This window comes from Pelagicoccus sp. SDUM812002, from assembly GCF_031127835.1.
Classification (GTDB): domain Bacteria; phylum Verrucomicrobiota; class Verrucomicrobiia; order Opitutales; family Opitutaceae; genus Pelagicoccus.
Genome location: NZ_JARXHX010000025.1, coordinates 1 through 52,970, shown reverse-complemented (window position 1 = coordinate 52,970; position 52,970 = coordinate 1). Strand labels below are relative to the sequence as shown.

Here is a 52,970-nt window from a genome sequence, read left to right as displayed (position 1 = left end):
AACCAAGGCCCGCTACGTGCGCCTGTACTCCGACGGCAACACCAGCAACGAGATGAACCACTACGTCGAGGTGGAGGTCTTTGGAGAGTACTAGGGCTAAAGCTCCTTCTTTACTACGTTAGTCATTCAAAGCCCCGGAGCTTCAAAGCATCGGGGCTTTTTGCTGGCTCAGCTCATTTCAGATCAGCGCGAGGGCTGGGAGCTCGAGTACTTCAGGTATATTGGATCTTCCGTTCGTCCCAGTCTGCCGAATCTGTGTGATGCAGCTTAAGCCTCCATTCATAAGGTTTTGTAGAAATGGGGAATGCTTCGCGAATCTCTCAGGGAATCCCTGATTTGTGCTATAAAAACTCGCTGAGTGATGGGTGATTACTTACTTAGTGAGCATTAGATTAACCTTTTCTTTACAAGTTGGAGTGAAGTTATCCGTTAATTTTACAGCCTATTAAATTCGTCGCCTTGCAATTTATCCACTCCAATCGAGTGACATGGGTCTAATCTCGTTTCCCAATATCCTTTATCTAAGCAGTAGCCTGCCCACCCGATCTAAATCCGACGACCTTTCGTTCTCTCGTATTTCCAAGAAAGTTATCAGACTCAGTATACACATGAAACAGAAATTTATTGCTCTCCTCGCAGCTTTTGCTGCCCCCTTGGTAGGGAGCCTTTGCCACGCTCAGGCGGATTCGCCTCTTTTCGTCTTTGATTTCAGCGGACCCGGCGTTTCGTCGAAGGTCGATGCAATTGAAGCGATCTCATCATGGTCAAACGGGATAATTGGAGGTGGTGCACTATCCTTCGACGTGCCGAAAAACGGTTCTTCGACAACATCTTTCTCATTTAATTTGGCAGAGGGTTACCAAGTCGACCTGACGGGCGTTTCTTTCAATGCTAGTGAGAATGTGAGCCAAGGCAGTTTCAGCTTCTCTTGGACACTAGGTGGATCATCACCTCTTACTGATACTGACGGTGGTATCTTGGGCACGTCTTCTAGTCTATTCGATTACAATTTCGATACCCCTCTTACAGCCGGCGAGTCTACGGTTTTCAGCCTTACTGGTGTCGCAGGTGGAAAGGACAACAAATTGTCTTTGGACAATGTTACGATCTTCGGAACGGTTTCGGCCGTTCCTGAGCCAGCGGTCCTGGCGGCGGTGATTCCAGCTCTGTTTGCCAGCATGTACTTCGCCCGCAAGCGCAAGAAAGCTGCGGCGGTCTAATTGGTTCTTTCCTCTCTTTGATTAAGACACGCGTTCCTGGGAGCGCGTGTTTTTTGTACCGAGAGGGATGGGGATCTAGTTGGGTCCTGCGGACTAGGTTCTAAGTTCCGAGCCACATTTTTCTCGGCCACAAATTGGCCCAAAGGCTTCCAACCTAAGCACTTCGCTCCTCAGGTCTTGCTTCGCTACGAGGTGTTTACAGAGCCCGGATGCTCAGATTGATTGATCGGAATTGTAATTGTCGGTGTCTAGGTCCGCTGGGTGGAAAAATATTAGCTCACTCCTGAAGCAACCGATTTATCTACTTTGCAGGAGTGCGAGTTCGGCCTCGAAGTATGTATCCCTGTCTTGTTGGGGTAGATCTGAGCCAAGGATCAGCGCCTGAACTAAATCCTCGGTACTGGAATCTGATGGGCCGGTCAGCTTTTTCAGCAAAGCTCGGGCTGTTTGGAGTTCACCTTTTCGCCACTGAGCCAAGGCTAAAAGGGACTGAAAGCTCTTTTCTTGGGGAAAGCGTGATGCCAAGGTTTCTGCTTCGCGGATCGCCTCTTGCCGGTGCAGGTCGAAAACCAAACAATAGTAGGTAAAGGCAGACCGATCCTGAGGTGGGTAGATCGCGAGATTTTTGAAAGAGAGGCTCTTGATGCAACGCTGGAGGGATGCTTCCTCCCGATGGGCGAGAGAAAGCTTGAGCCAGGCTGGGAGGAGCCTGTATCCAAAATCCGACTTTGTTGAAAAACGCTCGTAGAGCTTCAGCAGCGTATCGGTGTATCCAAGTTTCTGGAACTGTAGCGACAGGAAGGGCAAGTCGGCCACTTCTGCAGCATCGATAGCCTGGGCGAGGCTGTTCTTATGCTGTAAGGTTTCGCCGGATTTCAGGTAGGCCAAAGCTCGAAGCAAGGTTTCTTCTGCTACGGTAGTGAGACGCTGGGAGCGGTCCAAGGCACTATAGGCGAAAGCCTCATCCAATTGCTCGGTCTCGATCGCGGCGAAGAGGCGGTTGCGTTGCAGGATTCGATCTTCGCTCGTTTCAGGGATAAGTTCCAAGACCGACTCGTAGGAGCCGATTTCGCAGAGGGCAGTTGTGTAGGTTGCGAGGGTTTCGCTATCCGCTCTTTTGACCTGCGTCATCAGGGATTGGATACGCTCCGCGGCGTTATTTGCACCTAGCCGGTAGGCGTCCAACAAGAAACGAGTCTGGTCGGCCAGGGTGAGCTCGGATCCGGAAAGGAGATGTTCGAGAGCTCGTAGCCGAGGCGCATGAGGAAGCCTCTTTTGTTGGCTGACCCATTCCAGTTCTTTGCGATCGATAGGCGTTGCTCGAGCTAGAATCTCCTCCGCTGCAGCTTGCAGAGCAGACGAAGAACCAACAAAACTCAAGACAGCGAGAGTGAGATCTCGTACATCTACGGAGGTAGGGTGCGCCGCGCGGGCTTCTTCAAGTATGGCTAAGGCGACGGAATAGTCGCTTAGCGACAGGAACGCCTTTGCCTCTCGCAGGGCGAAGGCAGCGGACTGAGAGCCTTCCTTGTATTTCCATGCGGTAAGGTTTTCAAAGACTTGTTTCGTTTCGCCAGCCTGAAAAGCCGCATCCACGGAGCGGGCCCAATCCTCTTCGTTTGCCTCCTCGGACTTAAGCACGAGATCACAGTAGCGGTAGGCTAGGGGATGTCCGAAGTCGACGGACAGCGTGGCAAGGTGGCGTAGTGCCTCCACGTTTCGGGGATTGAGCATGACGGCCGCTTGGGCTCGCTCGAAACCGCGAAGGTAAGCCTCTTCCTCGATCAGTTCCTTTGAGTCGGAGAAAATGTTTTGAGCTCTCCAAACTTTAAAGGACCGGTAGGCAGGTTTTAGGGCGAAGCCGACCGTCAGAATTGACAGGGAAAGCGCTCCCACCCAAAAGCTGCGCTTGTTGAGGAAGTATACGAATTGCTCTTTCATCGTCCTAGGTTCCTTCCTCTTTCATAGTCACCCTGGTTGGGTTACTCAATCGTGGGGCTCCTTCTTCCGTATCCGGTATTACAATATGCTCGATACGGACGGGGCGGTGTTGGCTGAGGAGAACGACCTCCTCAGGCAACAGTTGAGTTTGATCAATCGTCTCGGCAAGGTTGGCCGATTCCTCGTACCTTTCGTTGTGGTTCAGGACGACGTAGCGGATTACCTGTATCGAAGCGTTGTCAGTTGCGGTATCGGGTTGATTCGGTCCTACCAGCTCGAGGGCCTGCTTGCTTCTGCCTGTCTTTACGAGAGCGAGAGCTAGATAATAGCGAGTTGCTGGATCCTCGTCCCGTTGAGTAACCAATTTCCTAAGAGAATCCTTTGCGGTGAGGGTGTCTTGTCCGAGCAACAGTCCTAAATAGGCCGCCTCCCGTTTCAGCTCGTTTACGTTCGGGGCGAGGGCTAGAGCCGCGTGCAGGAGGTCTAAGCAGACTTGAGTATTTCCAGCCTTCCGCTCGATCTGGTAGAAACTCAACAAGGAATTTAGCCTGAACGCTTCCAGTTGGCGTTTTCGGTAAAGGTCACGATAGAGTTGTCCAGCCCACTCGTTCCGTTCGTAGCGGTAGGCGATATCTGCTAGTTTGACGAGGTCTGGATACGGAGAGTCCTTGAGCGAAGCTCGCTCCTGCGCAAGCTGCCATGTCGTCTCTATTTCCTCCGTCTCATCCTGCGAGAGTGCCAGAAGCAATTGAGCCACGGCCAAGTCGTAGGGACCGAGAGTATTAGCCGCATTGATGAGATCTCGGGCTTCCGTCCACTGCTGCGTACGGAGGAGGGCGTCGAAGTAGAGAGAGAACCCCATCTGGCTTGCAGTGGCTTCAGATTTGGATGCTAGGGACTGGATTACGAGCTCCGGATGTCCTTTCCGGGAGAAGAAGCCGGCGATAGCCAAGGGGTCTGTTGAAGCTTTTTCTAGGCAATAGTTGATGATATCCTGCTTTGGCTGCAGCTGCTCGTCCCAAAGGGTTTCTACGGCTGTCAGGTAGGCAGCCAAGGGGAGGTCGGGGGTTTGAAGAATCTGCTCTTGGACTTGAGCTTTCGACTTGGAATCGAGGGAGGGGGTGAAATCCTGTAGGAATCCCGCGAATTCTCGCTTCACGACCGTGTTTAATCCTTCGATACCTGCTGCCATTGCCTCTTTGGACCTGCCCTCAGCTGCGAGCTGGCGGGCTCGGATCCATGCAAACTGGTCAGACTGTGCGCCATCCGGTGATATGCTATCGAGCAGGTCGCGGGCATCTTCAGTGGCTCCAGTCTTCTGGGCGAAGTAGCAGTGTTTGAGTCGGTCCATGTCGTTAGCCTCCGGAAGCAGCAATAACTTCTCCGATAGTCTTAGACTCAAGGCGGAATCGAGTTCGCCTAGGCGAACAATCAAGCTACGCAGGAGTGCAGGATCTTTGAGCCTGTAGTGAAAATCGAAGTATGGGCTTTGCTGTAGTCTCTGTTTCGCCGCTGCGAAATCTTCCGAACCGATAGGGCAAAGTTCGGATCCGATCAGGAGGGCGTTTGCAGGGACGGCGTAGGCTTCTTTGGCTTGTCCCAAGATTCTCAAAGTACTAAGGGCTTGGATACGCTCCATGGGGTCCGTGCTAGTTGCCTGGATCTGGGAGCGCAGCATCAAGGCTCCGGTGTGCAGCGGGTGCTGACGCAGTGTCGTTTGGATATACTTGAGAAGGTTTTCGGTATCGCTCTCAGCCAGAGCAAGCCATGCCCGGGCGCAATTAAGGTCAGGGTCATCCTCGCTCACGAGACCCGAATTTTCGACAATCTGCAGCTGCTGTTCGATTTGCGTTGGATCGCCGCTTGCGATTGCAGCGTCCAGTCCGATCCGGGCGAGTCGATCTTGGTAGAGCGGTTCTACAGTACCTTCTTCCCTAACGCTTTGGATGTAAGCAAGGGCTGCCTCCGGGCTTGTCAGGGAGAGGATCTTCAATTGCTGGTCGTCGTATCGGGTTCGTTTCGCCGCTTGGCGGTTCACCTCACGGAGGAAGGTCCTCGACTCCTCCACCTTTTGTTCAGCCCAAGCGATCTGGGCAGCCTCGAGTTTGCGGTGATTTTGCCACAGGAAAACTTTCCATGAAACCCAGCCGGTTGCTGTCAGTGTCGCCAAAATTAGGATACTGAAATTGCGCCAACCTTTCCGGTTGAGCTCTTGTGACAGCTCGTAGTAGTCGAAAGTGTTTTCTTTTCTTTTCATCGATCCGGAGCTTAAGTCTCGCTCAATCCCTATTGAAGCATCCCTTTTTCAGCGGGTAACAGGCTCTCGGTGGGGAGCTCGAGTGGCACTTTTGTCAGCGCTGCTGCGATAAAACGGCTCCGCGGCCCTAGGTTTTCGAAGGGGACGTCGAGGTTTGCGATGAACTGTTGGGCGACTTGAGGCATGCCTTGGCGATGGTAGGCTAATGCAACTAGGAGCTGGAAGTCAGGATTGCCGCGAAAAGTGGCGGCTAGTTTTTCGGCTTGGTAGCGGGCTTTGTTAGGATCGGTTGCATAGAGCAAACTGTAGTAGATCGCATTGGCTTTCTGTTGTGGATCCAGTAGTTGTTCTACCCACTCCGGATCGTGGTTGATCGCGTAGGCAATTTCAGATTCGGATTGCACCGCGATGGCCAGGTTCAACCAGAAGCTGCGTGCCTGCGTGCCAAAGGTAGGATGCTGGCTGACGCGCTCGTAGAGGTCCAGGAGAGCTCCCACTTCGCCCAACTGCTGAAACTGGTATTCGAGAAAGGATAGGTCCTCGAAATTTGCGGAGCTGATGGCTTGGTCTAGGTTGTTTTGGTACAGTCCTTGATTTCCGCTCTCCTGAAAGGCGAGCGCGCGTAATAGGGTTTCCTCGGCGAGGGTTGTTAGTCGTTTGCCGCGGTGTTGCGAAGTGATGTCGAGGGCGGTCTCGACACCTCCTTCGCGCACTTGAGCCAGTAGCAAGTTTCGCATCAGGATGCGGTGCTCTCCTGCTGTCTCCTCTTCGATGAGTTCTAGGACGTCCGCGTAACGACCGAGCAAGCACAGGGCGCTGGTAAAGCTAGCTAACTGCTCTGTATCGGAAAGGTCGATACTGACCTGTATCTGGTTGATGCGGTCATTGGCTTCTATCCAACCAAGCTTCGCTCCAAGGTTAATGAAGCTGAGCCGTTGTGCTAGCGACAGATCGGCGCCTGACAGGATCTTTTGGATGGCGGCGATTCGCCTTTCTGAATTGATAAGGTTGTTGGTGGCGACCCACCGGAGATCGTCGAAGGAGGCGTTCGCGGGGCGGATCAGGCTTTGGGCGAGAGCATCCCGTTGTTCTTCATTGGAGAGCAAGTTGGCGAGATAGAGATGTAGCTGGTGGATACCTTGGTCATCCGGGTATTTGTCAATTGCTTGATTTGCGAGATCACGGGCTATGTCCAAGTCGCCAGCCAAGGCATAGGCCTGCGCTTGCCTAAGGGCGAAGCTGGAAGGGTCGTCGACGCCCTCGTTTTCCCAGCGCAGCAGGTAGCCGAAGGCGATTGGATAGTCTCCTTTTTGAAACGCTGCATCGACAGCGAAGGCCCAATCGGAGGCCTCCGCCTCCTCGTTATTGATCACGGTCTCCCAAAGGCGATGGGCTTGCGAGTGGTTGAACTTAAGGGCGAGGTCGGCCAAGTGACGAGCGGCGTCGATGTTGCTGCCATTCAACAGGATGGCGGTTCGCGCCTTATAGAAGGCCTGCACGTAAGATTCCTCCTCAACCAGTTGTATCGACTCCTGAAGCAAGGCCTCGGAGCGGAATTTCTTGAAGATTCGGTAGCCTGGCTGAGCGAAAATCATCAGCGAGGTTATGAGGCAAGCGAGCGTTGCGACCAGGTAGGGTCGTGAGTTCAAGAAATTGATGAAACGATCGCGTAGTTGGTTCATGGAAGAAAGAGTGGGCGCTAAGTACCGGATTATTGAGCGGGGAGTGCTGGGGGCTTATTTGTAGCGAAAAGTCTTGTCGCCTTGTTTTAGGAGGAAAAGGTCTCTTACTAGCTTTGTAGCGATGAGGCGGCCTTGCTCGGGATCGTTCACGGGCACTCCGAGAAGAGCGACCTTTCGCTGCAAGCTGCGCTGGCGGCTGAAGACTGACTTAAATTGAGCGAGCCTACTTGCCCCATCCACGCTCTCAGTTTCGCCACGGTGCAGATCATCCCAGAGGCACCAGAAAACCTGGCTCATCTGTCCGTTGGGTAAACGAAAGGAGTAGTGTTGGAAGGGGATTTCCAGAGCTCCGAGGTCGACCCGAAGCGGTTCGAGCCTGCTTTGCATCAGAGCTCCAGATGCAGTCATGCAAATAGTGGGGGAATGGCCGTACGCCATCAGGCTCTTGCTCTTAGACTCACCCGTGAAGCCGTAGTACCAGAGTTCCGCCGGTCGCTCTTGTTCTACCTCTTTTATGGAGAGATGATGTCCGTAGTCGAAGCCAAGTATATCTTCAATCCGAGGATGGATCGGTAGGGTTTCAGTCTGCAGATTTGGAGTGGCGACTCCGTAGAGGTCCACCGTCCAATCGATACGCTTTGAATCCTCGAGCTCGGCTAGGTCACGATACCAAAGCTCGCTTACAAAAAACGGCACCAATGCGAAGACGAGAGCAAGGCTCGCCGGCCCGCGAGCCAGCGAATTCCAGTTTCGAGGGGAACCCTTTGGCTCGCTGGGTGCGGGGTTTTCGGCCACCGGCAACTTGGAGCCGAGATAGAAGAGGCAGATCAATCCGAGTCCGAGAGCGATATAACCGACGGTGTCGTGCCACTGGTCGAATACCTCCTGTCCTCCGTTTACCACCAGCAAAGACAAGGTGATTGAACGCCCTAGATTGAAGAGCAGCGTCAGGCAGATGGCTGCCAAAAGGAGCAGAGAGCGTCCAGAGACCTTTAGTCCCCAGTAGGCTCCGACGAAGAGGGCGATCATGCTCAAGGCCTGCAGTGATTTGATACCGCTACAGGCTTCTTCGACTCCTACCGTAACGCTGCCCATTTGGATGATGTTGCCCATGCGTTCAGCTGGGTGACCGATGATTTGTAATGCTTCTACGGATACGCGAGTCACGAGTTCGGTGAGAGCGTTTATGATATGCTTTTCTACCATACTTGGCCAAGGCACCATGGTGAGGCTGAAGCAGAGCGGGAAGATGGAGGCCCGCCCTGCGGCAAGTCCCCACCGCAAGCGAATCCAAGCCCAAGTAGCAAAAATGAGGGAGCAGGCCCCCGACCAAAGCGGAAGTCGCCAGAAGGGGTTCACTTCGATCAGCACGCGCGAAAATACGAACTCCAGCAGACCGATAGCGATGAAGCTCCAATTCAGTCCCAGAGACGTATTAGGGGCCTTAGGGCGTTCACTCGCTTCTCGAAGCCTAGGGACCAACAGCAATAGAGCGAGGGGAGGCACGACCCAACCGTAGTTGTAGGAGGATTCGGAGGACCAATTGTAGTGGAGAAACCACAACAGCTGTCCCCAAGCCACGGCCATGGCCAAGAGAGTGATCGCATTACCTATCAGACCCTTATTCATTGATCAAACGAAGAGCCACTCCTTGCCGAGCGTAGCTTGCCTGCCAGCTGCTGTTAATATATCATGCCTGTGAATTACGGTCATAGTGGTAGACTAGCGATTCGTGAACGACATCACGTTTACCTCTTTGCCTCTTTGGCATTTTGCAGGTCGATCAGTCGTGCGTCCTCTGCAAATTCTGGGAGTTCGATTTCTTCGATGAGCACGGGTTGATATTCCTCGATAAGGGCAACCTCTTCGGGCAACAGGGCGGCGAGGTCGATATTCTCTCTCAGAATTTCTGCCCGCTCGTTTTCGCCGTTGGCGACTAGGGCCGCGTAGAGTATCGCCCGGTTTGCATTGCTCTTGACGCGGGTTCCACCGCCTTGCTCCAGCAGCGCTAAGGCACGCGCTTTCTGTCCGGTTCGCAAGTAGGCGAAAGCCATAGTCACGGCGATATCCGCTTCTTCGCTGCGGCGGTCGAAAAGGGCACGCGCTTTGTCCTTAGCTGGGAGAAGATCGTTATTGAGTAATATGCTGTAGTAGGCCCATTGACGTTGCAGTTCGACGGAAGCAGGTTCTGCGAAGAGAGCTTGGGCGATGAGGTCCAAGGCCTCGCCGGTCTGTTTTTCAACCAACAGCAGTTGAGCGAAGCGCCTGAGCGAGTCGGGGGACACGGTCAGGGCAGGAGCCAATGATTTGGCCTTTTTGTAGGCTCTGAGTGCCAACCCGAGGCGATCGTACTCGAAACAAAGGTCGCCCAAAGCTGTGAAAGCCGCTGGGCTTCGAAGTTTCTCGGCCAATCCCCACGCTTGGTCCCACGAGCCTTTGATCTCGCTTTCGTTCCCCACTAACAGGGCCAGCATGAGTTCGCCGCTCCGCCGGGTGAAGGGGGTGACGTCGGTGGAATCTTGAAGCAAGGTTCGAGCTTCCGAGTAAGAGCCCTGAAGCACTAGGGCTCGGAATCGGAGCTCGATCGCCTCGCTTGGCTGCGGCGTGGGTAGCCGTTCCAGTGCAGTGAGGGCTTCTTGCGGTCGGTTATGGTCGATAAGGAAACGTGAGGCCAGTAAGGGCCGATCCACTGACCAAGAGAGTGCCTGTTTAGTGAGTAACACTTGCATATCTTCTTGCAAAGGCCAGAGAGCTCGAGCGGCGAAGTCCCACTGGTGGATGGTTAGGTTGTTGTATTCAATAATCAATGAGAGTGCATCCCTTTTGTAGGTGTCAGAGATAGCCAAGTCCTGATCCTGCGCGAAGGCTGCGAGTAGAGGAAGGAAGCGCGTTGCCTGAGCTGTGCGCAGGCCATCGCGACAGCCTTGCAGGGTGACCTCGAGGTTCTCGTTGAACCAAGCTTGACGCGTGTCCAGCCAAAGGCCCAGAGGCTGCTCCTCGCTCTTGCTTCGATAGGTGGCGATGGCCTCTTCAGCCTCTGCGAGTTCCCCAAGTTCTTGGGCGTTAAAAGCGTACTCCGCGACTTCCTCCGCACTGGCAACTTCGAGGTTGCTCAACTGCTTGGCAAAACGATAGCTCAGCTCTGGGCTGCGTCCGCGAATGTGGGAAAGGGAAATGCGGAGAGCGGCGGGGCGAGCGAAAAGGTAGTGGGTTTCCAAATACGGATTGGCTGCTAGGTGCTCGATCTCGGTCTTCCAGTCCGCCTCTACCGTTGGCAGGAGCCCACTGCTGAGTAGGAGCATGCTGGCTCTAATTGAGTCGGAACTGTTCTGCCCAATTATTTCGCGTAAGCTAACCAGAGCTTGGTTCCGATCCCCTCGATCCCCGCTTCGTGTCTGTAGTTCAGATCGTAAAAGTCGTGCTTCTGTATCGTAGGGATTGCGTTCCAGAGCGTCTTGCAGCGTCTCCCAGGCTTTCACAGATTCTCCTTTACTCAGTTCGAGCCAGGCTTGAGCGGTCAGCACTTCAGGGGAATCCTTTGGCAAGGTTTGCCGGTTTTCCACCTCCTGAAGGCTCTGCTCCAGTCCTGTCCAATTTTGAGAGCGGATGGCAGCGAGAAGCAAAGCATTCCAAGCAAACTCCGGCCGCTTGTATTCCAGCCCCTCCTCATTGGCGATGGCGCGCTGGGCATAGGTGAAGGCTGCTACAGGATCTCGCTCCAACAGAAGGGTAAGCCGTATGTTTTTGAAGCGTTCGATATCAACCGCCCACAGGCTGACCGACTCGAGGTGTTCCCAGGCATCCTCTACCTCGGCTCGCTCCCATGATATAGCGGAAGCGGTCAATTGACGCGCCTCGTGCCAGATCAGGAAGCGGTAGCCCAACCAACCGAGACCGATGAACAAGATGATCAACGCGATGCGTAGGTTGCGTTTACCGGAGGGCAGCAGGGGCACGCGTTCGCCGTACCCGTATCCTTGCCCGTATCCATATCCGTATCCGTGCTTGTTCTTTTTGATGAGGGAGTCGGCCATGCTTGCTGATTAGGTTTCGAAAATTGGGTCCCAGCTCCCGGGCGAATGGGGCTTCTAGGTGGTGGGTTACGGTTGCGGATCCAGTTGTGCGTTTTTCTTTCGAACAACTGAGTGTAGTGCTAAAGGGAATACGCCTTCGCTGGAGCGAAGGCCTTCATCGGTATTAGTACGGACAAGATAGCGTGAGGCCGTTTCCTACGTGGATTTGCCTCGGTTGCGCTGGGCGCTGAAATCATTGCGCTCTTACTAGGAGGTCCTACGTTCAATGCGGATTATTTTTGGATCGGTCCAGTCCGCTGGCTCTTTGCTGAGGCAAAGCGATCCAGCTGACGGAATCGAGCGAGCGTTAGGCATTGGCAGGCACTTGCTTGGACCGTTTCTTGCCGTAGTTGCCGTACTTGTAGTAGTCACCGTAGGTGTGGTAATATTCAGGGTAGTACATCTTAGCTTGGAAGAGGCGGACTCCATTGACCAGTACTCCAAAGATCGGAACGTTGGTATCCTGCAGTTTGCGTACTGTTTTTGTGGCGAGGCCGACTCGAGCTCTTGAGAAACCGGATACGAAGATTTGCCCGTCACAGTGCGGCAACAAGCTCATAGCGTCGCCGAATAGGTGTGCCGGTGGAGTATCTATGATGATGCGGTCGTACTTGCCTTTCAGGTGCTCCAGCATGGCCTTGAACTTGGGCGAATTGTAGAGGATGTACGGCTGCTGGTGAGACCTGCCGGCTGGCAGTACGTCACAGCCAAGTTCATCGCTGGTATGTATGAAGCGTTCGACATCCTCGGAGTCTCCTGTGATATAGGGGGCTAATCCGACGTTGGGGAACTTGGCGAAACGGTCCTCCTGGGCTCGCAGGTCGCAATTAAGGAGCAGGCTTTTTTCACCGTATCTTTGAAATGCGGAGGAGAGAGCCCCAGAAAGGTAGGACTTTCCTTCGTTGCTGATAGTGCTGGTGATGAGGATAACCTTAGCATCGGTGGAGTCTGGATCCAGACGCATAGTGGCCACGGTCGTATTCAGAGTCTCCGTATTTTGCGGATCGTTCTCCGTAGCCTTGGTCAGATCTCGGACTGTCTTGGGTTTGCCTTTCATCATGGATAATACTCCAAGAATGGGGAGACCGAACTTTTGCTCGACTTCCATTGGGCTGCGTACGCGGTCGTCAATAAAGATGAGCAGTACCACTAAGCCAGTGGCGCAGACACCGCCGCCCATGATCCCCGCGGCGATCGCGAGCAGAAGCTTGGGGGTGTAGGGCTCAGGAGGAACGGTGGCTCCGTCCACGAGGCGCAGTTTGTTGATGTCGTCGCGGTTTTGAGCCTCCGTTTCTTGGATACGGTTGTAGAGGTACTGGTAAAGATTTTGGTTTACTTCCAGCTCGCGAGCTTTCGAGTCATAGAGGGCATCATTTCGCTGCATGCTAATGATCTCGCTCTTTTTGGCAGTCACTTTTTGCTCTGCCTTCACCAAATCTTGCTCAGACTGGTTCAGTTCGCTGGCGATCAATCGGGCTGCTTCTTCGGATGCTACGGCGAGCTCCGTCTCCGCTGCTTTTAGGGCCTCAGTGGCCTCGATCATGCGGGGATGCTTGTGGCGGTAACGTTCGCTCAATCGGGCGATTTCCACGCGATGGGTGGCGATGGCTGTCAACAAAGCTCCAATGCGGGGCGAAGCAGCGATGAATGACAGGTTGTGTAATTCTGTACCGTTTTCGCGGGCTGATTCTATCATGCCCCATTGGGTCGTAAGTCTATCGCGAGCCTCTTCCTTTTGTGTAGCGTAGGAATTGAGGGAGATCATTTCCTGTTGGTCGATATCGAGGCGTTGGTCGAAGGAGATCGTTTGCAGGTCCTCCTTGAAATCGACCAATTGCTTTTCGATGTTTTCGACTTTGCGGCGTTGGATCTCTGCCTGCTCACGCAAGTCCTGTACTGCTCTCACCACTACCTCGCTACGTACCGAACTGAAGTAAGCCATCATTTCGTCGGCAAAGAGGTTTGCTACGGTGGCGGCAACTTCCGGGTTGGGGTGCACGTACTCGACGGAAACGATCAAGCTCAAGCGAGCGGGTACTATTTTGCGGTTCTCCCAGAGAATTCCCAGAATGGAAAGGTCTTCGCTTTTCTGGTCGATTTCGCGGTAGGGAGCTAGGAAATCCTGCTCCAACTCGTCTTTCACTCGCTCAGCGACTCGCTCCACGATCTCCATGCTGCTGAGAAGGTTGATCTGAGTATTGATGTCCTCGGTATTACCGACCCTTTCCTCAGCCACCTTGTCGAACTGGGTACGCGACTCCTCTTGCCTCAGGATTTGCACGCTAGCATTCGCTTTGTAGAGAGGTGTGGCGCTCATCATCCAATAATAGATGCCACCGGCTACGAGGACGAAGACAGCCACGAACCACCAAATGCGGTCCAGGAAGTCAGCCACATAGCGTTTGATGTCGATCGCTCCCATCAGTCCCGCTGAATGGGATTGCGAAGCACGCCCTTCGTTAGGCGAGTTGAATTTCTTTTCGTCGGTCATTATATGGATTCAGGAAAGAGGGTGTTGAGTGCCGGCTTCTAGGCTCTGGGGACTGGTGATCGACCGAGAGCCAATGATCGAAGATCGGATAGGGTTAGAATAATTTCTCGGGAACGATCACGACATCGTCATTTTGCATCTTGAGGCTGGCGGCAATGCTGCGCCCTTGTCTGCTCGAAAGGTCGATAGTGTTCACTTCGGTGTCTCCGTTCGCATATTTGCGGTGCAGCTCGACCTTTTTTTCGTTTCCACCGGAGGCGATATCTCCCGCGGCGGTGATGACATCGATCAAGGTAAACTCTTCTTCCGGTGGGATAATGACGAATCCTGGTTTGTTCACCTTGCCTCTCACGCGGATACGATTCTGGGCGTATTCAGTGATTTGGATACTGACCTGCGGGTTTACAAAATAGTCGGCATCGTAAAGGGCGAAGAGTTCCCGTTGCAGTTCGGGTAGCGTCTTACCTGCAACTTGAAGCGCGCCGATCAGGGGAAAGTGCACAGATCCCTCAGCAGTGATACGCGTCTCGGTCACCATGTCCGGTTCCTGGAAGATGCGCAGCGATATGACGTCACCCGATTTTAGCTTGTAGTTCTCGCTACCCGATTGGGCAGTGGAGAATGAGGCGAGTCCGAGTGCGGCTGCGACTGCGACGAAACGTAAGAGGGTTTTAAGCGTGTTCATTTTTAAAGAGCTATCGAGATTCCAGATTCTTGGAGCTGGGTAGGTAGATAGGAGGAGTGGAGACGGAATGATACGGGTCCTAAGTCCTACCAGGGTTGGATGGCGTGCACGGGTTGCTCGTGAATTTCCTGGATAACCGGATTAGAATGCTGGCGGTTCTGTGACTTAAAAGCGTAGCGTCAGATTTGGCGTTGGAAGTGTTGAAGACTGAGCGGCGACGTGCGGGACGCAAGGTCTTGGCAGGGTAAGCAGGACTCAGGCCAGCTAGAATCGCCAGCCGGTGGTCCAGTTGAGAAGGGTGCTCGTGTAGTCGAAGCCGACGATGTTGGAATCGTTGTCCTCGTAACTCAGCGAGACACTAGAAAAGAGCTGGGAGTCACTGGGCAAGTAGTTGAGGGCTATGCTCACCCGATCGACGGTGTCTTCTCGGCTAGAGCGATCAAAACTTTCCTTCATTTGGGAGATGCTTGCTTGGGCCAAAAGCTTAGTAGAAACTTTCCAGTCGCTACTAATTTTAATCAGCTGACGCAAGACCGAGTCGTTGAGGCCGGTGGGGTAAGAGTCGCGATCAAGTTCTAGGACGACGCCCGAGTCGTCGGTGGCTTGCCAGCGAGTTTTCAGGTTGATGAAGAGATCGCCATCGGCGGATGAGGTGTTGACCGATCCACTTTGGTCAAGGATGCCGATTTTGAGGTCGGTTGTCACTTTGGTGCTAATTTCTCCCTCCAAGGCGAGGTGCCAAGCGAGATCACTGGGTTGGTCGAAGCTCTCCTGAGATATTGAGCGATAACGGACACCGCCCCCCAGTTCTATCTTCTCCGTCATTTGGTAGACGAAGCGGAGAGGAACGGAAAAATAGTCCCAGTCGGAAAAGTCGAACTGACTGGAGTCGGCAAAGGAGCGCTCGGAGTATCTCAAGCCGCCGATGATGCGGGTCCGCGTTGAATAGCGATAGCTGCCGTTCCAATTGAAGTTGGTTCTGTCACTCTCGGGAGTGACATCAGAGCTTCGGGTGTGGTGTTCCGGCAGGGATACCTCAGCAAATGCAGCGTTTAGGTTCCAGTAACTCTTCTCGCTGCGGAAGGCTGCATTCAGGTCGACGTGAAAGTCCTCGGCGTCGAGGGCTGAAATGGAGTCGAATCGGCGGATCAGGAGTCCTGCGTTGCCGCTCAGTTCGTAGTGACTCTCTTCGTCTCCCAGCTCGAGAATGGCCGTAGGGTCGAGGATGAAAGCGAAGCTGTCTTCCACTGGCAGGATGTCGTCCAGGAAATCGTCACGAAGGTAGGGATTCGAGTAGTAGCTCAGTGACCCGATCGCTTCGAAGCGGAGGGTGGCTTCACCGACTCCAACGCTTTGGGCGGTACTGTACTGGGCGAGCGTCAACGTCGAGGCTGCGGCTGCGGTTGCGAGCAAGTGATTTAGCATTGATTCCCTCATGGTAGATTCTCTAGGCGAGTGGACTTGTGTAAAGCAAGTGTCAAACTAAGTGGATACTGCAAAATGGCGTTCTATCAGGAAAAGCACTAGTGCGGACCCGTGAGTACACTCACTCAGGGGTGGCAATCAGTATGTCCGAAAGCAAGCAGTTCTCTTTTTGAGATTTTGTCTTTTTCGGTTATTTGGTTCCAGTGCCCCTATATAACATGACATCAGATTAGGTGTTCGAATTGTCGATTCCCTCTCTGTTTGAAAGGCCAAATCAAGTCGCGTGCTTTATTCTTTGCTGAGGCTAGAGTCCTATTCGTCTTAACATATAAAACGGAGTAGGCAGCCATCAGTGGGAGCTGAATTGATAGATAGTGGTTTCCCTTAAAAAGGGCTGCTGTTATGCAAAAGGGGCGAAAATTGATTGTGTAGAGACGTTTTACGGGACAGGACTTCTTAAGTAATCTGACGAATCTTGGAACTCTTCCAGGGAGTGCTTTAAAACGATTGTAAAAAAATCGTAAAGCATGACGGCGGTTTACCTTTTCTCAAACGTGTCACTTCCTCTAACAAACTCTTGTCGCTGCGGTTGTAACGAATCGCCAAGCACAAACATATCGGTATCTGCATGGAGCCTTTTGCGCCTGCCCGTTTCCTGGGCAGCTCTATTCCGTTTGTGCTCCTTGTATTTTCGAAACCTGAGCGAGCTTTTCATCACTGCTTTAACCAGCGCTTCGAACGTCCGCTTCCAGTTTCTTCTGAGCGGCGGGAATCAGGGTGAAGAGGGCGGGGTGGGGCGGCCTCCCGCGTCCGAGCGAATGGGGCAAAACGATATGCATAATACACCAACGGGAGCAGGAAATTTCGATTCACTTTATTAGTCTTTATTTATCATGAACGTTAGCACATTTTCTGAATTGCCAAATTGGCGAGCTCTCAAAGTCTACTTTAGCAAGGCTTTTGTTGCTGTATGCTTATTGGCCGTCACTTGCCCCAGCATCGAAGCCGTCGACTTTAGTTCCAGCAGACTTCAGGGACTGACTTTCGCTCCGCAAAGCACGACCTTGGAGTTTGGCCCGGATGGACGGCTGTATGTCGGGTACATGGGCGGCCTGATAAAGATCTATACTGTCGTCAGAAATGGACCGAACGATTACCAAGCGGTGACGAGCGAAACCATCCAATTGGTCCGAGGTATTCCAAACTTCAGTGATAACGGCGTGTATGAACCGGAAACGATCGGACGACAATTGACGGGTATTCTCGTCCGTGGAACCGCGAGCAATCCGATTATATATGTCACTTCGAATGACCCCAGAGAGGGGTCGGGAGCAGGAGGTTTTAATGGGAAAAATTTGGATACGAATTCTGGTGTTGTATCGAAGCTGGAGTTCGATGGCGAAGAGTGGAGTAAGGTGGACCTTGTTCGTGGCCTTCCGCGTTCGCAGGAGAACCATGCTCTGAGTGGCTTGGATATAGACGAAGAGAACAATATTATATACTTTACGGTTGGAGGCAATACCAACGCCGGAGGCCCTTCGATCAACTTTGCTTTCCTCCCAGAGACAGCCTACTCGGGAACCATCGGAACGATCGATCTAACGGCGGTAGAGGCCATGCCCATACAGGTCGACGCCTATGGTCAAAGCTACCATTACAACATGCCGACCTTGGACGATCCTGATCCTACACGTCCACACGAGCTTGACGGTTCAGATGTTAATGACCCATTTGGCGGAAACGATGGCTTGAATCAGGCGAAGATCGAAGCGGATAGTCCTGTTCAGCTTTATGCTACTGGATTTCGGAATCCCTACGACTTGATAATCTCTGACTTTCCCGGAAGAGAAGGAAAGATATATACTTGGGACAATGCAGGAAACCCAGGCTGGGGGGGATATCCTGCAAATGAAGGCCCGAGTGGACTCGCGACCAATGAATATATATTGGGTGAGCCCGGTTTTCTTAATAACCAAGACAATTTCCATTTGGTTAGCCCTGGCTATTACGGAGGCCATCCTAACCCGATTCGAGCGAATCCGGCAGGAGCGGGGTGGGTGCTTTTCGATCCATCGGCACCCTCGGGCGAACAGGCTGAGTTTGTGGCCAGCCCCACGAGCGACTGGCCGCCGGTTCCTGTCGAGATGGCGAATCCAGTGGAAGGCGATTTCCTGCTACAAGGAACCGTAGAGAATCCGGATCTCCTGACGAACAACTCCTCAACTAATGGATTGGACGAGTACCTTGCAGGCAATTTCAATGGCGAGATGGCGGGAGACATTATCGCGGCCGGAATGAAGGGGCATCTTTTGCGAATCAAGTTGAATGAGGATGGCACCGAAGTCGTGAATGGGCGAGAGGAGCTTGCGAGCAACTTTGCTGCGAACCCTTTGGATGTCACTATTCCCAACCTCCTCCAAGCGCCCAGCCTTTACGGAACGATCTGGGTCGCTTGCTATGATGTGGGCACCACCAACATAGTGATCCTTGAACCCGCTGATTTTGATGATCCAGGAAACTCGGTTTGCACGGGATTCGATAGTTTTGAAATCGATGAAGATGGTGATGGCTACTCCAATGGCGATGAAATCGCCAATGGCACCGATCCTTGTTCAGGGGCACAAGTTCCTCCCGACTACGATGGGGATTTTATCTCCGATCTGATGGATGAAGATGACGATAACGATGGGCTTTGGGATACCGAAGACGCCTTCCAAAGGGATCCTCACAATGGAATGTCGACGGCGATTCCAATGTCGCTGAGCCTCTTCAATACTAACACAGGCTTCTTTAGTGTGGGTGTGACGGGGATGATGGTAAATCCAGGTGATGACTACCTTGGACAATACGATCCCTTTAATATCGTTGCAGGAGGCACCGCGGGACTCTTTAGCATATCTCAGGTGGACGCTGGTACCGCCAAAGGGAGCGCCAACAATCAGGTCGATGCCTACATCTTCGGAGTTCCGTCCAGCGATTTAGTCGCTCCTTACCTTATTCGGGTCAGCATAGCAGGGCCTTTCTTCGGGGGCTCCACGAACATAGAGGGGCAGCAGTCGCAGGGCTTCTTCATCGGAACAGGCGACCAAGACAACTACCTGAAGGTGGCCGTTAATGCGAACGATGGGGAAGGTGGGATCGAAATCTTATACGAAGATGGGGGGGGCGTACTGGTCGACTCAATAGAAGCCTTCTCTGGTTTCCTTTCCAATAGCACTATGGATCTATTTATGTATGTAGATCCGGTTTCTGGATACGTTCAGCCCATGGTCCAGCGTGAGAGTGATCCTGAGGCTACCGTGATTGGATCGCCCATCTTTCTCCAAGGAAACGTTCTCGCAGCAGTCAGCGAACCTGGCCCTCTCGCGATCGGCCTGATCGCCACGACGGGCGATCCTGCAACGGCTACCTTCTCTCCGACTTGGGACCTCTTTGAGATCACCGTTCCGGATTTGGGAGCGAGCGCTGAGGTCGTCATCGACCCGGAAGCGGGAAGCATCGTTACGTCCAGTACCTACATTCCCGGCTCCTTCCGCGTGGAAAACACATCCTCCGGTGGTCAAAAAATTGCGAGCGTTAAGTTCGACCTGACCCGTTCCCTCATGCCGAACACCGTGTTCGATTCGGAGGGGACTGCAGGCGACACTGCATTCAAGGCGTTTGATCTCAATTTGGACGACGGCATCGATTCGGTAGTGGCGACTTTTGTAGATTCGCACAATCTAGTGGATGGAGATGATGGATACGACGGATTACTCGTCGAGGCGACGGGCTTCGATGTCGGCGAATCCTTGTGGTTTAGCACAGATGTAGATCCAAACAGCATTAAAGGTGTTATAGATCCAGGACCGAACGATAGCGGCAGTGTCTCAGGTTTGGAGGTCATCGGCACTAAGGTGACGGTGGGTTTCGACGACGGCACGATTTTGAAGACACGAGTCAGCAGAAGAGACCAAAGCAATCGTGGAAGCACTGGGTCTCTCGTATTTGAGCGTCCCGTTCAGCCCTACCTGCAAGTCGTAGGAGCTGAGGCTCCGCTATTGACGGTAGAAGATCCGACCATTCGCGTTGTTGGTCCTGCGGGGACCAGTGTCACGCTCGTGCAGATGGAAGCTGGACTCTATCTTGATGGGGTCGCGGGCGGCGGGTATAATCTGTCCGCATTCGAATCCAACACTGTACTCTCGGTTCAAGAATATACAGGCGTCATCGATGCTAATGGAGAGCTGGATTTTGATGTGACATTGCTGCTGGGCGATGCTGAATCGGGTGGTATCAATCTATTCAGCGCCTATCTGACTGATGAGTCGGGCGTGAAAGGTCCTGCTTCGGATACGCTGGTTGTCGAGGTAGATAAAGCTGCCTTGAATGACGATGAGGAGCCAACCCAGCCTCCAGGATTTCAAGCGAACGGTACTTTGGCGAACAGCTCCCAACTTGTCTGGGCGGCTTCGACAGACAACTTTGAGGTTACTGGATATAATATATATGTCGACGGTGTATTTCTCATCTCGGTGGGCAGTCCCGGCTACGTTCTCACAGGATTAGATCCGTTTACGACTTACTTAGTGGAGGTCACTGCGGTGGACCAAGCAGGTAACGAATCGTCTCGTAGCTCGAAATTGTTGACGACTCAATCTGAGCCGGGAACGACGGAAACGGTTTTGAGGGTGAATGCTGGCGGCGGGGCCTTTACGGACACTGACGAAAATGAATGGTTAGCCGATACCGGTTTCAACGTTGGCAATGTCTACTCTCAGAGCGTGGCGATCGAAGGGACAGCTAACGATGCCCTTTATCAAACCGAGCGCTGGGACCCACCCTCCGCGCCGGAGCTATCCTATGCATTCGCACTGGCTAACGGTGCATATGAAATCAGGATACACCTTGCTGAGATTTCAACCCAGGTCAACAGTGCTGGCCAGCGCGTCTTCGGAATCGCAGTGGAAGGGGAAACCGTAGAGACCGCAATTGATATTTTTGCCGCGACAGGCTCGGCTAGAGCCCTGATCCTTACCTATCCGGCCACTGTCAGCGATGGGCAACTCAATGTGTCTTTTATCCATGGAATCGAGAATCCGAAAGTCAGTGCCATCGAAGTGCTGCGTCCCTTGGAACCCTTCGTTGACGACACACCGCCGGCCGCCCCCGAAACCTTCACCGCGACAGGTCTCGACCACAGCTCGATCGAGCTGACTTGGTCGGCCGCCAGCGACGACGTGGGCGTTGTGTCTTACGCGGTTTCCCGCGACGGGGCGCCCGTTGGCGAAACCTCCTCGCTGACCTACCTCGACGAGGGCCTCGATCCTGAGGCCACCTACGACTACGAGGTGACGGCCCTCGACGCCGCGGGCAACGAGTCTGAGCCCGCTTTGGCGAGCGGCGTCACCTTGGCCGAGCCCGATTTCGAGACGGTGCTGCGCGTAAACGCGGGGGGACCGATCTACACGGACGGAACGGGCGCGGTTTGGTCTGCCGACTTCGGCTTCAATACTGGCAGCGCTTATAGCAACGGCGTAGCCATCGCCGGCACCACGGATGACCCTCTCTACCAGACAGAGCGTTGGGATGCGGGAGCGGCTCCGGAGTTGCAGTACTCCTTCGCCCTCGCGGACGGCGACTACCTAGTGCGTCTGCACTTCGCGGAAATCTACAGCGGCATCGTGGCCTCCGGCCAGCGTGTGTTCGGGATCGTGGTGGAAGGTTCCACCGTCGATGCGAGCTTCGACATATTCGATACCGCCGGCTTTGGCACTGCGCATGTGGTCGAAGTCCCGGCCACGGTCGTTGGCGGATCGCTCGAGATCGGCCTCCTGCACGCGACCGAAAATCCGAAGGTCAATGCCATCGAGGTGCTACGTCCTTTGGATTCATTTGTTGACGACACGCCGCCGTCCCCCCCCGGATCCTTCGCCGCAACAGGTGTCGATCACAGCTCGGTCGAGCTGACTTGGACCGCCGCGAGCGACGACGTAGGCGTGGTTTCCTACGCGGTCTACCGCGACGGTTCGCTCTTGGCAGAAATCTCGAGCCTAGCTTACCTCGACGAAGGACTCGATCCGCAGACCAGCTACAACTACGAAGTGACGGCCTTCGACGCCGCCGGCAACGAATCGGCGCCCGCTCTGGCGAGCGGCTCGACTTTGGCCGCGCCCGATTTCGAATCGATGCTGCGGGTTAACGCTGGCGGGCCGGCCTACACGGACGGTTCGGGCGCGGTCTGGTCGGCTGACTTCGGCTTCAATACAGGTAGCTCTTACAGCAATGGCGTCGCCATCGCCGGCACCACGGACGACGCGCTTTACCAGACAGAGCGCTGGGACGCGGGAGCGGCTCCAGAGTTGCAGTACTCCTTCGCCCTCGCGGACGGCGACTATCTGGTGCGTCTGCACTTTGCGGAAATCTACAACGGCATCGTGGCCTCCGGCCAGCGTGTGTTCGGTATTGTGGTGGAAGGTTCCACCTTCGATGCGTCCTTCGACATATTCGAGGCTGCCGGCTTCGGCACTTCCCATGTGGTCGAAGTCCAGGCTACGGTCGTTGGCGGATCGCTTGAGATTGACTTCTTGCACGTGACGGAGAATCCGAAGGTCAATGCCATCGAGGTGTTGCGGCCCTCGGAGCCATTCGTCGACGACACGCCGCCGGCCGCCCCCGCCACCTTCACCGCGACAGGTCTCGACGAGAGCTCGATCGGGTTGGCTTGGACCGCCGCTAGCGACAACGTGGGCGTGGTCTCCTACGCGGTCTACCGCGAAGGGTCGCTTCTGGTCGAAACCTCGGAGCTAACGTATCTCGACGAAGGACTCGATCCGGAGACTAGCTACGACTACGAGGTGACGGCCTTTGATTCCACCGGCAACGAGTCGGCGCCCGCTTTGGCTAGCAGCGTGACCTTGGCCGGGCCTGACGACACTCCGCCGGCCGTCCCCGGATCCTTCATCGCGACAGGTATTGACCACAATTCGATCGAGCTGACTTGGTCCTCCGCCAGCGACAACGTGGGCGTGTCATCCTACGCGGTTTACCGCGGCGGGTCGCTTCTGGGCGAAACCTCGGGCCTAACGTATCTCGACGAAGGGCTCGATCCGGAGACCAGCTACGACTACGAGGTGACGGCTTTCGACGCGGCCGGCAACGAGTCGGCGCCCGCTCTGGCGAGTGGCGCGACCTTGGCCGAGCCCGATTTCGAGTCGGTGCTGCGGGTCAACGTGGGCGGGCCAGCTTACACGGACGGCTCGGGCGCGGTTTGGTCTGCCGATGTCGGCTTCAACACGGGCGGCACCTTCAGCCGCAATATCGCGATCGCCGGCACCACGGACGACACGCTTTACCAGACCGAACGCTGGGATGGTGGAGCGGCTCCGGAGTTGCACTACTCTTTCGCCCTCCCGAACGGTAGCTACCAAGTTCGCCTGCATTTCGCTGAGATCTTCGCGGGTATCGTATCTCCTGGCCAGCGGGTAATGGGTGTGCAGATCGAAGGGGCGCCGGCCGCTGCTGCGATCGATATATTTGGGGCTGTCGGCTCCGCCGCCGCCTTGGTCTTGGAGTTCCCGGCGACAGTGTCGGACGGCGAGTTGAATATCGTCTTCCTGCATGTCGTGGATAATACGAAGGTCAACGCCATCGAGGTGCTGCGTTCGCTCGAGCCGCTCGTTGACGACACGCCGCCGGACGCTCCCGAAACTTTCACCGCGACCGGTCTCGACGACAGCTCGATCCAGCTGACTTGGTCGGCTGCCAGCGACGAGGTGGGCGTGGTCTCCTACGCGGTCTACCGCGGCGGGTCGCTCGTAAGCGAAACCGCATCGCTGACCTACCTCGACGAAGGACTCGATCCGGAGGCTAGCTACGACTACGAGGTGACGGCCTTCGACGCCGCCGGCAACGAGTCGGCCCCCGCATTGACGAGCGGCACGACCTTGGACGGGCCTGACGACACGCCGCCGGACGCTCCCGAAACTTTCACCGCGACCGGTCTCGATGACAGCTCGATCCAGCTGACTTGGTCGGCTGCCAGCGACGAGGTGGGCGTGGTCTCCTACGCGGTCTACCGCGGCGGGTCGCTCCTGGGCGAAACCGCATCGCTGACCTACCTCGACGAAGGACTCGATCCGGAGACTAGCTACGACTACGAGGTGACGGCCTTCGACGCCGCCGGCAACGAGTCGGCCCCCGCATTGACGAGCGGCGCGACCTTGGCCGCGCCCGACTTCGAGTCGGTGCTGCGGGTCAACGTGGGCGGCCCGGCCTATACGGACGGCTCCGGCTTGGTCTGGTCGGCTGACTTCGGCTTCAAGACGGGCGGCACCTACAGCCGCAATATCGCCATCGCCGGCACTACGGACGACACGCTCTACCAGACCGAGCGTTGGGATGGGGGAGCGGCACCGGAGTTGCAGTACGCGTTCGCCCTTGAGGACGGCAGCTATCTGGTTCGCCTGCACTTCGCTGAAATCTTCGCCGGCATTACATCGTCTGGCCAGCGGGTGATGGGAGTGCAGATCGAAGGGGCTCCGGCCGCTGCTGCGATCGATATCTTCGGAACGGTCGGCGGCGCAGCCGCCTTGGTATTGGAGTTTCCGGTGACGGTGTCGGACGGCGAGTTGAATATCGTTTTACTGCATGTTGTCGACAATACGAAGGTCAACGCCATCGAGGTGCTGAAAGCGTTGTAGGCTTTTTAAAGATTATACACCCGCGCTACCAGATAGAAGTTATGTTCCTACTGTACGTTAACTCCAGCAATGAACCTTCGCTTATATCGATGAGTCGCTAGGCTGGTGCCCGCAGTGGCACATTGATGACCTTTATTTGCACAATATGTAGGTATCGGTATCATTCGAGTGAATACGGACGATTGTTTCAAGTGGACGTTTTTTTTTGGCATATTGCATTAATGCCGGAAATTCGCATTGCAGTTCTATTTAACTCAGGTCAAGTAATTGTACTTATCCGATAAAGGGAGTCGATTGTAGCACTATGTTATTCAAATATTACCCTTCTGCTGATTTTAGGGATCCACGACACCGCGACCATGGCAGATCAATCCAAAGCTTTTAACGTTGCCCAATCACCATCCGCCGCCGAGCCGGAGCTACCCCACGTCGAGAGTGGCAGCTGCAACATGGTAATTGTGATCGCCACCTTTGGACGAGACAGCCTGCTAAGTCGTACTTTGGAATCTATTTCTACCGTCCGTATTCCAAGTATCTTGACTCGAGTTATCGTTGCAGAGAACGGACCCGAGCCTGTGGTGCGAGAGGTTGCGGAATCGTTCAAAGGCCGAATACCCATTGAGTATTTGTATGTTCCTTATTGCAGCAAGAGCGCCGCACTCAACGCCGCGCTGGAGCGGTTGACGGATGAATTTATCGTTTTTTTCGACGACGATGTGCGATTGAGCGAGGACACTCTGTTGGAATATTCGAAATTGGCTGGAAGGCAGCGGCACGGGGTCTTTTATGGGGGCCGTTGTGAAGTAGACTGCCCTGAGCCCCCGCCGGATTGGGTGAAGCGTTATCTGCCCGCCCCGGCAAAAGGCTGGTCGCTGGGAGATGAAGAGAGAGACTTAACGACCGGCGGCGCTCTCGGTTTCAATTGGGCTGCTTATGCCCAGGATATAAAAGGTGTCGGCAGTTTCGACCTGATGTGTGGACCGGGCACGCCCGCAAATGGAGATGAGACCAACGTCGAGAACAAGCTATTGGAGTCGGGAGTTCGAGGTGTCTATTCCCCTAATGCGGTGGTTTGGCATTTCGTGCCTCCCGAACGTTGTTCCGCTGACTTTGCCGTTGTACAGAAGAAGCGAAATGAAATGGGGCGTGGAATCGCGCTGGCTGAACGGAGCTTTTTCAGAAGGGCAGTCCAACAGGTCTGCACTCGAGTGGAACTGATGGCATATACTTTGGCTCGCGGAGTGGTCGCTTTCAACAAAGAGTCGCGGCGCTATTATCACTTCAACATTTGCGCGGAACGTCTTGCTGCGAAGCTGGAGGGGATGCGGCTGGGTGCCGAGCGGCTCTCTCGCTAGCTCAATGATGAGGGCGAATTTCGTTTAGCCCCAGTGTTTGGGTGCCTCTTCTTAGGTTAGCCTTCGATTTCAGGCGTATTGCTGGCAGTTCGGATGCGATTGTGAGTTTTTCTGTTATCAATTGGCGTGAAAGCTCTTCGCTTGGGATCAGGGAATCCTCTATTCGCTGCGAACCTTTGGAACCTTCTTCAATAAGGGTTGCTACGGGCTACGCAAACGGTATCGTGAAACCTAATTTTAAGCATAAGTTTTTATACTTATGCCGTGTCCAACGTCTTTTACTTTTCGAATAAATCCTGCCTTCTGATTTTGTCGAATTCTAGCCTGTATTCTTTGATAAGTTGCACGGGCATCTTTGTGGGCGCCGCTCTTGGTGTGTCAAATTTCGTTTAGTCAGTGAGTGATTCTTTTTTCAGATTCAAAATCGAACATAGCACAATCCTCAGCGCCAACAACACCTGAACCATGTCCTCTGCCAACGAATCTCAATTAAGCTATACTTCGCTCGGGGTCAACTCTGACACCGAACCTTATTTAAGCTGTAGCGCACTTGGGGTCAACTTTGTTGATGAACCCGTGGAGCGGTGTATTGATATTGTTTCTGAGGGAGGATTGCTGGTGGTTCCGTCTGGGCCAGGGTTGGCTCGTATCGATAAGGACGAGTTCTATCGGGAAGCTGTTCAGGGTGCGGCCTTTGCATTAGCCGACAGCGGTTACATGGTTCTCTTATTAAGACTTTTCAAAAGACGCAGTCTGCACCGAATTTCGGGCCTTCGTTTTATTGATGCGTTGTTGAATCACGAGGGATTCAAAAACGATGCGTCGACGATGTGGGTGATGCCCAATGAGCTTGAGGTCTTACCTACCAAGGCGGTGCTTTCGGAAAGAGGCGTCACGTTCAGCGACGACGGATTTGTAATCGCGCCCATGTATCCCCATGAAGGGCGCGTCGAGGATCCTCAGCTGCTAGCAGAAATAGAAGCGAAACGTCCTCGTTGGGTAATCTTGAATGTCGCAGGTGGGAAGCAGGAAAAGCTAGGCTATTACCTTACGACAAACCTGAGCTACAAGCCGACGATCGTGTGCACGGGCGCTGCGATAGCGTTTCTCTCTGGGGAGCAAGCCCACATTCCCGTATGGGCGGACCGCCTCTATCTGGGGTGGCTTTTTCGTATCATGCAAAGCCCCAGGTTATACACCCAGCGCTACTTAGAAGCGTCGACGCTCATCAGAAAAATTGCCTTTAATCGTAATTTGAATGTCTCGCGATCGTATCGTTCTTACCTCGTGAAAACGTAGGAGTAGAATGGGCAATCCATCGGATGTATTCTGCATACGACTACATAAGGTCACAGGTCTTGCTTTCGGACGTCACGCTTTCTCTTTTCCAGAAGCGAGGAAACCGAATTCCTTTTTCGCGTCTTGGATCTCTCTTCATCATAGAAAAGAGAGCATTTACGGGGGCAAGGCGCGCGGCTCTTTATGAGGCCTGATTACGGACTGGATCCTCAGCGGAAAATGAAGAGGGGATCCACTCCTCGATACGATAGACCTGCCTGCCTCGGCGTGGGCTCCCTTTACGTGTGGGGCGCCGCACTCGTATCGAAAGGTTTGTTACAGCTGAAAGCTGAGTTTCAAGAAAAGCTCTCGGCGCAACGATTTAACTAGATGTTGGAAGAGACTAAGCTACCTTCGCTGCGTGAATTTTAATCGGTCCATACTATCAGGGCTCTTTTGGGTTGGGATATCAGTCGTCCTTTCGCGGATGTTTCTGTTCGTGTCCCAACTGGCCATGGGGATCTTGCTCGAACCGAAGGAATTCGGCGCTTTCGCGGCAGTATTCGGCGTTTCATCCTTTGTGGCTGGCTTGCGCAACGGTGGCTTGCAGCCTTACTTTATAAAGCATGCCTTGGTGGGAAGCAGGGCGGAGCCGAGCTACATTAACTATTCGCGCGTATTCAATATTTGCGGAGGAATATTTATCGTGGTGGGAGCGATGACGCTCTACCGGGACGAACCTTTGAAATGGGTGATGGGCTGGATCATCGGCGTGGCCTTCGCCCTTAGTGTTCCCGGCTTGAGACTGCGGGCTCAGCTGGCCTCTGGCCTTAAGTTCCGAGCGCTGGGACTTGTGGAAATGCTGTTGTCAGCGGTCAAAAGCCTCTCTGCAGTGGGGTTCGCCCTCTTAGGGTTCGGCGCAGTCAGCATCGCTTTACCATTGTTGCTAGTTCCTTTGGTCGAAATCCTGATCGGGACCCGTCAGGTTCGAAAGGCTCCCGCTTTCAAGTTCGAGCGGGACTGGAAGCCAAAACTCTTCCGTATATTCACTCGGACTAGGTGGCTCATTGTCAGCTCCTTCGTAGTGAGCATCGTGCTCTTCGGAGATTACTTTTTCCTAGGCGTATTGGTGGATGCAGAAACGCTCGGGATTTACTTTTTCGGATGCCAGCTTGCCTCTGCGTTCGCGAACCTGTTTGCCCAAGCGTTCCAATCGGTCCTTATGCCTTCCTTGAGGCAAATCGAGGGCGAGGTTGCCTTGGAAGAGGAATTTCACAGGATCCTGACCTTCGCGTGCATGACGATAGGCTATGGCTGCATGGCTTTGTTGCTTGTCTCGCCGTATGCGATCGTGCTTTTCTGGGGAGACAAGTGGGTGGCTGCGATCCCTGTGGCGCAGGTGGCTTTGGCTTCTTTGATCGTCCGCTTGCAGGTGCCCATTTTCTACTCTCTACTTGAGTCCCAGGGACGCTGGAAAGGGAAGGCGAGACTACAAATTATCGATGCCATCACCTTGGTGATATTTGTGATCATCGGCGGGTATTTGGGAACCTTGCAGTCGATTATAGCATGTGTTTTTTCCCAACGAATCCTGGCCGGTATCTTCATCGTGTTCTTAACCATGAGGCAGATGGATTTCCGCTACGGAGTCGTTATTAAGGAATACTTTATGCTTATAGGCGTCGGCGTCTTATTTAGCGCGGCATTTGTTTTCCTGGGAGATTTTGGCCTAAGCGAGCAACGGTCTCTCCTGCTAGCAGCTTATCGAATAGCCCTGTTTTCGATTATATTCACCGCTGTTTATGGAGTGTTTAAAGGGCGCGATATTATTGTATTATTAAAACTGGTAAAAAGGAAGTTCATCAAGTGAGAGACGTCGTAGTTTGCAGTGATGAGGGTTACTTGGATTATTCAATAGTCGCCTTGTATTCTATCTTTAAGCATTCTCGAGATCCTAAGAATCTCAGGTTTTGGCATCTCGCCGTCGAATTCGACGATCGAGCGAAGGCGAAGCTGGCTGACTGCGAACAACGGTTGGGGTTCAAGGTAAACAGGGTGGATCTGAATTCCGACCGGATGAAGGACTTTCCTGTCGAAGGGCACATCACGCTTGCGACCTATTCGCGCATCTTCATCTCGGACTTGCTTCCTGAGAGCGTCGAAACCGTGTTGTACGTCGACTGCGATTTGATCGCGCTCGATTCGGTGGAGGACTTGTTTCAGGAGTTTAAGCGCGAGCACGTTTTGGCTGCTGTCAAGAATCCGACCTTCACTCGGGCAGCGGAACTGGGATTGGAACCGGGCTGTCCGTATTTCAACAGCGGGGTCATGCTAATGGACCTCCGCAAGATGCGTGATTTAGGCGTGCCTCAGGAGATCGCTCGGATTTGTACCTCGGGCATCCGTTTGCTCTATCTGGATCAGGATGCCTTGAACGTCTACTTGAAGGGCCATTGGCAGCCGCTGGATCATCGCTGGAATGTTCAGCACTCCATGTTTCCTAGATCTCGGTTCCTTTTCTGGAAAAGGGGCGAGTACAAGGTAACTCGGAGGCGTCCCTCCATTCTGCATTTTTCCTCCTCGGTGAAGCCCTGGTCTTATCACTGTACCCATCCTTACTTAGGGGTGTATAGGCAGTATTACCTCCGATCCCTGGGGAAGGAGCTTTCCCCACGACCGGGCAGTCTGAAACAGCGAATTAAAAAAGCCGTCAAGCTCGCCCTGCTGTTTAATTGAACGAGACGACCTTTCCTAAAGCCTTCCAGTTATGCCAGTTCCGACTCCTGCCTTGTCTTTCCCGTCCCGTTCAGAAGATGAGCGTGCAAGGGAGCGGCTGTTCGAAGAAGCGCCGATATTCAGCCCGACCGAGCGAGGTGAGCGGCCCGGACCGCTCATGGGACCTCTTTTCCATCGTGAGCCCGGATTGCGCTTCTCTAAAGTGGCACGACCTGTAAGCGATGTAGTTAGTCTCAGCGCCGGAGGGCAGAGGCAAAAACGAGAATTCCAATAAAGGTGTGAGAAAAAAGCAATGATCGATGAGCGACGAGGTATCCAATAATCAGGTAGAGTTGAAGCATTGGGAGGGAGTGTTCCTTCTCGGTTTTGTTACCATGACCTTATCGGTCGGTTTCGAGCTGCTGTTTGGCTACAGGGTGCGCATGGCCATGCTGGGGCTTGGATTCCTCGGGGTGATGGTGCCATTGCTGGTCAACCTTCCCCAGAGCCTGCGCTCCGTTACGGTATGGGTATGCCTGGCCGGCTTTGCCTTGATCGAGGGGCTCTCTTTTGTGCAAGGGCACAATGTCTTCGATGGGCGCATCCTCGTTTTTCGTGTCATGTGCTACCTTATTTTCCTTTCCGGGCTTTCTGTACAGCTCTTCGAGGGCAAGGTTTTCAGCCGGCCGATCTTACAGTGCGCCGGCTACCTCTGTTTCGCGGCGGTCGCTGTCTCCGTCGTGGGACTGCGAGGCTTCGATATTTCCCAGGGCGGGCGGTTCACCGGGAGCGAGAACATGCACTCCGTCGGCTTGTCCTACTCTTTCGGGCTCGGTGGGGTGGTGGCGGCTTACCTCGCGATCGCCAATCGCTCCCTTTTGGCACGTATTGCATCCATCATCGCTATGACTGGCTGCCTCTTCGTGCTTTTCGTGTCTGGGTCCCGAGGAGGACTCCTCTCATCCCTCGCGGGGATACTGCTCGTTTTCGCTTACGCGATATGGAACGGGCAAATTCGGAACAAGGATCTTGCAGGGGTCCTTGCAGCAGCCCTTGTGGGGGTTCTGATTTCGTCCTTCTATCTAGCCGGGAAATGGGCCTACGTGGAGGAGCGAGTGCTCTATGTATTCGAACGGTTCGAGGGAGCCATCGACAACCAGTTCGATAATTCGATATCGGAGCGGTATTTGCTCAATCGGGTATATTTTTCTGATATCGAGAATCTTTTTCCCTTTGGTTACTGGGGATATTCCAACGACTACCCGCATAATATATTTTTGGAGTTTGTCGTCCGCTGGGGGATCTTCGGCATCCTTCTCGGGCTGGCGCTCTACGCCCTCTTCGCGTTTTCCGTATTTCTTCCCCTGAAGAAACGCAACAAGACGAACTCTGTCATGTTGCTATTTTTGGCTCTCTTTGCGTTCTCGTTCATCAACGGACAGTTTAATCTGAGCTTGGAGTTTAACAGAGGGATGTGGTTCCCTGCTGGCTTCTTTTTGGCTGTGGCGCTGAGAAGCCCTTTTGAAAGAGATGATATATCATGATTCGTATTCTCCCAACATTTTTCTTTTGTCTATCTATTGCTTGCTTTTCGGCTATCGGAGCGGTGGAGGGCCTGCGTTACCGGCCCGAAGGCACGACCTTCTACATCGTTCATAGCGGAGGGAACCTCGATGCGGTGGTCCGTATCCACCACGCGGATGCGTCAGCTGCCGTTTACGACGGTGTGTCGAATCCGAAAGCAGCATGGGTAAGAGCTTACGCCTCAGACGAGTCGTTGGTCCAAGGATCATTTGTCGACCTGAGAAACGAGCAGCGCTCGCAAGTCGACGTTGCGTTGGATTTTGGCAGCAGGCCTAGCGGCGTGTATCAAGTGCGGGTGACTCAGTCGAAAGGAAGCAATACCTCCTGCGAGCTTTTAGTGGATAGCGGAGTCCGATATGGAGTTGCTGCGAGTCGCGACCTACTGACTCCTGACGGGGGTGGGCTAGGCGAGTCCTATTTCGTGGTTCCAGAGGGTACGGGGAATTTCGAGTTGTACAATCGGTCCGGCTCCAACGTTGCCTTGTATCGGAATTCTAATGGCAGTCAGGTGGCGACCATTTCCAAAGGCAGCACCTACAAGCAAACGCTATCGTCTGGGGTATACAGGATGGTTTGCAACGCCTCGGGTGGAGTTGGCTTTTCAGGTATTCCCGGGATCTTGTGTTCAGATGCGGCCACCGCCTCAGCCATCGGCGATTCCCGCTTTCGTGCATGGGATGGCAGGACCTTCCCTCATGCCGTTCAGGCGAGGATATGGAACAAGATGCAAGGCTGGCAGGCTTCGGACTTCGAGGTCAATACCGTCGATTTGTCGCTCCTGGAAGCTCATTGGGCTTCGCGATCTGGAAGCGCAAGCCTTCTGGGCAATGCGGGCCCGTTCACCCATGCCGACTACTACTTTCAATCGCAGGACCTAGAAAAGAGCAGCTCCCATTACGGGAGCGAGGAGTCTTATGCAGCCCTGGCCGTGCTCTATTCGGTCGACGCCCCGTTCAACCCTTACTTCAAGAACCAGGCTGTGTTGAAGCGGCTTCTCGTTAACCAATTTAGGCGCGTCCTAGAGTTCGGGGAGAATGGAACCCTGTCGGAGGGTTGGAATACGCATTCGGGTTCGGATATCCTGCAGCTTCTCGATTGCTATATCGCTTATTACCTTTGCGCGGAAAGCGGCATGGACTCAGAACTGCAGGAACTTTGGAAGTCCGGCTTGGCCTTGTTTGTCGACCGCTTCTGCTTGAACCGCGTTTCCACGGAAAACCAGACCAACCACATCCTGCTCTATCTGCATTGCTTAAACGCCAATAGCTCGGAAGGCCATTATGGTGATATAGCGGCTCTGTTTGCGGAAGGTATGTTCAGTGAAGACCTGAACCGTTTCTATAAAGTGGGATACCTACAAGAACGGTTCGGAGCGGACGCTTCCTACCAAGGGATGTCGCTAGCGATCTTGTCCCTTTGTTATGAAATTTCCGAGGATCCAGTGATTTTGCAGGGCATCAGGAAGATATCCCGCTTCTTCTCCCGCACCGTGGTCGACGATCCAGACCTCGGATACGTGGGAGCTACCAACTTTTCTCACCGTACCAACGACTCTTGGGCAGCCCGGCAATGGAAACCTGCGGGGAGTCTGTTAGCGAATGAAGTCCCGTCCTTGAGCCGAGATGCTGGAAGCGTGGCTTCCAATAAGTCGCTCGAGCAGCTGTTGGCCCAGAGCTATAGCTCATCCTGGTACTCGCAGAATGAGGCTTGGGCCCACGACTATATCTTGATGCCGTGGATGTCGTACTGGAATGAATACATATTCAGAGAGCCCGACCAGGGCCTGACTTATGTCGAACCTGTCTCAGCCACCCCATTCTCTTACGACGACGAGTTCGTGGGCATGAACAATGGCGCCTACAAGAGCCTTCTCTATTTAGGAAACACCTCGCCGAGATGGGCTAGCACATCGTACTCGAGCGACTGGAAGCAACCCGGTTGGTCGGAGGTCAATGGGACCTGGGTCGCTGGCAACGCTGCGGCCGAGAAAGGTGGCTGGCAGCCGACCCAAGGCGTCTCCCTTTTTGCGACAAAAGGCTATGGAGCCTTGGTTCTCGCTCGAAACTGGAACCTGATCACGAGCAATGCCACGAAATGGTTGCAGTCAGGAGGCGGGCTTGAATGGACTGAATACTGGTCGGGCGAAAGCGTCTATTCGCCGGGCGAGCAGCGAGCGCGCTTGTTGACTGATCTCGGAGGCGTTGAGGTATTGAAGAGCATGGTCTTGAGCGACAGCGCCTTGTCCGTGTCCATCGAGTTGGGGCGGAGTCCCGCTGAGATGGGGGGAGACGTGGTCGAGAGCCTGCCGATCCTGCTCAAATCTGGACTTAGCGTCGACTACGAGAACGCGTCATCGCTGGGTGGCGGCATGGTCGCGTGCGACGGGATTGTCTTCACTTCGCAAGGCGGAGAAACGATTCGCATTGGCCTCGACCAGAGGACGCGGGTTCGCTTTGTGGACCAGGCCGAAAACAAAGGAATTACTATTCGAGCCTTGGAGCTCTATTTCGACTCTTCCACGCTTGGGTACTCGCTGGAAGCCGAAGAGGGCGAAGTCGTTATCGCTCAGCCGAGCGCGCCGAAAAGCGTGGTCCTTTCCGAAGCAACTCCTAGCGCGGTCACTCTTTCCTGGGCTCCCTCGCAAGATGGTGCCGTGCAGTATCGTGTTTGGCGTGACGGGTGGTTGCTTGGCACTGTGAACGACGAAACGTTTACGGATGAGAACCTGTCATCAGATACTGAATACCGATACGAGATCGCTGCTGTTGACGCGGAAGGAGTAGAATCCGTTCGCAGCGATTTGCTCGCCAAGACCACCTCTTGGAATGGCCTCGTCACTGTGCTTCGCCTCAATGTCGGAGGGGATGACTTTGTGGATTCGGAAGGGAATCTTTGGCAGAGCGATGCCGGATTGGCCGGCGGAAATATCCATAGCGCAGGTGTGGATGTTCTGGATACAGAAGATGACTTCTTGTTCCGGAGCGAACGCTGGGAGCCGTCCAGCGGAAATGAGATCGAGTACGATCTGCCGCTCGACAATGGCGACTTTGTGGTTCGCCTCTACTTCACCGAGGTGAATGGCTCCGTCGCTCGCGTAGGAGGCAGAGTTTTCGGTGTGGCTGTCGAGGATGAGACGGTCGCCTCCGAAATCGACATATTTGCCAGCGTTGGACTTTCGATGGTCCATCAGGTTGAGGTGTCGGGAACGTTGGCCGACGGGAGTTTATCGATTGCGCTGCTGAGGGAAATAGACAATCCCAAGCTAAACGCTATCGAAGTGCTTCAGTCCGAGGCCAAGCCAGGAAAAAGTCCAGGCAGGCCTTTGGGCCTAACCGTAAAGCGACGTTAATAGCCTGATATGGTTTACTGCAAACCCACGTTTACAGAGTTCAGATTTCCGTCGTCAAAATTGATTCCGAAGCTTTCTCCGAAGGCGACATTCCTGCCGATCGGTAGAGGCTCTGGGTTATCCTGCCGGAAGCGTTCAGAGGCTTGCCTTGGCGAAGGTTTGGATTTTATGGGGCACTAATTGAATGGCTAGCCAGCGTAATTGTAGTTGTATCGTACAGACGTGCGTTCCGAAATATCGAGTTCCTGTCTTTGCCGAAGTATCGAAACTGGAGAAGGGCGGTTTTCGGGTTTTTGCGGGAAGCGAGTATTTTACGGAAGCTCTCAAGACAGAGTGTAATTCCGAAAAATGGTATCGGGAGGTTTCCAATGTTTTTCTCTTGGGACGGCGTTTCCTGCTGCAGCGATTATTTCGTTCGGAGCTCTTCACAGCGAAAGTCGTTATTTTCGAGTTGAATCCCAGGATTCTGAGCACTTGGGTCGCCGTTTTCATGGCCAGGGTGTCGGGCGTAAGAATCCTCTTCTGGGGACATGTCGAGGGTCGAGGGGAGCGAGGAGCCGTCTTGGTAGCGATCAGGCGCTACCTGCTCAGCTTGGCTCGCGGGATGGTGTGCTACACCGCGCGTGACGCGACTACGTTGAGGCGAGAAGGCTACCGCGAACCTGTCTGGGTTCCGATGAACTCGTGCGTCAGCAGGCATCAGGCTCGCTTGGGCAGAAGTGAGCGAACGAATGCCCTCTACGTTGGACGGCTCATCGAGGACAAAAAGGTTGACCTGCTGATTCGGAGTATCGTGCCCCTTTTGAAGAAGGGCTCGTTAACGCGTCTCGAGATCGCGGGCGGAGGGCCTGAGCTAGAGCGCTTGAAGTCGCTCGCCGTTAGCTGCGAGGTGACGGATCAGGTCATTTTCCATGGCCCCGTCTTCGACAGCTCGCTTCTGGCCCAAATGCACGACCGGGCGGTCTTTACGGCCTCGCCTGGATACATCGGGTTGAGCGCCATTCAGTCGCTCGCCTATGGAGTGCCGGTGGTGATTGCTCGGGAAGAACCGCATGCCCCAGAGATCGAAGTCTGCGAGGAAGATGAGAACTGCGTCTTTTTTAAGTCCGACGATCAAGTGGACTTCTCGCGGGCGGTTGAAAGCCTCTTGCAACGCCCCGAGCACTGGGACGCGAGACGCTCCGGGATGGTTGAGAAGGTAAAGGCCAACTACAGCTATGAGGCGATGGCTGAGGAGTTCTCAAGGGTGTTCAGTGGCAAGCCCTCGATTCATGCCGAAGTAGAGCTCTTGAGGGTGGGAGACGTCGTTCTTTAAACGCAAATGGCCTCTCGTAAGATTATACTATTGGGTGACAAGCCGAGCGTGCAGCATGGCGAAAACTTCGCCCGTGAAGCGCTGAAGCAATGTCTCGAAGGCCTCGGGAAGGACGTCGCTATCGACTGGAAATTTCGTATGACCAATCTCTTCGCCGACTCCGATGATATTTGGTTGTTTGCGGGCGAGTCGGTGAAGGCGAACCTCATGGAGTCAGTCCTGATATTCTGGAACGCGATTCTACTGAGAAAGCGGGTGCGCCTGTATTTCCATAATCGATCGATCCGATTCTACGGCAAGTACCTTGGGTGGATAAGAACGTTAGGCCGTGTCGACTTCGTTTTGATTTCGCCCTTTCAAAAGCGCTTTGTTCCTTGGGGGCACCTGTTGAGCAACTATATCAGGGTCGCGCCAGAAGCGTCGCCCGCACCTCCAGTCAAGCGATTGGTCTGGATGAGTCGGATTGAAAAAGGCAAGGGCTTCCTAGTTGCCTTGGATATATATCGCCAGCTTTGCGCCTCAGATCCGGAGTGGAGCTTTTGCGTCATCGGACCGAAGGGCGATGTAGACACTTCCCAGCTTGAAGGGCTCGACTACCGAGGTCCTTTATATGAGGACGCCAAGTTCGAAGCCCTCTCAGGAGGCGGCATCTTTATATTCCCGAGCCAGTACCGTAATGAAACGCAGCCACTGGTCGTTGCCGAAGCCATGTCGAAAGGGCTTCCCGTCGTCATCAGCGACGTCAATGAAATCGACCACATGATCAATTGCAGCGAGCCTCCGGGGAAGGCCATACCAGAGGGCGCGGTCGAGGCGGGAGTATCAGCTGTGCGAGAGATACACGCTCGCTACGAGTCCTATTCCAGAGCCGCCCTTGCTCGCTTCGAGAGCGAGTATTCCGAGTCCGCTTTTATCAGCCGCCTGAGGAAAATGGGCTACTAGTTGTTTTCATCCTCGTCTACCGGTTCTTCAAGACCCCCGCCTTCGTTATAGCGAGTGTCCTTCATCGGTTAGATTTTTAGCGCCTTTTAGTGGCCAACAATTCGGATGGTCGGATCAGGTTGGGCTGGCTTTTAGCCACAAGAAGGCGCGAAAAGGATCCTGCATTGTGGGGCTCGCTATAACTTCGCCTTCTTTGCACTCGTTATAGCGAAGGTCCTTCATCGGTTAGATTTTTCGTGCCTTTTGGTGGCCATCAATTTGGACGGCCGGATCAGGTTGGGCTGGGGGAGCGCGTCTGATGACGCTGTGTTGTTTGGCTTTTGAGGTTCGGCTGTGTACCACCCATTTCAACTCAGCGAACCAGAGTCGCTGTCTTGGCGTATCGCTGGACTGCTGCTTTGTCGAAGGTGGCCAATTTTAATTGGGCTGCCTTGGCGAAGGCGGCTAGGTAGTCGTCGGTCCAGAGCTTGTTCGCATTGTCCCGCTGACTGCTGAAAGCTTCGAAGTAAGCGCTCAGTCCTTCCGGTTCTTCCTTGAAGTGAATTCTGTGATCCGAAAGCAAGGCGTGGTAGGTGTTCCAGGCCTCGTGGCGTTTGAGAGCATCTTCTCCCAATAGTGATGGATGGCTTATCAGTCTTAAGAAGGCCATCTGGGTGATGCGGCAAAAGTAGAGGTCAGAGCGTTGACGGTTTATCCAGTCCGCTGCTTGTGAGTGGTGTTGATGAGCGCTCCAACTTGCAGCAAGCCAGATGTTTACGTCGGGAAGGTACATTGGGGGCGGTTCTTATTTTAGTTCGTCGAGCGTGAGATGTTCTTCGATCACTTCGTTGGTGATGGCTCGCTTTTCGCTTCTCCGAGAAACGATCAAGGGAAAGGCGACTCTTGTTTCCGTGGGCAGTGGCGTGCCTTCCAGTTCGGACGTCTCCTTCTGTAAGGCCCGGGTGAATAGGGTTTTCAGGGTGAGTCCCTTACGAGCGGCAAGGGACTTCGCCCTGCGCACGAGTTCGTCTGGCAAGTCAATGGTAGTTCGCATAAAAGCATAAATATGCGAATATGGGAAAGAGTCGAGGCAAGAGTCGCTGATCGGGTCGTGTTATTTTTGACCGTTCACCGAGGGACGAAGTGTCGACATCGGCTTCGCCGGCAGGTCATGATTAGGTTATGTGGTTTGATCCTGCCTTCGTTATAGCGAAGGTCCTCCATCGGCCTGATTTTTTTGCGCCTTTTGGTGGCCATTGATCTCGGTCGGCTGGATTCGGTTGGGCTGTTTTTTAGCCACAAGAAGGCGCAATAAATCCTGCATTGGGGAGCTCCGTTATAACTTCGCTTAAGATAACCCCGCCTTCGTTATAGCGAAGGTCCTCCGTCGGTTAGTTCTTAGCGCCTTTTTGTGGCCATTAACTCCGGACGGCCGGATCCGGTTGTGCTGTTTTCTAGCCACAAGAAGGCACGAAAAATCACTACCGAGGAGCGGGGCGACGACACTTGAGGAGTCTCGCGACGAAACAAAAGATCCTGCACTGCGGGGCTCCGTTATAACTTCGCTTAAGAAATCCCCGCCTTCGTTATAGCGAAGGTCCTCCATCGGTTAGATTTTTTTGCGCCTTTTAGTGGCCAACAATTCGGACGGCCGGATCCGGTTGTGCTGTTTTCTAGCCACAAGAAGGCACGAATAGGATCCTGCATTGGGAGCTCCGTTATAACTTCGCTTAAGAAATCCCCGCCTTCGTTATAGCGAAGGTCCTTCATTGGTTAGATTTTTTGCGCCTTTTGGTGGCCATTATCTCCGGACGGTCGGATCAGGTTGTGCTGTTTTTTAGCCACGAAGAGGCACTACCGAGGAGCAGGGCGACGACACTTGAGGAGTCTCGCGACGAAACAATAGGATCCTACATTGTGGGGCTCGCTATAACTTCGCCTTGGAAATCCCTGCCTTCGTTATGGCGAGTGTCCTTCATCGGCCTGATTTGGACTGCTCGGCTGCGTCGCTCGGTGAAAAATAATTCACAGCGGTCAAAATTGATCGCAGCGGCGTGGCTTGATCGATTTTAAGCTAAGCTCTCTGACCTATGAATAAAGTTAATGGGTCATTACTATCAGAGATGCTTTGGTTGATCCTTAGATGGTACCCCTAGGCGCGAGAGTGGCGGCTCAAATTGGGGGAATCCCCGAACTCTGCGCCTTTGGCGAAACGGCTGCGATTGGAGCTTGCTTCGGGCCCTCTCCCTTACCTTAAACCTTGGCGTAATTACGAGTGGGGCTCCGTGCTTCTACTCATGTTCATTCACATTTCCTCTATTCCACGTTAGTTGCGCTGAGTGTTTCTCGCACTGCTGTACCGTCCCTTTTGCAAAAAAATCGGATGCGCTGAGAAAACCTTGGCCCTCCTCATGCTGATCGCCGCTAACGTCCTTTCCTGTTTCAGGGCTCCGCCACTCTCGGAGCTCTTTCTCGAATCCCAAGAAATCCAAAATCTTCTATGTCCTTTCCTCCTCATGATCCGCTCAAAACAGTCTTTATTTGAAAAGTCCCGCACCCGATTCACCGCGATCGTCTTTGCGGGCGACCTGCTCTTCGTCCTCGCCGCTATGCTGGTCGGGCACGCTGTGCGCTTCGAATACTTCTCCGAATTCCGTCCTACCGAGAGTTTTCCGCCGCTCATCGCTTACTGGAACCACTTCTGCCTCGGGCTTCTCCTCTACACCCTGATTTCACACAATCAGCACCTCTTTCGCTGGAGCGTCATGCTCTCGCGAGCTCGCACCCTAACGTCGGTGGTCAAGGTCACGGCCCTCTGGTCATTCTCTGTGGTCGGCCTCTCCTTGATGCTCGGCTTCGATCCACCGATTTCCCGCTTCTTCATGATCTGTTCAGCGGTGTCCTTTATTATCCTGCTGCCGCTCTGGCGCTTCGCCATGCACGCGGTCTTGCACGAGAGTGGCTTATTCGAGAACTGCTACCGCCACCTGGTAGTAGTGGGTACCGGATCGGAGGCTCAGCAGTTCGCCGGTCGCGTGAAAGAAGGGCGCTGCGATCTCCATCGCTTCCAGGGCTTCATTTCCACCGGTGCCGATTCGTTAGAAGAAGATCAGCTCGGTCGCTTGGACCAGTTGGAAGCGCTCATGAAAGAGGGCACCTTCGATAGCCTTGCCGTAGCTAATACCTGCCTGCCTAGCGCTGAGGTCGTACGCATCGCCAAACTCTGCGAACAGAACTTCGTCGAGTTCAAGGCCATCCCCAGCAGCTTCGAGGTGTTCTCTAGCTGTCTGCAGATCCATAACATGGGCGGCATGCCCGTCATGTCGCTCGCGGAGCTACCGCAAAACCGCGCCCTCAACCGCTTGATCAAGCGGGCGGTCGATATCGTTGGTGCTTCCATTGGACTTATGCTGTCTTTGCCTGTTTTTGCCATCCTGATTCCCCTTATTAAGAGAGAGTCGCCTGGGCCCGTTATCTACCGCCAGGTCCGCGTCGGCCAAGGGGGTAGGGAGTTCAAAGTGCTCAAGCTGCGTTCCATGAAGCTCGATGCCGAAGCCTCTGGCAAAGTCGGCTGGAGCACCCAAGACGATCCACGCCGCCTCCAGATTGGCAGTTTCATGCGCAAGTGGAACCTCGACGAGGTTCCGCAATTCTGGAACGTGCTCAAAGGCGAGATGAGCTTGGTCGGCCCCCGTCCCGAACGTCCCGAGCTCATCACCGACTTTATAAAAGAGATCCCTTACTATCAAAGCCGCCACAGCGTAAAGCCCGGTATGACTGGCTGGGCCCAAGTCAACGGTCTCCGCGGAGATACCAGCATCGCCGAGCGCATCCGTCACGACCTGCAATACATCGAAAACTGGAACGTCTGGATGGACCTCACGATCAAATTTAAGACGTTCTTTAATTACAAGGGGGCTTGTTAGGCCTAGCTCATTGTTTGTGAAGAAACCAAACCTATTTATCGTGGGAGCGCCAAAGTGCGGGACTACCTCATTGGCTAATTGGTTAGCTGGTCACAGTTCCGTTTTTATTTCCGATCCGAAAGAACCTGAATACTGGGACTTCGATCGTAAAAAAGGTTGGTCCAGTGACATTAATCGCTACGAAAGTTATTTTGATAATGCTGACGAGCGTCATGATATAGTGTGTGATGCCTCTACTGCGTATTTACGATCAAAGGTAGCGGTAAAACACATTGTTGAATACTCTCCTACGGCGAAGTTTATCGTAGGATTGAGAAACCCGGTTGATTTGGCATATTCATGGCATGGTGAGTTGTTGGTTGAAGGTTGTGAAAATGTTCGTGATTTTGAGACTGCGTGGAACCTCCAAGGGTGTCGATTGGCAGGACATGAAATTCCTCGGTTCTGCCCTGATTCTTCCAATCTATTGTATGGGGAGGTTGCTAGATTGGGTGCTCAATTAAGGTCTCTCAAAGAGCACGTGCACGAGGATCGATTGTTTGTTTATACTCTTGATGAAATGAAAAAAGATCCTAACGCCCTTTGGTGTCAATTGTTAGGTTTCTTGGAGCTAACCCCATCTTATGTTCCTGACTTTGAAGTTGCTAATAGGGCTCGGTCTGTTCCTAGCTGGATTAGTATTGGTGTCAGGGTTGTAGCTGATACAAAAAGAAGGATTGGGTTTTCCAAGGGATTGGGAATACTGAATGGTTTGGCTAGGATATCCTCAAGGGAAAGGCGGACGGTTTTTCCACCTTCTTTGAGGCAAAAATTGACTCTTCATTTTAGAGAAGATCTTGAGCTTTTATCTGAAGTGTCAGGCAAGGATTTGTCAGGCTGGGAAGGTAAATATTAATGTATTCATGAATAAAAAAGATCCAGTTTTGAAGAGCGTCCTTTTGGTTAGCTCAGTTTATGATCCGGTGTTTTTGGGTGGAGCGGAGCGAGTTGTTCAGGGACTTGCCGAAGGGTTAGTTGATCGTGGGATTAGGGTATGTGTTGTAACTACATGTTTCGGCGAGTCAAAGATTAGGAGGGTTTTGAATGGTGTAGAAATTGTGGGATTACCTGTGCTAAATATGTATAATCCATTTAATGATGAGAAGATTAGCAAACTTGATAAGGTGCTATGGCATGTCTTTGACTCGTACAATAGTTGGATGAAAAGAGCTTTTTTAGATATTCTGAAGGAATTTCAGCCGCAGGTAGTTAATACGCACACGTTAGCGGGCTTCTCTGTTTCAATATGGAGTGCCGTAAAATTATTGGGCATACCGTTGGTGCATACTTTTCATGATCAATACTTGCTTTGTGTGAACGGTGCTATGCAAAAATATGGGTCGAATTGCTCTCGACGTTGTTCAGCTTGCTTTTGTTCGTCTAGGCTAAAATCGCTTCACTTGAATAAGGTCGATACTTACATTGGTGTTAGCGATTTTATCGTAGATAGGCATCGGCTTTTTTTGTCTGGAGTTAGAAACAAGCGATCGGTGACTATCTATAACTCCTACGAGAGGCCTTCTTTGGATTGTGGTAAAGAGGTCGAATCGGGAAGTGGTATTCGCTTTGGTTTCTTGGGAGGTATACATCCGAGAAAGGGGATTGATAATCTTATTGAAAGCTTTCTGGGCTCGGATTTGCGTTACTCTTCTCTACTTATAGCGGGGAAAGGTGATCTCTCCTATGTCGAGAGCCTTAAGAAAAGAACAGAAGGTGCTTCAAACATTAAGTGGTTGGGTTTTGTTAACTCCGCCGGTTTTCTCCGTGAGGTGGATGTATTGGTCATCCCATCTGAGTGGCATGATACGGCACCATTGGCAGCTGTAGAGGGGATGGCTTGGGGGTGCCCTATTATAGCGTCTGATCGAGGTGGCCTACCTGAGTTGATCGGAGAAGCGGGGTGGCTTTTCGAGCCAAGCGAACTTGGTTCGCTCATCTCGCTGCTAGAGTATTGCGAAAGCAATTTACCTATTGTGCAACAGGTTGCACTCAAGGCCAAAGAAAGAGCCTCTTACTTCACTAGAAAGCGTATGCTAGACTCGTATGAAAATGAGTTTCTGAATGCGGTAGGCTAGCTATTCAGGACGACTCGTCGATTACACAGTTATGCTTTCCTCCGTTTTTTCATCCTTTGTAATACGCGTTTTAGGCGCTTTCTTGGCGTTTACTATGGGGGTTGTTGTGACTCGGAACCTTGGAGTGGACGATGCTGGCGTTTTCTTTTGGGGCTTTTCGCTTGTTGCTTTGGGGGCTTCGGTGGCAAGCATGGGCACTGAAGTGTCTGTGGTTCGGTTCGCAGGGGAGCAGAGATCTGCAGGTATCTCAGTTTTACGAAAGGCTTTACTTTTGGTTTTTGTGAGTGGTTCGCTTGTCGCGGTTATATACTATTTTGCTATTCCGCTTCGTGGCGTCGAAGGGAATGGAGGGGCTCATCTCAGAGCCTTTACCCCTGCGTTTGTCTTGTCACCTCTTCTTGTTGTGGTGTCGAGTTACTTGCAAGGGGCCGCTCGTGTTGTCGCGTCAGTGTTGGTTCTTAAGATTGTTGGGGTGTTGCTTTTCTGTGTTTTTATAATGGTGGCTGGTATTTCAAGCGTTCAGGCATCTGCTTATGCATATTCACTAGCATGCTTGGTTAGCTTGTTGATAGGGGTGTGGTTGCTCCGGAGTGTTTTCTTTTGCGGGATTGGAAAGGGAGTTGGTTGGCGGCAATTTGCGAGGAGTTTTTTTCCCTTGTGGCTGGTTGTAATTGCGGGAGCTCTTGTTCAATGGTTTTCACAAGTGATAGCAGGCGTTGTTGTTGATGCGGAAGAAATGGCTTGGTTCGCCGCCGCGGGAAGAACCTCCATGCTAGTGAATTTCGTTCTGATTGCAGTCAATTCAGTGGTCGGTCCTCGCTTTGCAGAATCATTCAGGAAAGGTGGGCGCGAGGGCGATTTGATATGCATCGTGAGATGGTCCGTAAGGGTGATGATCTTTGGATCTATTCCGCTTTTCTTGTTTCTCTACCTGTTTTCTGTGGGGTTAATGAATCTCTATGGTGATGGTTTTGGGTTTGGGTCTGGGCTGTTGAGGGTATTGCTGCTGGGGCAGTTTGTCTGTGCTCTGGCTGGACCTGTTGGGTATTTACTCATAATGACAGGTCATGAAGTTGACGCTATGCGAGGTGCTTTCGCTGCAGCGGGTACTGTCGTTTTGTTCACGTTAATAGCATTCTTTAAGACTGATGTTATGGGGTTCGCCTTAGCTACAGCTGCTGGTGTCGTAGTGCAGAATGTATATAATTCTTTTTGTGTTTGGAGAAGGCTTAATATTAATATTTTGACCGTGTGGTTCAAGTTACAAAAGGGTGAGACGGCGTGAGGGTTTTGGATACAATAAAACCGCTTGAACTGACTCTGTGCGTGTTGAATATTTTGGTCTGGTTGTTGGTTTGGCCGAGTGGCTACCTGCATTCCCTGTTAGGAGGAGGGGTTTATCTGAGGGAAGCCTTTGTTTTGTGTGTTCTCCTAATGAATGTGTTTCATTTTTTTAAAATGAGTGTCGGCCATTCGTATATTTTTCTATTCTTTGTTGTTTTAGGGATGATTTATATTGGTTTAGTTTGTTTATTTTACAATGTCTTTATTGTAGTAGAAATTGGATCTTTGGTTGTTATAAAGTGGGTTTTTTACTGGTTTTGGGCATTGACGTTCGGGCTTTTGGGTTGCAGCCGCTCCAAGGTTTGGTTGTGTTTCGTATTGAGTGTGTTTTTGCTCTGTTGTGTGGCGGAGGCGGGGGTTGGGTTGTTCGAAAGAATTAGTGGTGAGTATTTCATAGCTAGCCAAGGTGATAATCTCACGCTGGCTGGTAATCAGCTAAATAAGGAAAACGTCATGTTTGAGCCTGGTTTGATAAGGGTTAAAGGATTTCAGCGTGACGTATTCACATATTGTAACGTGTTGCTTTTGGGATGTTGTGTGGCCGTTCATTTAGGTTGTTTGTTCAGGAAACCGGCAATACTGCTTTGTCTCGCGGCTTTAGTGTCTTACTTTATTGTCTCAATTGCGGTTTCCGGAGGTCGATCGTCACTTTTTGGATGTTTGGCATTGATGTTAGCTGTGTTGGTTTGGTTGGTATCTGGTCTTTTCAAGAAGTGGATTATTACTGTTCCTATCGCGATGGTCTTGTTCTCGTTCGTATTTAGTGTTTTCGGCTTCGGGGGCGTGTTGGAATTTACAAGTGAACAGATTTTTGGTGGGAGTGCGTTCGGTGACCTGCAAAGTGCGGACATGCGCGAAAGGATTTGGGACAGGTATTGGGAGAACCTTGTTGGCGACACTTCAAAGTTTATTTTCGGTGATCTTTTGGTGGGGCTTATTTCGGCGGATAGCTTTGCAGTAGAGTTTGTTGATAATCAACTTCTCTGGATGTGGGTTTATTTTGGATTTGTTGGTGTTTTGTTCTATATCTTTTTGATGGTTGGGGTACCATTTAGAGTTAGTCAGGTCCAATCGGATAGTTCTGGGTTGTTGGTAGTTGTGTGTGTTGTTTCGGCAATTTCTGCCGAGGGAATTGCACGGGAGTCAATTTTTTTCCCTTCTTCGATATTCTTGTTTTTTGTTGTTGGTCTTTATGCCTCAAAACCGATATGTTGGAACGAATAATACACAAGCGTTTACCTCCTTCGATGAGAAGCGATAATTTAAGCATGTCGCTTACGCACGCTTACTACAAATTAAGGGGGAGTTTGTTAAGGGGATTGGCTTTTCGCCTTTTCCATTCTCGGTCTTGTGCTGGTTCGGTATTTATAAATAAGGGAGTGGAAATTTGGTATCCATCGAAGCTAAAGATGGGTGCGAATGTGAGTATCGGTAGATATAGTAAGCTTAATTGTTTGAGTACGAATGGAGTACTTTTAGGTGATCGGGTCACTCTCGGTGATTTCTGCTGGATACAGGGTACGTCCTATTTGTCAGATCCGGGTGACTCATTGGTAATTCATAGTAATGTTTATATAGGGCCTTACGCTGTTATTGGTTTTCATGGTCGGGTGGAGATCGGTTCAAATACTGCCATTGGTGCGAATCTTCAACTTTCAGCACAATCGCATGATATCGATGCGGTTGAAGATATTGCGCAAAAAACCGTACCTAGTCGTGGGATTGTGATTGGGAGTGAGTGTTGGATAGGGAATGGTGTTAAGATTCTCGACGGTGTGGAGGTTGGTGACAATGTTGTAATTGGAGCTGGTGCTGTAGTTAATAAGAGTATTCCATGTGGAGCGATTGCAGTTGGTATCCCCGCACGTGTTGTGAAGAGGAGAAATTTAGTATGATCGCTGAAGGTGTCAAATTGCTGGACCCTCTTGTTAGTACTACTCCTACTGGAATGGGAGTGGCCTCTGGAGGAGTGTTTTCGATGTTTGACGTTGAGACAGATGATACCCTGCATATAATATTAAAAAATATAAACGGATGTAGAAACGGTACTATTCGTTTTGTCTTGAGGTTTATGCTTCTTCAGGTATCGGCTCTATTTTTTTTGAGAAAAACAGTTGTGATTCTTTCTCATCATGGATTCTTGCTACCGTTTATAAAGCAGGTTGTGGTGGTTCATGATTTTATTAGTTTAGAGAATCCAAAGCAGCATAAGATGCAGACCCTGTATTTCAGATATGTGTTACCGATTGTTCTTAAAAACTGTGTGAAGATAGTGGTTATTTCTGACGATGTTAAACGGAAGTTGTTGCGACACTATGCCTGGTGCGATTCTCGAAAAATATTTGTGATACCATCGGTTAGCAAAAGAGTGGATGACTATCTAATAATGCCGAGGTCTAGACTAGATGAAAAATTGGCGTTCGGGAGGTTGTTGGTTGTGGGGGCGCGTTATCTTCATAAGCGCTTGGATTTTGCTCTTGCTACATTGAAAATACTACGAAAAGACCGTGGTTTAAACGTGAAGTTAACGGTTGTATCTGTGGATAAGACTCTTTGGCGTGGGTTTTCAGGATATGATTTATTGGAAGATAGCGAAGTCTCCTTAGGTTTTGATTATGCTAGTGAGGAGGAACTCTTGGATTGCTATACCCAAGCTAGTTTTCTCCTTCATTTCTCGAGTGCGGAGGGTTTCGGCTTGCCGCCAATAGAGGCTATGGCTCTAGGGGTTCCTGTTCTGAGTGCTGATTATCGGATCGCGAGAGAAACATGCGGGGATGGGGCTCTTTACTTCGACCCAAGCTCTCCTAGTAAGGTAGCTGATTTTATAGAGCAGGCTTTTCTTGGTCGATTTAGATCTGAATTAGAAAATGTTATTGATTGCGGAGATTCTAGAGCTTTAGAATTGGGAATCCAAAAAGCGAGAGAGAAATGGGTTGCTCTATTTAGAGGTTTGTAGGCGGGTGTTATTACGAATTTGACTGATTATGAGGGATTACGTGGTTATTATACCAACTTATAACGCTGAAAGCACTATTTCATTTTGTCTAGATGCCTTATTGAGGGTTTGTTCAAGTGAAGATATTCTTGTAGTGGATTCAAGGTCTTCAGATGCAACTGTCGATATTGTAAAAGGTCGGCAGGTTGATTGTAAGCTGATTCCTGACGTATTTAACCATGGGCTGACTCGTGAATTTGCCCGTAGATGTTACGAGTCTAGGGTTTGTGTTTACTTAACACAGGACGCAATTCTTTCCAACGATTCTTCGATTGAAAAGTTAGTTGAACCTTTGCTTTCTGGAGAGTGTGATATTGTTTATGGTAGGCAGCTTCCAAGAAGATGTTCAGGGGTTTTTGAGCGTTTTCCTAGGCAGTTCAGTTATGGGGATGATGATCAGATCCGATCAATTGAAGACATTGGAGAATATGGAGTTCATACATTCTTCTGCTCTAACAGTTTCGCGGCTTATTCGCAGGCTGCTTTGGATTCTGTCGGAGGGTTTCCGAAGGTTCTATCTAATGAAGACTACGTTGTTACCGCGATGATTCTAAAATTTGGGGGGAAGATTAAGTATTCTTCTAGCGTTTCTGTTGTTCATTCGCACCCCTTTCGTTCAATTGAGGAATTTAAGAGAAATTTTGACAACGGGTTCATGAGGAGGGATTACCAGTGGGTTTCTTCGCTCGTTGGCCCCGCAGAGTCTAGAGGAATTCTATTTGTGCGTGGACTGATATCTGCTGTTCGCGAAGATAACTTCCTCAAAATCCCTGTTGCCATTTGGGTATGCTGCGTGAAATGGGCAGGTTTTAGGGTTGGGTTTCTATTTGGTAAACATTTGCCTCCTTGGCTCTGTAGGCGACTCAGTGGCAGTGCGGCTTATTGGCAGTAGGTATTGGTAGACTAGTTGTTAATGTGTATGAAAAGTTTGTATGGTTGTTTCGGAGGGTTAGTTTTATGGGGCGTGAACTTTTTGCCAGGCTTGCCTTTTGTGAATAGGATTAGATGGAGGTTGTATAGTATCGCAGGAATCCGCTTCAAGGGTGCGTGTGGTTGTCTTGGACCGGTTACAATTACTCCATTTTGTGGTGCCGGCAATGTTCGGATCGGTAAGGGGTTTTTATTAATTCAGAAGTACGATTCGGTGTTGCCCTGGCCTGTGTATCGATTGGTAGCAATGTTAAGGTTGGTCCCAGGGTCATGTTCGAAACCATGAATCATTTGCCCAGCGAGGATGGGCGTATCGTAGACAAAGGTTCGCCTATTGTTGTAGAAGATGATGTTTGGATTGGTGCAGGTGCTATTTTATTGCCCGGCGTTCGAATCGGGCGAGGTGCTATCGTGGCTGCAGGAGCTGTGGTTACAAAGGATGTTCCAGCGTTTGCTCGCGTTGGTGGAGTGCCAGCTACCCCGCTAAATTGAGAGTTTAGAATTTAAGGGTTTTAACGTTTGTCCACTAAGACGTCATGTTTCTGAAGGTTCGGTTAGGTTCGGTTTTAATTGCGGCTTTGCTAAGGTGCTTTATCCTGACGCTTGTTGCTACACTCGGAACAGGTGCTTATGCTGCATCTGATTTAGTCCTTTTTGATGGATTTGAGGATAATAGCACTTGGAGATCCCGGCTAGTTTCCGGTGCAGATCATGGTGCTTGGTTTGCGAACGATTTCTATCTGGGTTGCAGCAAGCAGAATATTAGGAGTGGTTTGTCTTCAGGGGTTGTCTATTTTTCTTTTGATGAGAAAGGGGAGCACTGTCTCAGTTTTACCAGAGCTTTGGTTAGTGGGATTAGAATGAAGGGGTTAAGTGAAGTGTTAGTTGATATTGATCCATGTGATCAAAATCTTGCTTTCGAAGTTGTGCTAAAAACAGCTAATGGTGGCGTATATGTATTAGATCGTGAGGAGGTTGTTGGGGAGGGGTGGAGAACGCTAAGCTTTGATGTTTTGGGTGTTAATAGTGGAGAAAATTTGGAAAATGCTTTTATACAAGAATTGAGAGTGTATGTGAGTGGTGAGGATGGCACATTTTATATAGATAACTTAAGGGGGGTTGGAATTGCGGATCAGGGGTTCTCTGTTTCGGTATTAAGTCGAGGTGATTCTATTGAGCGTCTTTACGGAAGTGATATTGAGTTGAACTATAGAATAACAAATAACAGGGGTTATCCATTGGTTATTGATGTTGAGAGTCGTTTTGGGAGCATTGATAATGAATACTTGGCAGAGGAAGGGAGGAGAATTATTGTTGAGCCATATGAAAATGCAGACCTGTTATTTACCTATGATGATTGCGTTTATGGCGCATATTTTATGACACTGAAATTTTCAGGAGATGGGGATTCGATATCGTTGGATGACTATGCTGTTCGGTTAAATGATGATTTTGGTACTGGAAGTGATGGGGGGGACTTTAAGTTTGGCATTCAAGACTTAGTTATGTGGCAATCTAGGGAGGAGACAATACTGCACAATCGCTTTATCGAGGTACTGGAGCTAGATGTTGTTAAGGTTTTTATTACGGGCGAACAGCTGCAACCTTCTCGTGGACGAACGAGAGGTGAGCGATTTTTTAAAGTTATTGATGAATATGGTGATCTAGGGTTGGAAGTGTCGGTTCTGTATACGCACCGTGTGCCTGGTTGGACGCAGTTTCGGAGCTCTGCCAGAACTGTTCCAGATGATTGGAAAGGATTCAGCGAGCATTCAGGTTTAGTTGGCCGTTTGCTCTCAAATAAAACTAATGTTAGGTATGTTGAGTTCTGGAACGAGCCGAACTCCGAGAATTATTTTGTGGGTACGGAAAAGGAATACTCAAAGATGCTCTCAGTCTTCGCCACAGGCATTAAATCAAATAGCTCTTATTTGAGGGTTGTATCTGGAGGGTTGTCGGGTCCCAGTCCGTATATCGACAGGTCTTTCGGACCCGAGGTAGCGAAAGTAAGTTCGGTTGATTTGTTTGGATACCATAGCCATGGAGGTCTTGCGTCTTATCAACGAGATTACAAAAAGGTTTTAGATCTGTTAGGGCGTGAAGGCAGGCGAACCGCGAATACAGAGACTGGTGAGATCTCTTTCGGGGCTGGGGCGTCTGCCTTAAATCAAGCTGTCGCATTGATTCAGAAATTTGTGTATTCTATGTCAAATATGACAGATGAATACCTGATTTGGTTTACTTTGCAGGATTATAGCGATATGGATATTGTCGAGTCAGGATCATACGGCCTTATCACGGTCGAAAATAGTCCCAAACCATCCTTTGCCAGCTATTATGTGCTGCTACGTGCGTTAAGGGGAACAAAGTTTTTATCAAAAGTTAATTTGGGAGATTCGGTACGAGCGTATGCGTTTACTAGAGAAGGACCTGAAAGGGCAGTGGTCGTAGTTTGGCTTGCGGATAGGGTAAAGCCACACACATTGCAATTGCGGACCGAGGAGAATACAGGTTCAGTAAAGGTTATCGACGCTTTCGGTAAAGAAAAGATTGTTTATTCAGAGAATGGGTATGTGGAAGTAGAAGTTGGCTGGGTTCCTTTATATCTGTTTACGGGTACGACAAGGGTTGTTCTAGATTTGTAGGAAAATAAATATTGCTCGTTCTTTCTTAGTTGCTTTTGCGATCCCAGAGTTCTTCCTACAGTAGGTTTCACAAGCTACATCGGTTCAAGGTTTAGCCAATTTACGAACACCAGGGTTTCAGAAGAGGTTGAACGTCGGATTATTAAAATACGTTCTCTAGCTACCCGATAAGGCGCCCCATTTGGTGTCGCCGGGAGTTGCTTTGAGCTGTTGCGAAAGGAGCCTACAGCGTTATCTACTGTATCTTGATTTTTTCGTATAGACACAGAGAATAGAGATGGAATGATAGCGGATACACTACCTGTCAATAAGCGACGACGTTTACTAACGATTGGTTTCTCCGGAATGTGGTAAAGGCGTGTTTTATTGTATCTATGCACAAGGCTTGTGAGTTGCTGAGTTTGTTCTAGTTTACTGATATAATTATTTGAACTGTCACATTTTACCAAACAAGTGTTTAGGTTTTGCTTACTGTCGCTATTAGATCTAACGAATGTTGTGGCTGCTGCACAAATTTCCCGAAATGCATTGCAGTAGGGGCTTTAAGGGGAATCCTGTAGTGCGGATTTAACGCCCAGTTGTCTCTGATATGGAAAGAAGTGCCCCTCTCGTTTCGGTAGTCATACCGGCCTACAACGCCGAGATGTTTCTCGTTGAGGCGATCGAGTCGGCAATTAGTCAGACGCACCGCCACCTGGAGGTGATCGTGGTCGACGATGGCTCGACGGACCGGACCAAGGAAATCGCCGAGCTCTATGCGGAGAAGGATTCGCGGGTGTCTGTCATCAGCGGACCCAATGCAGGCGTAGGGGCGGCCCGCAACCGCGGCATCGCCTCGGCTCGCGGGCAGTACTTTGCCCCCTTGGACGCGGACGATCGCTGGTTTCCGGACAAGCTGGAACGGCAGTTGGCAGCGATGGGTGGCGAGGAGAGCGACACGGGCCTGGTCTACTGCTGGACCCGCTCCATGCGCTACGACGGGACGTTTCGGACTGCCTTGCCAAACATCGACATCGCTGGATATCGCTTCCTTTCGCTGTTCTATCGGAACTATACCAACAATGCCAGCACGCCCCTGTTTCGCATGTCCTGCGTGAGGGAAGTCGGCGGCTACCGCACCCGCGAGCAACAGCGAGGCGGGCAAGGCTGCGAGGACTGGGACATCTGCTTGCGCATCGCCCGTCGCTGGAAGGTCGGGGTGGTTGCGGACCACTTGCTCGGCTACCGCAAGTACCGCGGGGCCATGTCCAAGAATTATCGAGGCATGTGCCTTTCTTACCAAACGCTGTTCGAGGAGAAGGCGGCGGATTATCCGGAAGTCTCGCGCCGGGTGCGTCGCTGGGCGGCTGCAAATTTCTACGCTTACTTGCTGCATGCCAGCACCCAGACCGGTGGGTTTAAGGAGATCATGACTCTGATCGGCCTGACCGTATCCAAGGACTGGATGCGGCTTTTTTCGGTTTTGCCGTACCGGGCGTTTGTGGGAAGTTTCAAGTTCCTGCTTATGAAGGAGGAGGAGGCGAGGCTGCCTATGAACCAGTCAGGTCGTACCGAGTTCGAACCCGGGGCCAAGTCGAGCTTCCAGGAGAAGGCGTCGAAGACTTTGAGCGCCGTGTTTCTGTGGATTGAGGAACGTCGCTGGCAGCGGGTGCAGGAGCTGGACAAGCAGCGCGAGTGAGTGGCCGACAAGAGCCGCCCTGAGCAACGGGTGGTGTAGAGCGGTTAGTTGGGTGTAGTGAAAGGAGAGGGAGATTGGATGCTAAGTCATGGAGTTGATGGCCACCACCGAGTTGATAGCCACCAAAAGGCGCTACCGAGCGCAGCGACATGACCACAAGAACCCAAGAACTAACCGATGAAGGACCTTCGCTATAACGAGTGCAAAGAAGGCGAAGTTATAGCGAGCCCCACAGTGCAGGATCTTTTTGCGCCTCTTCGTGGCTAAAAGCACAGCACAACCTGATCAGACCGTCCGGAGATAATTGCCACCAAAAGGCGCGAAAAATCAGGCCGATGAAGGACCTTCGCTATAACGAAGGCAAAG

General features: G+C 52.0%; 31 protein-coding genes. 21 read left to right on the top strand and 10 right to left on the bottom strand.

The genetic code is table 11. The annotated features are described in order from the left end of the window. Positions 1-608 precede the first annotated feature (608 nt). Complete coding sequence (locus QEH53_RS21660; RefSeq protein ID WP_309025320.1) at positions 609-1,220, top strand: hypothetical protein; 612 nt, start codon at positions 609-611, stop codon at positions 1,218-1,220. A 297-nt stretch (positions 1,221-1,517) separates the two neighbouring features. Here QEH53_RS21660 and QEH53_RS21655 read toward each other — a convergent pair whose 3' ends face one another. The 8 genes from QEH53_RS21655 to QEH53_RS21620 all read right to left on the bottom strand — a co-directional run bounded on the left by QEH53_RS21655 (position 1,518) and on the right by QEH53_RS21620 (position 15,774). After that, entirely contained in the window at positions 1,518-3,161 is a 1,644-nt protein-coding gene (locus tag QEH53_RS21655) for a hypothetical protein (RefSeq protein ID WP_309025319.1), read from the bottom strand. A gap of 4 nt (positions 3,162-3,165) precedes the next feature. Next, entirely contained in the window at positions 3,166-5,418 is a 2,253-nt protein-coding gene (locus QEH53_RS21650) for a hypothetical protein (RefSeq protein WP_309025318.1), read from the bottom strand. A gap of 29 nt (positions 5,419-5,447) precedes the next feature. After that, complete coding sequence (locus QEH53_RS21645) at positions 5,448-7,100, bottom strand: hypothetical protein (protein ID WP_309025317.1); 1,653 nt, start codon at positions 7,098-7,100, stop codon at positions 5,448-5,450. A 54-nt stretch (positions 7,101-7,154) separates the two neighbouring features. Further along, positions 7,155-8,729 carry an exosortase/archaeosortase family protein gene (locus QEH53_RS21640; RefSeq protein WP_309025316.1) on the bottom strand — a complete coding sequence of 525 codons (1,575 nt, stop codon included), beginning with the start codon at positions 8,727-8,729 and terminating at the stop codon, positions 7,155-7,157. 119 nt (positions 8,730-8,848) lie between these two features. Beyond that, positions 8,849-11,134: a hypothetical protein gene (locus tag QEH53_RS21635; RefSeq protein WP_309025315.1), complete on the bottom strand. Its 2,286-nt coding sequence runs from the start codon at positions 11,132-11,134 to the stop codon at positions 8,849-8,851. A 346-nt stretch (positions 11,135-11,480) separates the two neighbouring features. After that, positions 11,481-13,664, bottom strand: coding sequence for a polysaccharide biosynthesis tyrosine autokinase (locus tag QEH53_RS21630; RefSeq protein ID WP_309025314.1), 2,184 nt, complete (start codon positions 13,662-13,664; stop codon positions 11,481-11,483). A gap of 94 nt (positions 13,665-13,758) precedes the next feature. Then, complete coding sequence (locus tag QEH53_RS21625; protein WP_309025313.1) at positions 13,759-14,349, bottom strand: polysaccharide biosynthesis/export family protein; 591 nt, start codon at positions 14,347-14,349, stop codon at positions 13,759-13,761. A 264-nt stretch (positions 14,350-14,613) separates the two neighbouring features. Next, a complete protein-coding gene (locus QEH53_RS21620; RefSeq protein ID WP_309025312.1) occupies positions 14,614-15,774 on the bottom strand; it encodes an outer membrane beta-barrel protein in 1,161 nt (386 codons plus the stop codon). Positions 15,775-16,667: 893 nt separating this feature from the next. Here QEH53_RS21620 and QEH53_RS21615 point away from each other — a divergent pair. From QEH53_RS21615 to QEH53_RS21575, 9 genes are all read left to right on the top strand, one after another. Further along, the gene (locus QEH53_RS21615) at positions 16,668-24,455 is read left to right on the top strand and encodes a malectin domain-containing carbohydrate-binding protein (RefSeq protein WP_309025311.1); all 7,788 of its coding nucleotides are present in this window, start codon (positions 16,668-16,670) and stop codon (positions 24,453-24,455) included. 359 nt (positions 24,456-24,814) lie between these two features. After that, entirely contained in the window at positions 24,815-25,810 is a 996-nt protein-coding gene (locus tag QEH53_RS21610) for a glycosyltransferase (protein WP_309025310.1), read from the top strand. A gap of 465 nt (positions 25,811-26,275) precedes the next feature. After that, positions 26,276-27,109, top strand: a complete 834-nt coding sequence (locus tag QEH53_RS21605; RefSeq protein ID WP_309025309.1) for a WecB/TagA/CpsF family glycosyltransferase — start codon at positions 26,276-26,278, stop codon at positions 27,107-27,109. 400 nt (positions 27,110-27,509) lie between these two features. Further along, complete coding sequence (locus QEH53_RS21600; protein WP_309025308.1) at positions 27,510-28,958, top strand: oligosaccharide flippase family protein; 1,449 nt, start codon at positions 27,510-27,512, stop codon at positions 28,956-28,958. Beyond that, complete coding sequence (locus QEH53_RS21595) at positions 28,955-29,824, top strand: glycosyltransferase family 8 protein (RefSeq protein ID WP_309025307.1); 870 nt, start codon at positions 28,955-28,957, stop codon at positions 29,822-29,824. Before QEH53_RS21600 ends, QEH53_RS21595 begins: the two co-directional genes overlap by 4 nt. A 299-nt stretch (positions 29,825-30,123) precedes the next feature. Next, the gene (locus QEH53_RS21590; protein ID WP_309025306.1) at positions 30,124-31,347 is read left to right on the top strand and encodes a hypothetical protein; all 1,224 of its coding nucleotides are present in this window, start codon (positions 30,124-30,126) and stop codon (positions 31,345-31,347) included. Further along, positions 31,344-34,736 (top strand): malectin domain-containing carbohydrate-binding protein, encoded by a 3,393-nt coding sequence (locus QEH53_RS21585; protein WP_309025305.1) that lies wholly within the window; start codon positions 31,344-31,346, stop codon positions 34,734-34,736. The genes QEH53_RS21590 and QEH53_RS21585 overlap by 4 nt, the downstream gene beginning before the upstream one ends. 184 nt (positions 34,737-34,920) lie before the next feature. Continuing rightward, entirely contained in the window at positions 34,921-36,051 is a 1,131-nt protein-coding gene (locus QEH53_RS21580; RefSeq protein ID WP_309025304.1) for a glycosyltransferase, read from the top strand. Between the two features lie 6 nt (positions 36,052-36,057). Next, a complete protein-coding gene (locus QEH53_RS21575) occupies positions 36,058-36,993 on the top strand; it encodes a glycosyltransferase (RefSeq protein WP_309025303.1) in 936 nt (311 codons plus the stop codon). A gap of 352 nt (positions 36,994-37,345) precedes the next feature. Here the strand turns inward: QEH53_RS21575 and QEH53_RS21570 are convergent, their stop codons facing one another. Next, positions 37,346-37,765, bottom strand: a complete 420-nt coding sequence (locus QEH53_RS21570) for a TA system VapC family ribonuclease toxin (protein ID WP_309025302.1) — start codon at positions 37,763-37,765, stop codon at positions 37,346-37,348. 12 nt (positions 37,766-37,777) lie between these two features. Further along, positions 37,778-38,026 (bottom strand): hypothetical protein, encoded by a 249-nt coding sequence (locus QEH53_RS21565; protein ID WP_309025301.1) that lies wholly within the window; start codon positions 38,024-38,026, stop codon positions 37,778-37,780. Positions 38,027-39,488: 1,462 nt separating this feature from the next. On the opposite strand from QEH53_RS21565, the gene QEH53_RS21560 reads away from it, so the two are divergent. The 11 genes from QEH53_RS21560 (at position 39,489) to QEH53_RS21510 (ending at position 52,604) form a co-directional block, all read left to right on the top strand. Next, a complete protein-coding gene (locus QEH53_RS21560; protein ID WP_309025300.1) occupies positions 39,489-40,898 on the top strand; it encodes a sugar transferase in 1,410 nt (469 codons plus the stop codon). Positions 40,899-40,914: 16 nt separating this feature from the next. Next, positions 40,915-41,793, top strand: coding sequence for a sulfotransferase domain-containing protein (locus tag QEH53_RS21555; RefSeq protein WP_309025299.1), 879 nt, complete (start codon positions 40,915-40,917; stop codon positions 41,791-41,793). A gap of 7 nt (positions 41,794-41,800) precedes the next feature. Next, complete coding sequence (locus QEH53_RS21550) at positions 41,801-43,012, top strand: glycosyltransferase family 4 protein (protein ID WP_309025298.1); 1,212 nt, start codon at positions 41,801-41,803, stop codon at positions 43,010-43,012. Between the two features lie 31 nt (positions 43,013-43,043). Further along, complete coding sequence (locus tag QEH53_RS21545; protein ID WP_309025297.1) at positions 43,044-44,297, top strand: oligosaccharide flippase family protein; 1,254 nt, start codon at positions 43,044-43,046, stop codon at positions 44,295-44,297. A gap of 5 nt (positions 44,298-44,302) precedes the next feature. Then, on the top strand, positions 44,303-45,580 hold the full coding sequence (locus QEH53_RS21540) for a hypothetical protein (protein WP_309025296.1): 1,278 nt from the start codon (positions 44,303-44,305) through the stop codon (positions 45,578-45,580). Between the two features lie 230 nt (positions 45,581-45,810). Beyond that, complete coding sequence (locus QEH53_RS21535; RefSeq protein ID WP_309025295.1) at positions 45,811-46,251, top strand: acyltransferase; 441 nt, start codon at positions 45,811-45,813, stop codon at positions 46,249-46,251. Beyond that, complete coding sequence (locus QEH53_RS21530) at positions 46,248-47,312, top strand: glycosyltransferase (protein ID WP_309025294.1); 1,065 nt, start codon at positions 46,248-46,250, stop codon at positions 47,310-47,312. The genes QEH53_RS21535 and QEH53_RS21530 overlap by 4 nt, the downstream gene beginning before the upstream one ends. Positions 47,313-47,340: 28 nt before the next feature. Beyond that, on the top strand, positions 47,341-48,243 hold the full coding sequence (locus QEH53_RS21525; protein WP_309025293.1) for a glycosyltransferase family 2 protein: 903 nt from the start codon (positions 47,341-47,343) through the stop codon (positions 48,241-48,243). A gap of 308 nt (positions 48,244-48,551) precedes the next feature. After that, entirely contained in the window at positions 48,552-48,773 is a 222-nt protein-coding gene (locus QEH53_RS21520) for a DapH/DapD/GlmU-related protein (protein ID WP_309025292.1), read from the top strand. Between the two features lie 44 nt (positions 48,774-48,817). After that, positions 48,818-50,926 (top strand): hypothetical protein, encoded by a 2,109-nt coding sequence (locus QEH53_RS21515; protein WP_309025291.1) that lies wholly within the window; start codon positions 48,818-48,820, stop codon positions 50,924-50,926. A gap of 589 nt (positions 50,927-51,515) precedes the next feature. Next, positions 51,516-52,604 carry a glycosyltransferase family A protein gene (locus QEH53_RS21510; RefSeq protein WP_309025290.1) on the top strand — a complete coding sequence of 363 codons (1,089 nt, stop codon included), beginning with the start codon at positions 51,516-51,518 and terminating at the stop codon, positions 52,602-52,604. The last annotated feature ends 366 nt before the right edge of the window (positions 52,605-52,970 follow it).

Coding starts and splice junctions, on each gene's coding strand:
- QEH53_RS21655 (WP_309025319.1), bottom strand. CDS start 3,161: ATGAAAGAGCAATTCGTATACTTCCTCAACAAGCGCAGCTTTTGGGTG.
- QEH53_RS21525 (WP_309025293.1), top strand. CDS start 47,341: ATGAGGGATTACGTGGTTATTATACCAACTTATAACGCTGAAAGCACT.
- QEH53_RS21565 (WP_309025301.1), bottom strand. CDS start 38,026: ATGCGAACTACCATTGACTTGCCAGACGAACTCGTGCGCAGGGCGAAG.
- QEH53_RS21620 (WP_309025312.1), bottom strand. CDS start 15,774: ATGCTAAATCACTTGCTCGCAACCGCAGCCGCAGCCTCGACGTTGACG.
- QEH53_RS21510 (WP_309025290.1), top strand. CDS start 51,516: ATGGAAAGAAGTGCCCCTCTCGTTTCGGTAGTCATACCGGCCTACAAC.
- QEH53_RS21580 (WP_309025304.1), top strand. CDS start 34,921: ATGGCTAGCCAGCGTAATTGTAGTTGTATCGTACAGACGTGCGTTCCG.
- QEH53_RS21645 (WP_309025317.1), bottom strand. CDS start 7,100: ATGAACCAACTACGCGATCGTTTCATCAATTTCTTGAACTCACGACCC.
- QEH53_RS21585 (WP_309025305.1), top strand. CDS start 31,344: ATGATTCGTATTCTCCCAACATTTTTCTTTTGTCTATCTATTGCTTGC.
- QEH53_RS21615 (WP_309025311.1), top strand. CDS start 16,668: ATGAACGTTAGCACATTTTCTGAATTGCCAAATTGGCGAGCTCTCAAA.
- QEH53_RS21560 (WP_309025300.1), top strand. CDS start 39,489: ATGATCCGCTCAAAACAGTCTTTATTTGAAAAGTCCCGCACCCGATTC.
- QEH53_RS21520 (WP_309025292.1), top strand. CDS start 48,552: ATGTTCGAAACCATGAATCATTTGCCCAGCGAGGATGGGCGTATCGTA.
- QEH53_RS21640 (WP_309025316.1), bottom strand. CDS start 8,729: ATGAATAAGGGTCTGATAGGTAATGCGATCACTCTCTTGGCCATGGCC.
- QEH53_RS21575 (WP_309025303.1), top strand. CDS start 36,058: ATGGCCTCTCGTAAGATTATACTATTGGGTGACAAGCCGAGCGTGCAG.
- QEH53_RS21610 (WP_309025310.1), top strand. CDS start 24,815: ATGGCAGATCAATCCAAAGCTTTTAACGTTGCCCAATCACCATCCGCC.
- QEH53_RS21625 (WP_309025313.1), bottom strand. CDS start 14,349: ATGAACACGCTTAAAACCCTCTTACGTTTCGTCGCAGTCGCAGCCGCA.
- QEH53_RS21530 (WP_309025294.1), top strand. CDS start 46,248: ATGATCGCTGAAGGTGTCAAATTGCTGGACCCTCTTGTTAGTACTACT.
- QEH53_RS21660 (WP_309025320.1), top strand. CDS start 609: ATGAAACAGAAATTTATTGCTCTCCTCGCAGCTTTTGCTGCCCCCTTG.
- QEH53_RS21635 (WP_309025315.1), bottom strand. CDS start 11,134: ATGGCCGACTCCCTCATCAAAAAGAACAAGCACGGATACGGATATGGA.
- QEH53_RS21590 (WP_309025306.1), top strand. CDS start 30,124: ATGAGCGACGAGGTATCCAATAATCAGGTAGAGTTGAAGCATTGGGAG.
- QEH53_RS21515 (WP_309025291.1), top strand. CDS start 48,818: ATGTTTCTGAAGGTTCGGTTAGGTTCGGTTTTAATTGCGGCTTTGCTA.
- QEH53_RS21545 (WP_309025297.1), top strand. CDS start 43,044: ATGCTTTCCTCCGTTTTTTCATCCTTTGTAATACGCGTTTTAGGCGCT.
- QEH53_RS21570 (WP_309025302.1), bottom strand. CDS start 37,765: ATGTACCTTCCCGACGTAAACATCTGGCTTGCTGCAAGTTGGAGCGCT.
- QEH53_RS21630 (WP_309025314.1), bottom strand. CDS start 13,664: ATGACCGACGAAAAGAAATTCAACTCGCCTAACGAAGGGCGTGCTTCG.
- QEH53_RS21650 (WP_309025318.1), bottom strand. CDS start 5,418: ATGAAAAGAAAAGAAAACACTTTCGACTACTACGAGCTGTCACAAGAG.
- QEH53_RS21550 (WP_309025298.1), top strand. CDS start 41,801: ATGAATAAAAAAGATCCAGTTTTGAAGAGCGTCCTTTTGGTTAGCTCA.
- QEH53_RS21605 (WP_309025309.1), top strand. CDS start 26,276: ATGTCCTCTGCCAACGAATCTCAATTAAGCTATACTTCGCTCGGGGTC.